The following is a 57,671-nucleotide window of genomic DNA, read 5'->3' as shown; positions in this document are numbered from 1 at the left end:
GACGAACCGGAGCGCCCGTTCGCGCATCTTCTCGCTCTTGGAGTCGGCGAGGACGTGCATGACGTGCTTGCGGGCACTCCAGAACTTGCCCTGGTAGCCGTAGTCGACGCGGTCCTCCTCCGGCTCGATGTACACGGAGGGCTGCTCGTCCGTGTACAGCAGCCAGTCCCGGTCCTTCTTCCTGAGCCTGCGCCACGGCCGGTCGATGTCGATCCCCAGGCCGTTCACGACACTGCGCAGGTTGGCGCCCTGCCAGGCGCCCGGCCAGGCGGCGATCGCCCCCTCGCGGATGCTCAGCGAGGGGTCCGGGACGAGCAGGTCCTCGGCGACGTCGTGCACGACGCCCAGTCCGTGGCACTCCGGGCAGGCGCCGGCCGCGGTGTTGGGCGAGAACGACTCGGCCTCCAGCCGGGCGGCCCCGGGCGGATAGGTGCCGGCGCGGGAGTACAGCATGCGCAGCAGATTGGACAGCGTGGTGAGGGTGCCGACCGTCGAGCGCGAGCTGGGCGACCCGCGTCGCTGCTGCAGGGCCACGGCCGGCGGCAGTCCGGTGATCTCCTGCACGTGCGGCGCGCCGACCTGGTGCAACAGCCTTCGGGCGTACGGCGCCACGGACTCGAAGTAGCGCCGCTGGGCCTCCGCGTACAGCGTGCCGAACGCGAGCGAGGACTTGCCCGAACCGGAGACGCCGGTGAAGGCGACCATCGCGTCCCGCGGAACGTCGACATCGATGTTCCGCAGGTTGTTCTCACTGGCGCCCCGGACATGCACGAAGAGGTCGTTCGCGTCCTTGTCCACCGTTCCTGATTACCTGATCGCGCCGGGAACCGCGCGGCAGGCGCCGTCACGGGCCCCGCTCACACGAGAATCCGGAGAGCCCCGGTACGCGTCGCTCCCAGGAGAGGGCCGTGCGCACCGCGCTCACCACTGCCGGCCCCGGGGCAGCGCGGCCCGCTCCGGCGCGGACAGATGCAGCACCTGGAACACGTCGCCCTCGGCCTTCGGCGTGCCGTGCTCCCGGTCTTCCCGGCCTTCCGGGTGCTCCCAGAGCGAGAAGTGCACGGTCTCCCAGCGGCTCGTGTCCACGGCCGCGGCGGCGAGCACGGCCCCCTCCTGCCGTGCCAGCCGCCCCGCCTCGTCCACCGCCTCCTGCACGGCCTCGGCGAGCACCGCCGCGTCCGGCACCGGCCGCCGCCGTCGTACGGCGAACCGTGCGGGCGCACCGGCGGCCACGCCCTCCTCGTAGGCGAGGCCGGTCCACTGCCGCGCCCGCGGACGGCCGAAGTCGTCGCTCAGTCTCTGGAAACCGCCGCCCCACAGGAAGGCGTTCATGCCGTCCACCGCGTTCCACAGGTAGAACGGCGCGTACTGGTTGACCGGCGAACCGTGCACACCGCGCTCGCGCAGCAGGTACGCCTTCAGGCCGAGGCCCGGCCAGTCGTCGAGGAGATGTCCCCTGCGGGACACGCGTGTGCGGATGATCTCCGTGTCGTAGTCGGCGGGCAGCGTCAGCTCGTACTGCAGGGCGTGCACGGGGCCTCCTGGTCGGTCGGACAGGGTGCGAGAAGGGAGAGCAGTCCGCGGACGGCGGCGTCGAAGTCGCCCGGCGAACCGGAGGCCCGGGCCAGGACGTACCCGCCCTGCACGGTGGCGACGACGGTCGCGGCGATCGCCTCGCCGTCCAGCCCGGGCGCGAACTGGCCCTGTTCCAGGCCCTCTTCGACGATCCCCGCCAGCCGTTCACGGATCCAGTCGATCGTCTCGTCGACCGGTTCGCGCAGCTCGTCGCTCGCGACGACCTCCGGATCCATCGTCAGCCGGCCGATCGGGCAGCCGCGCAGCACGTCCCGCTCGCGCAGCAGATACGCCCTGATGCGCTCGTACGGCGTCCCCGGCCCGTCGAGGACGGCCGCGGCGGCGGCCCGCATCTCCTCGGCCGTCCGCCGGATCGCCGCGAGGGCGAGGTCGGGCTTGCCCTTGAAGTGGTGGTACATGCTGCCCTGCCCTGCGCCCGCCCGCTCCAGGATCGCCTTGGGGCTGGTGCCCACGTACCCGCGTTCCCACAGCAGCTCGCGGGTGGACTCGATCAGTCGCTCCGAGGTGCTCATGACGCCACTGTACATACTGGTAGTTACAGAAGGTGTACTCCCCAGGAGGTACATGAACTGCCGCTGGCGGTACGACGACCGGGGCTCCCTCCCGGCGCGACCCTCGAAACACCGCAGTGGACGAGGACCTCACCGAGGAGATGACCCGAGATGAACACCCTGGCGAACTGGGGCGGCGGCGGACCCGGCCCCTGGATCCTGTTCCTTCCGCTGATCTGGGCGGCCGTCGCCGTCGGCGTGGTCACCCTTGTGCGCCGCACGGTCGGGCGAGGCCGTCGCGGCCCCTGGGGCCCCGTGGATCGCCCCGCGGGCGACTCCCCGCTCGCCGTCCTCGGCCGGCGCTTCGCCTCCGGCGAGATCGACGAGGACGAGTACTGGCGCCGGGAGTCCGTCCTGGACGAACAGTTCGGCCGGCCCCGCCGCTAGGACGGTGCGCCCGGACGCGGTGCCCCGCCGCGAGGCGCCGTGTGCGCCGGGACGTCCCGTACCCCCGCGGAACGACGTGCGCCCGGCGGCCGCTCCGTGGAGGCAGGTCCACCGGGCGCACGTCCCAGGGGTTTCACCGCCCGGTCAGCCGACGACGGCCGACCGGGCGGGAGCGTGTGCGGGCACCAGGTCGTCGACGGAGACGACCTCCGCGAACAGGGGCGCGGTCTGCTCCCTGGGGGTGCGCCGGGTCGGCCGCGCCGACAGATCGCGCGTGGCGGAGGGCGCCGGGAGCGTGAACCACACGACCTTGCCGGACTCGCCGTCCGGCCGGGCGCCCCAGCTCTCACTGACCGCGGCCACCATCGCCAGGCCGCGCCCACAGGTGGCGAGAGCCTCGTGGTCGACGGACCCCACGACCGGCAGCCGCGGGTCGCGGTCCCGCACGGAGACGGTGAGCCGGTCCAGCAGCAGCTCCATCTCCACGACACACGTCTTGTCGGGCTGGGCGTGCAGGTGGACGTTGGTCAGCAGCTCCGTCACACCGAGCGCGGCCCGGTCTATCAACGGGTCCATATGCCAGTAACGCAATTGCGCCGATACGATTCTGCGGACCTGGCCGATCCGCGACGGCAGGGCCTGAAGCTCCACCATGCAGTGCCTGCTTGGGTTGGTGATCACGGCTGCGACTCCCCGACTGAGGTCCGGAAGAACACGGAGTTCGGATCGAGCAGGGCGTCTGCGCAAGGCGGCCGCCTGCTGTCATGGCCGGCGGGCTGGTTCGCAGCGTTATCGCCGGTACACCCAGAGTGACGTGAGATCAGAGTGACGCAGCGGATGGCGCACCGCAACTCGCGGTGGCCCGATCGCCGGGTCATCGTCCGATTCCGCGCGGGCTCAGCCGCCGCGCCCCGCCGCCCTGCGCACGGCCTCGATGAAGCGGCGCGCCGCCGGCGGTCCGGGCTCGCCCGGCGCCGGATCGTGGTCGCCGAGGGTCAGCAGGTACCGCTCGCCGTTGAGGTCGGCCAGTGCCCGGTCCTCCGAGGCGAACCAGGGCCGGGAGGCCCGGACCGCCTGCACGGGCGCACTGTCGATCTCGCTGCCGTAGCTGGTCAGCAGCTCAAGCCGGCCCTCGTTGATCCGGACCTGGCCGGCCCGGGTGAGCGAACGCAGCCGCTTGCCGATACGCACGCCCGTAGCCGTGAACTCCGGCTCCGCCATGCTTTCCCGCCCCCTCGCGATCGATCTCTCTCCTCTGATCCGGTGTGCGCCCCCGACCGGTACCCGGCTCCGGGCCGGGGCTCTCACCCCGTCCGGGGCCTTCGCCCCGCCCGGTGCAGTCTGCCCGCGCCCGGCGTCGAGCACCAGTGCGTGCAGCACTCCCGGCGCGCCGGCCGGAGCACTCGCGCGAATGCGCCCCCCTACCCGCCCCCGACCGCTCCCCAGGGCCGGCTTTGAGGACGTCAAAGGTGTGTTTATGCAGGTGAGAAGCGTGCGGAAGGTGTTTATGATCGATACGTCGGCCGCGCGGACCCCCGTCGGCGCGAAGCCTGAAGGAGCCCCGCCGTGACCACCTCCCCGCCCGCCAGGACCGGCGCCACCCTCGATGTCGACCGCAGTGACACCGCCTACCGCGACTGGCTGAAAGAGGCCGTCCGCAAGGTCCAGGCGGACGCCAACCGCTCGGCCGACACGCATCTGCTGCGCTTCCCGCTGCCCGAGCGGTGGGGCATCGACCTCTATCTCAAGGACGAGTCGACCCACCCCACCGGGAGCCTCAAGCACCGCCTCGCCCGCTCCCTCTTCCTCTACGGTCTGTGCAACGGCTGGATCCGGCCGGACCGCCCGGTGATCGAGGCGTCCAGCGGCTCGACGGCCGTGTCCGAGGCCTACTTCGCCAAGCTGATCGGCGTGCCCTTCATCGCCGTCATGCCGCGTACGACGAGCGCCGAGAAGATCCGCCTGATCGAGTTCCACGGCGGCCGGTGCCACTTCGTCGACGACTCACGCACCCTGTACGAGGAGTCGGCCCGCCTCGCGGCGGACGGCGGCGGCCACTACATGGACCAGTTCACCTACGCCGAGCGGGCCACGGACTGGCGCGGGAACAACAACATCGCCGAATCCATCTTCCGCCAGCTGGAGTTGGAGCGCTTTCCGGAACCCGCGTGGATCGTCGCCACGGCCGGCACCGGCGGTACCTCCGCGACCCTCGCGCGTTTCATCCACTACACGCAGCGCGACACCCGCGTCTGCGTCGCCGACCCGGAGAACTCGTGCTTCTTCGAGGGCTGGACCACCGGCGATCCGGACGTCACCTGCGACTGCGGCTCGCGCATCGAGGGCATCGGCCGGCCGCGCATGGAACCGAGCTTCGTGCCCGGGGCCGTCGACCGGATGATGAAGGTTCCCGACGCGGCCAGCGTCGCCGCCGTGCGCGCGCTGGAACAGGCCATCGGCCGCAAGGCGGGCGGCTCCACGGGCACCGGGCTGTGGAGCGCGCTCAAGATCGTCGCCGAGATGGTGGCGGACGGCCGCCAGGGCAGCGTGGTCACCCTGCTGTGCGACCCGGGCGACCGCTATCTCGACAAGTACTACTCCGACGCCTGGCTCGCCGAGCAGGGCCTGGACATCGCCCCCTACACGGCCGCGATCGAGTCACTGCTGGCCACCGGCGTATGGCCGCGGTGACGTCCGGCCCGTGACGACCCGGCCGGTCCTCACCGGGCGAGCCGCCGGTCCAGGGCGGCGACGGCTTCCCGGAAGGACCGCCCCAGACCGGGCCGCGCCAGTCGCACCACGCCCCGGAACACGGCCGTTCCATCCGTCGCGAAGGTCCACCGCACCCGGGTGCCGCCGTCCGCGGGCGTCAGCCGCCACTCCTCGACGAGCGCCCGCACCCCCGGCACGCCGGTGGCGTCCACGCGGTAGGCGTACAGTTCCGAAGGCTTCGCCGCGAGGACCGTCTCCCGGAACCGGGTGCCGCCCCACAGACGGACGTCGCGCCCCCCGCCGCCGTCCAGCGGCTGGACGGCGGTCACGGCCGGGAACCATTCGGACCAGCCCGCGACGTCGTCCGCGAGGGCCCGGTAGACCCGCTCCGGGGGAGCCGAGACCTCCCGGGCGAAGACCATGCGCACGGGAGCGATATCGACGAAGTCGAGCCCTTCCGGGCGCAGACGACGGGCCATGGCGGCACGAACCCCCTCGGTCGACGGGTGGGTCACCCTAGCCGCAGCTCCGTCAGATGTCTGCATCCTCGTCGGGCTCGCCCGCGACGACCAGACGCCGCAGGTGCTCGGAGATCTCCGCGCGCGCCGCGCCCGGCAGCCCCGCGTCCGTCACCAGGGTGTCCACCTGTTCCAGCGCGGCGAACGAACTCAGCCCCACCACACCCCACTTGGTGTGGTCCGCGACCACCACGACCCGCCGCGCCGACTGCACCAGACGCCGGTTGGTCTCGGCCTCCGCCAGGTTCGGCGTCGACAGCCCGGCCTCCGCCGATATGCCGTGCACGCCGAGGAACAGCACGTCGAAGTGGAGCGCCGCGATGGCCTGGTCGGCCACCGGACCCACCAGCGAGTCCGACGGGGTGCGCACCCCGCCGGTCAGCACGACCGTGGCCGCGCCCTGCCGCGGGCCGGAGGTGCGCTGCGCCATGTGGAAGACGTCCGCCACCCGCACCGAGTTGGTGACCACCGTCAGGTCCGGCAGGTCCACCAGATGGTGCGCCAGCGCGTAGGTCGTCGTACCGCCCGACAGCGCGATCGCGCTGCCCGGGGTGACGAGCTGCGCCGCGGCCTTCGCGATGTCCTCCTTCGCGGTCAGCTCCAGGCCGGACTTCGCCTCGAAGCCCGGCTCGTGCGTACTCGCCTCCATGACGGGCACCGCGCCGCCGTGCACCTTCTCCAGCACGCCCTGACGCGCCAGCGCGTCCAGATCGCGGCGCACCGTCATGTCCGACACGCCGAGCTTGCGGGTCAGCTCGTTGACCCGGACACCGCCACGACGACGGACCTCGTCCAGGATGAGGGCGCGGCGCTGCTCCGCGAGGAGGTTCTGATTCTCACTCACGTACGCTCCGGTCCTTTCCCTCGTACCGTCCGACAAGCCCGCTCACCTGCTCCGACGAGGCCGTGACGGCAGGCGCCGGTGTGCGGGCGTCCCATCCTCGCACGGCCTGCCGAGGGACATGCCACCACCCCGTCGCGGTCATGTCACCCACGGTGTTCCCCCTCCGTCCGCGCGCGTCCGTCGCCCGCTCCGGGGAGATTCCGTGACGGGAGGTGTATCACGCGCCCCGAGCGGCGATCCTTATGCCCGCACGGACACATGTCGACGGCGTGTCACGGGGGAAGTGCCAACAGTGAAACGTGCCGGTACAGGCGGAGCCGCCCTGGAACTCCTGGTCCACGGCGTGGGCGGCGCCACGCCCGAGAAGATGCTGAACGATCCGCGCACCGTGCGGATCACCGGTGACGACACGGCGGCCGTCTACCGGCGAGCCGACGACGTCACCGCGGACACCGGCCCCGCCGACGACCGCCGCCGCGACGCCCCCGTCCCCGAGGCCTACGTCTGGTCCAACCTCACCTCCGGCAACGGCACCCGTGCGCTGTGGCTGTTGCTGCTGCCGTTCATGGTCGTCAACCTCGCCCACTGGATGCGCCCCGCCGCGCGCGAACGCATCCGCGCGGTGCGCCTGTACGGCCTGCTGGTGCGGCTGGCGGCGCTGAGCCTGACGGTGCTGCTCGTCGCCGCGGCCTGCGAGGTCGCCCTCGACCTGACCGCCTGGCAGTGCGCGGGCACGCCCGCGTGCGCGCGCCGCCACTCCTGGCTGGGCTTTCTGTCGCCGGCGGCCTCGAACGACGGCTGGTGGAGCGAGCCGGGACGCCGACTGGCCCTCGCGGCCCTGGTCCCCGCCGCCCTCGTCGGCCTCCTCTGGTACCTCTCCCATCGCACCTGGCGGGCGTACGAGTCCCAGGAACCCCTCGACCGCACGCCCGAAGCGGAGAACGGCCCCGGACACACCGCACTCAGCCGGCCGGGCTTCTGGTACGGGCGCCGTCTGGTGGCCCGGCTGCGCGCGGCGCACACCGCGGCCGGCCTGCTGACGGTGGCCGCCGCGGTCGGCTCCGCGGCCGTGCGCCAGGACCGCGGAACCGGCGGCCCGGCCCTCCTCGACGTCCTGGGCCGGCTGCTGGCCGCCTCCCTGGCCGCGGGCGCGCTGGCCACGGTGTGGGTGGTGTGCCGCCGGGGCCGCAGCGAACACCGGCTGGACCGCCGTCTCGACGCCCACCTCGTGCACCTGCTGCCGTCGGCCGCCCTCGTCCTCCTGGTCCTCACGCTGGCGTACGCCGGCTGGGAGCGCCCCGGCTGGCACTCCGACGGCCGCCTGCCGGGCGACGCGGCCTTCGGCGCGCTCGCGCTCGCGCAGGGGGCGCTGGTCGTCGCCCTCGCGGTCGTCGCCCGCCTCCTGCACCGCTGCCCACGGGAACGCCCGGCCACGGCGCGCCGCGGTCCGACGGCCACGCCCGGATCGCTTGCTTCGGCTCCGGACGCCCCGGGAGGGACCGGCGTCGGCCTGCGCGGGGTGTCCGTGTCGCGCGACCCCGGTCCGCTCGCCGTCGTTCTGCGAGAGGCCCCGGTGTCACGTGAGGCGGGTGCGGCGGCAGGCGGCCCGCCCGCGGCGTCCGAGCCCGCCGACCCGGGCCCGCCCGGCCTCGGCACGACGGGGCGACCCGAGGCGGGGCATCCCGATGCGGGACGGCCCGAGGGGAGCGCCGTCGCCTGGCTGGAGCGCTGCGCGCTGCACGGGCTGGCCGGCCCCGCCGTCGCGATGCTGGCCTGCGCGCTGGCCGGGGTGATGTCCGGCGGAGTCGCACAGCGTGTGTCGGACTGGCTGGACGGCACCGGCACCGGCCTCGACGGACCCCCGGTGGTGCTGACCTGGCAGGCGTCCGTGATCCCCGTGCTGCTCGTCGTCCTGCTGGTGCTGTGCGGACTCCTCGGCCGTCAGACCTGGCTGCTGGCCCGGGCGGAGCAGGCCAAGGTGCTCCAGGAGTACGGGGTGGAGCACGGCGACCCCGCGCGCACCCGCCGTATCGCCCGGGCCCGGGCGATGGCCGCCCTCACCGACCGCGGCCCGCTCCTCGTCGCCGTCGTCTCCACCGCGACGCTGCTGCTCGGCGCGGGAGCCGTCGTCGCCGCCCTCGGCACCGGAAGGACACCGGCCCGGGCCGCCGAGTCGGCGCAGCCCTTCGTGCACGGCGCCGCGCAGACCGCACAGGCGCTCGGCTCCTGGCTCATCGGCCTCGGCTTCGTCCTCTTCGTCACCTGGGGCCGGCGCGCCTACAAGGACGCCTCGGCGCGGCGCACCATCGGCATCCTCTGGGACGTCGGCACCTTCTGGCCGCGCGCCGCCCACCCGTTCGCCCCGCCCTGCTACGCCGAGCGCGCGGTGCCCGACCTGACCTGGCGGGTGGCCACCTGGACGCGCGCCACCGGCGGCCGCCTGGTCATCTCCGGCCACTCCCAGGGCAGTGTCCTGGCGGCCGCCGCGGCCTGGCAGCTCAAACCCTCCGACCGCAAACGGGTCGCCCTGCTCACCTACGGCTCCCCGATCGAGCGCCTCTACGGCCGCTGGTTCCCGGCTCACTTCGGCCCCGCGGCGCTCGCCGCGCTGCACGAGGACATCGCCTGCTGGCGCAACCTCCACCGGCTCACCGACCCCATCGGCGGCCCGGTCCGGCTGTCCGGCGAACACTGCGGCCCGCAGGTCGACCGTCCGCCGCTGACGGACCCGCTGGCCTACGGCCGGGACGCGGAACACCCGTTGCCCGCCCCCGTCCTCGGCCACTCCGACTACCAGGCGGACCCGGCGTTCGCGGAGGAACGCGAGCTGCTGCTGGGGCGGTTGCGGTCCCAGGTTCCCGTGCAGCGCACGTGAGGGGGAGCGCGCGCCGGTCAGGGCAGCCGCGGCAGGTCCTCCGCGTAGAGCAGCGTCAGGTCGTCCTTGGTCGGCTCCTTGACCTGCGCGACCCGGCTCGCGTGCCGTTCCACCATCGCCTCGAAGGTCTGGCGGGCGGTGCGTCCATTGCCGAAGGCGGGACCCTTGGGGAGCTCCGTGAAGTACTTCAGCAGCGCGTCCGAGGTGCTGGGGCCGAGCCGGTACTCGTGCTCCTCGGCCTGCTGTTCCACGATCCGCAGCAGTTCGCCGGGGCCGTAGTCGCCGAAGGTGATGGTCCGTGAGAAACGGGACGCCACACCGGGGTTGACCGAAAAAAACCGCTCCATCTCCGCCGTGTAGCCCGCCACGATCACGACGACCGAGTCCCGGTGGTCCTCCATCAGCTTGACGAGGGTGTCGATGGCCTCCTTGCCGAAGTCCCGGCCGGCGTCCTCCGGCGACAGCGCGTACGCCTCGTCGATGAACAGCACCCCGCCGTGGGCCCGTTGGAAGGCCTCCTGGGTGCGGATCGCCGTGGAGCCGATGTGCTCGCCGACCAGGTCGACGCGGGACACCTCGACCAGGTGGCCCTTCTCCAGGACGTCGAGGGCGGCGAGGATCTCGCCGTAGAGACGCGCGACCGTCGTCTTGCCGGTTCCGGGGGAACCCGTGAAGACCAGATGCCGCTTGACGGACGCGGCCTTGAGCCCCGCCTGCTGACGGCGCCGACCCACCTCGATCATGTCGATGAGGGCGCGCACCTCGCGCTTGACGCTCTCCAGGCCCACCAGGGTGTCCAGTTCGCCGAGCACGTCCTTGGAGCTCCGCACCGGCGTTCCCGGCTCGCCCTCGGGCGCTTGCGGCTCCGGCGCGGTGACGCGCTGCCCGGGGATCATGCCGAGCAGCCCCGGCGACTGCGCGGTCGTCTGCACGGCCGTCTCCGGCGCCGGGAGGCCCGGTGCGCGCACACCCGCGCTCTCGTCGCTGGTGCAGTCCTCGACCACCGGCCCGGAACCGGACGCGGCGTCCGCCCCGGCGTCCGCGAACTCGTACCCGCCGCGGGCGCAGCGCTCCGTACGGCACTTGCGCAGCGTCGTACGACTGCCGTCTATCACGTGGAAGCCGTAGCCCCCGCTGTTGGTCACCCGGCAGTTCAGGAAGCTGCCCCGGCCGCCGGCCGACACATAGAACCCGGCCTCGGCGGGGGAGTCGACCGTGCAGCGCTCCACGGTGGGGTCCGCGCCCTTGGTGACGATCACGCCGGTCTGCGTGGCGTCCACCGTGCAGTCGGCGAGGGTGCCGCCGCTGCCGTGGTCGCGGAACCACGCGCCCGTCGCCGCGTCGCGGATCCGGCAGTCGTCGAGCTGGGCCGTCGCTCCGTCGCTCACCGAAACGGCCGTGTTGCGCACCTGGAAGAGGTCGCTGTCGACGACGTCCGCGCGTGAGCCGCGGTCGAGGACGAACAGGGCGTCCGGCACGTCGTGCACCCGGCAGGACTCCAGCACGGCGGTGGCGCCGTCGCTGACCCAGACGGCCGGGTAGTCGCCGGTGCTGTCGAAGATCTCGCACTGGTTGGCGTCCACGCGTGTGCCCGGATCCCACACCGACAGCCCGTTGCGGCCGAACTGACGCACCGTCGTGCGGGTCAGCGTCAGCACGGAGCGCGAGCGCAGGTCGACCGCGTTCTCCGGGATGTCGTGGATACGGCAGTCGGCCAGGGTGAGCACGGCGTCCGTGTCGAGGGTGACGCCGTCGGCGGTCGTGCGGTGCACATCGCAGTCGGTGAGGTGCGCGGTGGCCCGGGAGGCCACCTGGACGCCGCTTCCCCGGATCTCGTAGACCTCGCAGCCCACCGCCTCCAGCGCCGAGTTGTCGCCGGTCGCGCTGAGACCCGCGCCCGAGGCGTGGTGCACCCGGCAGCGTTCCAGCCGGGGATGGGCGCCCCCGCGGACGGCGACGCCGGCCTGGCCGGCCGCGACGATCTCGCACTCCTCGAAGACACCGCCGCCGCCGTCGACCACGGCGATGCCGATGCCGGCCGGGTTGTCGACGGTGCACCGCCGGACGGTCGGCCGGGCGCCGCCGCGCACCTCGATGCCGGCCGAGGACCGCGTGACGATCCGCAGGTCCAGCAGTTCCGGGGCGCCCTCCTCGACGAGCACCGCGGGCGCCGCCGCGTCCTGGCCCTCCACGTGCAGGTCCTGGAGCACCGCCGAGGCGCGCACGGTCAGCGGCACGCCGTCCGCGGGAGCCAGGCGCACGGAGCCGGGGGAGCCCTCGGGGCCGCGCAGGGTCACCGACCGCTGCACGACGAGGTTCTCCCGGTAGGTGCCGGGAGCGATGGTGAGGACGTCGCCCTCGGCCGCGGCCTCCAGGGCGGCGGCGAGCGATGCGTACTCACCCGTGCGGCGCCGCCACCGCGATGTGCCGGTGTGCGTCACCTGGACCGTGCCCTGTGCCATGGCGTTGCTGTGCCCCCACCTCGTGGTACGCGGGTTGATGCCGAATGGTTCGGCCGGACCACCGTAGCGTGCGCGCGGGTGGTGGGTTGACCAGAGACGGAAGGCCGTCAACTACCGGCGCCGGTGCGCCCCCAGTCCGGGCCCGCCCGGTCCCAGGCCTGGTCCCAACGGGCGTACCGGCGCCGGACCATGCGCCACACGATCATTCGCCGGCCGCCCTCGACGGCGCCCGCGAGGAGAAGGGCCGCGCCGAGACCGGCCAGCACGGCGTGCGTGGTCGCGGTGGCGGAGTCCAGCGGGCGGGCCACCGGACGGCCGTGCGCGTCCGTCCACATCCCGAAGCGGTCACCGCTGTGCGGCGTCTTGAGGCCCGACAGGACGGTGCCCTGCTCCGCGGTGCCGTCCGGAGCCGACCAGCGCGCGACGACCCGGGTGCGTATCTCCCGGCCGGTGACCGTCTCGGGGTCCGTCTCCAGCGGCGGGGCGGCCGCCTTGCGCACCACGATGGCCGTCACCTCGTGGCGGGACTCGTGCTGTTCGCGGACCGACCGCTGCAGGACGCCCTGCGCCGCACCGCCGACGAGAGAGCCCACCACGGGCGCGACGAGGCAGATCAGCAGCAGGGCGGACAGCGCCACCCAGGCCTCGGCCAGATCCGTGCCGCGGCGCAGCGGGTTGTGCCGCCAGCGCCAGATTCCGCCGATCGCTCGCACGTGCGCACCCCCTTCCCGCTCCGTGACGACCCCCCTCGGAGCCGCTCACGTGCGAGCCCGGTGAACGAGAGAGCGACATCACCAGGGCCCGGGACCTCTCATGGACTTCCCACGCCATCCCAACGCTCCGGAGCCGCGCAGTGGTTCCCGCGGATCGTCCGGCAGCCGACCGGGGCCGCGACTGCGCGACGACCGGCGCCGCGACTACGCGACGACGCGCACCGGATCGCCGACCCTGACCGTGCCGGGGGAGAGGGGGACCAGGTTCTGTCCGAAGACCAGCTTGCCGCCGAGGCGCCGGTGCCGGCCCAGGGTGGCCAGGGGCTCTTTGCCGCGATCCGCGGTGTCCTGGTCGGTGGTGGTCACCACACATCGTCCGCAGGGCTTGGCCACCCGGAACTCGACCTCGCCCACGAGCAGGCGCGACCAGTCGTCCTCGGCCCAGGGAGCGGTGCCCGCCACGACCAGGTTGGGCCGGAAACGGTTCATCGGCAGGGGTCCCTCACCGGGATGCCCGCCCTGTTCGATCAGGGCGTTGAGAGCGTCGAGGGAGGCGGTCGAGACGACCAGCAGCGGATAGCCGTCGGCGAAGGAGACGGTCTCGCCCGGCAGGGCGTACCCGGGATCGACCGGCCTGCGGATCGCCGGGTCGTCCATGTGCACCAGACGCACGTCGGCCCCGACGTGGGCGCTGCACCAGCGGTGCGCGTCGGCGTCGGCGAGCACGGCCTCCACCTTGTCGCCGAAGATCTCCATGGACACCGTGTCGACGGGCTCGGGCACCGGCACGGTCAGCGGTTCGAGACCGGGCGCGGACAGACGAACGCCGCCGCCGGGCACGAGCTCGGCGGCGGCCAGGGCGAGGTGCGGCTGCTGGCGTTGGGTGACGACCTTTCCCCCGTCGTCGATCAGCGCCCATCGTCGGTCTCCGGCCAGCCCCCAGGGCTCCACGACGGCCTCGCGGGGCGCCTGGCCCCGCAACGCCTTGACCGGATGGACGTGTATCGACAGCAGTTCCGCATTCCCCATGAGGTCATCCTGCCAGGCGGCGACGACCCCGGAACGGTTCAGTAACCCCGGTACTGCTGGTTGTTGTACGGGTCCTGGTACTGGGGCGTGGCCGGCCGGGGCGCGGCGGGACGCATCGCCTCGTAGCCGGCCGGGGCGGCGGGGCGCATCTGCTGCTGCGCCTGCGGTCCCGGATAGCCGCGCGGCGGCCCGGCCTGCGGCGGGATGTACGCCGCCGGGGCCTGCTGCAGCGGTGCGGGCTGCTGCGCCTGCGGATAGCCGTAGGAGCCGTAGGAGGCCTGGGAGGGCCCTGCCGGGAGGGCGGGCAGTGCCGAGGGGAGCGCGGGCAGATGGCTCGCGCCCATGTCGTACGCGGCGGGAACCCGGATCGGGGCGATCTGCGGGGTGCCCCGCTCGGCGACGAGCGAGTCGTAGATCGGGGTGTCCGGGAAGGAGGCGGAGTAGTAGCCGCCGCCATAGGTGGAGCGGGGGGAGGTCATGGCACATAAGTTAAGCCCACGATGTGCTGGTTGGGGAGACCGATAAGAGGGTTGATTTCCGTGTCGGCGGTGGCCTTGGATCCCCAATGCGAGCGAACTTGGCAAAAAAGGACGGCAAAAACGTCGTAGATCGTGTAAAGCCCGAGCTCCGAGCGGGTTACCCGCGGTCGGCGGGGGCCGTTCCCGTGCTCCTGATGGGCGTGCGTCGTCCCGCGCAATAGGTTGACGGGTAGACAACCCGAGAAGTGCCGGCGCGCCGCCCGGCGCCCGATTGACGATGGGGGCGTACATGTCCATGCCGAAGGGCTCCAATGCTCCGGTGCCGACCACGGCACTGCGGGTCGAGCTGGGCTGGCGCCAGGGACCGGGCTCTCCGGACGTGGACGCGTCGGCGCTGGTGCTCGTGGGCGGGAAAGTCCGTTCCGACTCCGACTTCGTCTTCTACACCCAGCCCGCCCATTCCTCCGGCGCGGTCCGTCACGAGGGCAAGCGCGACGTCGGCGGCCGGACGACCGACACCCTGCTCGTCGACCTCGCGCGCGTGGAGCCCGCCGTCGAGACCGTCGTCGTGGCCGCTTCGGCGGACGGCGGCTCGTTCGGCCAGGTCCCCGACCTCTACATCGAGGTGCGGGACGCCGCGCAGGGCACCGTCGTGGCACGCTTCGACAGCACCGGCGCCACGGTCGAGACGGCCTTCGTGCTCGGCGAGTTCTACCGCCGCCAGGGCGCCTGGAAGTTCCGGGCGGTCGGCCAGGGGTACGGCAGCGGCCTCGAGGGACTGGCCACGGACTTCGGCATCACCGTCGACGAGCCGCAGCGGTCCGCGACGCCCGCCCCGCCCGTGCCGCACACCCCGGCCTCTCCTGCCGCGCCGCCCTTTCCCCCGCCGCCGACCCTGCCCGCCTTCCCGGCCACGGTCCCCCCGCCCGTCCACCAGGCCCCGCCTCCGCCGCCGGTCCCGCCCGCCGCGCCGGTACGGCTGACCAAGGTGACGCTCACCAAGGCCGCCCCCTCGGTGTCGCTGACCAAGCAGGGCGGCACCTCCGGCGCCCTGCGCGTCAACCTCAACTGGGAGGTGCGCAAGCAGTTCTCGGGGTGGGGCGCCAAGCGCGGCCGTGCAATCGCCCTGCACAACGACCTCGACCTCGACCTGTGCGCCCTGTTCGAGCTCGCCGACGGCCGCAAGGGCGTCGTCCAGGCCCTCGGCAACTCCTTCGGCTCACTGCACCAGCCGCCGTACATCCACCTCGACGGCGACGACCGCACGGGCGCGGTGTCGAGCGGCGAGAACCTCACCGTCAACCTCGACCGCAGGAACGACTTCCGGCGCATCCTGGTGTTCGTCACCATCTACGAGGGCGCCCGCTCCTTCGCCGACCTGCACGCCACGGTCACGCTCCAACCCCAGTACGGCGCACCGGTCGACTTCTCGCTCGACGAGTGCACGGTCCCCTCCACCGTCTGCGCCCTCGCGCTCATCACCAACCAGGGCGGCGACCTCGTCGTCCAGCGCGAGGCCCGCTACCTCGTGCCGGAGCGCGGCGTGAGCCCGCAGCGGACCCTCGACCACGCCTACGGGTGGGGCATGAACTGGACGCCGGGCCGCAAATAGCGCCGGCCGCGCGCCCGCGAAGGAGTCAGCCCTCGTCGGCGACGGCGTCCGGACGGGCATAGGTGCGGCCCTTCCAGGCCGCACCGCGCCCCCGGTAGTGCTGCACCGCGGAGTCGACCGTCATCAGCAGGTAGAGGAACGCGGTGAACGGCAGCAGGGGAGCGAGCCACAGCGGCTGCCGGTGGTAGCGGAGCATCGGCAGGTACGTCCCCGTCATGACCAGCCACGCCAGACCGCCGCACACGGCGGTCGGCGCACTGCCGACGGCGAGCCCCCACCCCAGGGTGAGCGGCGGTGCCAGATACACCAGCGCGAGGCCGAGCACCGTGCCGGCCAGCAGCAGCGGCTGATGCCGCAGTTGCGCGTAGGCGCTGCGGGAGACCATCCGCCACAGGTCGTGCAGCCGTGGGTACGGGCGCACGCTGTCCACGCGGTCGGCCAGTCCCAGCCAGATGCGACCGCCGCCGCCCTTCACGGTCCGGGCGAGCGCCACGTCGTCGATGACGGCGTGCCGGATCGCGTCGGGGATCCGCGCCCGCTCGGCCGCGTCGCTGCGCAGCAGGACGCAGCCGCCCGCCGCGGCCGCCGTGCGCGATCCCTGCCGGCCGATCCGGCGGAAGGGGTAGAGCTGCGCGAAGAAGTAGACGAAGGCCGGTACCACCAGCCGCTCCCACAGGCTCTCCACCCGCAGCCGCGCCATCTGGGAGACGACGTCGAAGCCCCCGGTGTCCGCCGCCGCCACCAGCTCCCGCAGGCTGTCGGGCGCGTGCGCGATGTCGGCGTCCGTGAGGAGGAGGTACTCGGGCTCACGCGCGCGTGCCAGCGCGATCCCATGACGCACCGCCCACAGCTTCCCGGTCCAGCCCGCGGGCGGTTCGCCGGGCGAGTCCACGGTCAGCGGGAGGCCGCCGTGCCGCCGGGCGAGGGTCCGTGCCAGTTCTGCGGTTCCGTCGCCGCTGCCGTCGTCGACGAGGAAGACCTCGGCGCGGCCCGGATAGTCCTGCGCGAGCAGCGTGGGCAGACTGGCGGGCAGCACGGCCGCCTCGTCGCGAGCGGGCACGACCACGCAGACGGAGGGCCATCGTCGCGGCGGCGTGCGCGCGGGCAGCCTGACATCCGTACGCCAGAAGAAGCCCTGACAGAGCAACAGCCACAGCCACGCGGCCAGGGACACGGCGGCGATCCACACGACGGTGCTCACGCGCGCAGTCTGCCCCACCGGGCCGGGCCGCACGGGCACATCGTCTATGGTGGCCGGGTGAAGATCGCGCTCATGGACTCCGGAATCGGCCTGCTGGCGGCCACCGCCGCGGTACGACGTCTGCGGCCCGACGCCGATCTCGTGCTCTCCCTCGACCCCGACGGCATGCCCTGGGGGCCGCGCACCCCGCAGGATCTCACCGAGCGGGCGGTGGCCGTCGCCGAGGCCGCCGCGGCCCACCGGCCCGACGCCCTCATCGTCGGCTGCAACACGGCGACCGTGCACGCCCTGCCGGCCCTGCGCGCCCTGCTCGAACCCGCTGTCCCGGTGATCGGGACCGTCCCCGCGATCAAGCCCGCGGCGGCCGGCGGCGGACCGGTCGCCATCTGGGCCACCCCCGCCACCACGGGCAGCCCCTACCAGCGGGGTCTGATCGAGGACTTCGCCGACGGCGTCGCCGTGGCCGAGGTGCCCTGCTGGGGGCTCGCCGAGGCGGTGGAGCACGCGGACGAGGCGGCGATCGACGCCGCGGTCGCCGCGGCGGCCGCCCTCACCCCCGACGAGGTGACGACCGTCGTCCTGGGCTGCACCCATTACGAGCTGGTCGCCGACCGCATCCGTGCCGCCGTGCGCCGTCCCGGCCGTCCGGCGCCGGTCCTGCACGGCTCCGCCGACGCCGTGGCCGCGCAGGCCCTGCGCAGGATCGGCGCCCGCCCCGAGCCCGGGACGACGGCGCTCGGCGCCGTGACCGTCATCCTCAGCGGCCGCCCCGGCGGTCTCCCCGCGCCCGCCCTGGCCTACGCCGAAGGCCGCCTGCTCCAGGCCGTCGCCCCCGCCCGGTGATCGGACCGCCCGGGCGGTCCGCCCGGGCGGAGCAGTCACTCTGCGCCACGAGGTACCGGCGCAGCGAAACCTGAGTAACCTCATGGATATGAGGGACCACCCCCACGACGAGAGCGCCCCGCTTCCCGACGTCCCGCATCGCGACGTGCCCCGTCCCGACGTCTGGACAGGCCGCGCCACCAACCGCTTCCAGTGGCTGCTCGCCCTCGTCGGAGCCGCCTGTACGGGGCTCGGCGTCGAGCTCGCCGTCGACTCCGCGTGGACGTCCGGCATCGCTCCCCTCGCCATGTCCGTCGTCGGCTGCATCGCCGCCGGTCTGCTGGTCCTCTTCGGCACCCTCGCCTTCGTCCACGTCGACCTCAAGCTCGACGGGGAGTGCCTCGAAGTGCGCTGCGGCCACATCGGCCTGCCCCGCCGCCGCATCCCGCTGGCGCATGTCGCCGGCGCCGACTTCGACCCTCTCGTCACCCCGCGCCACTGGGGAGGGTGGGGCTATCGCTGGCGGCCGGAGAAGGGGACCGCGGTCGTCGTGCGCCGGGGCGAGGGAGTGGTGCTGCGGCTCTGGGACGGACACACGTTCACGATCACCGTGGACGACGCGGAATCGGCCGTCCGCGTCATCAGGGACCGGCTGCGCACGGGCGCCGCGGGCGCGGCGCACTGAGGCCCGCGCGCGGCAGACCCTCCTCAGGCGGCAGACCCTCCTCAGGCGGCCGGGCGGCCGCCGTACAGGTCACGCGCGGACCGCGACGAAGCGTCGTCGGACGCCCCGGACGCCGGGGGTTCCACGGCGAGCGGTCGGGCCGTGGCCAGACCGGCCAGCAGTCCCGCTCCCACCGTCACCGTGGTGAAGCTCAGCGCGTTGCCGGTCGTGGCGACGGCGGCGAGAGCGGTGAGCGCGACGCCCGCGGTGAGGACGACCGGCGTGGGGCGCGACGCACGCCACAGGGCGAACAGCACCCAGCAGAAGACCGCGGCGAGCAGCAGCACACCGACGACGCCCTGCTCCGCCGCCAGTTGCAGCGGCGCCGAGTGCGGCTTGCCGTCGGACGGCGTCGACCGGGCGGCCGCCTCGCTCAGCTCCCCGAAACGCCCCGGACCCACGCCGAGGCCGCTCTCGCGGTGGGCCATGCCCAGAGCGTCCCGCCACAGATCGACCCGCCGCGGCGTCAGCCGGTCCCGTACGGCGTCGGCGAGGCCCCCCGGCAGTGCGTTCCCGGCGACCGCCCAGGTCAAACCGGTCACCAGGGCGGCGACGACCGCCAGACCCACGAGCGCCGGTCCCCGGCGCGGCGCACGGCCGGCGGCCGGCGAGCACAGCAGCACGGCGCAACAGGCCACCACGGCCGCCGTCGACCCCAGCAGCGCGCCCGTGATCGCCACACCCCCGGCGAGCAGCCACAACGCGAGCCGCAGCCCCGGTATGGGCGTCGTCCAGGCGGCGCAGCACGCGGCGCCCGTCGACAGGATCAGCACCGCGGCGGTGGCGCCGGCATGGCCCAGCGGCGCGACGATCTCCGGCCCCGGGCCGAGCCGGGGCAGGGCCACGGCCAGCGCGAGCCCGGCCAGCGCTGCGGCGCACGGCGCGGCGACCGGCATCAGCACGCCGAGGATCCGCCCCGCCGCGTACCCGGCGGCCAGCGCCAGCACCGCGAGCAGCACACCGGGGCGTGCGTCGTGCACGGCGGCGGTGACCAGGGACCAGACGGCGCAGCCCGCCAGGACACCCACGCCCACCGCGTCCACAACGTTTCGTCTGTCCCCGTCCGCGGGCATCCCGGCAGACGTCGTCCCTGTGGAACCCACCCCGCCCCCGAACCCGGTCGCCCCCCGACCGTGAGCCTGAAACCCGTGACGGACCTGAACCGTGACGGACCCCGGCCGCTCGCGCGCGACCGGAGCTCTGCCACACCGTAACGGCTGATGGGCGGTTTGTGGATGACTTGCGCCGGGTTGTACGACCCGCCCCGGCGCGCCCAGCGCACGCCCGGCGGTCGGGGAGCGGTCGGACGGGAGGCCGGAGGGGGCACGGGAAGCGCGGCATGCGAGGCCGGACGAGGACGCGGGGCCGGGCGGTCCGCCCCTCAGACCGCGCTGTCGGCCGAAAGGTGACCCGCCGTACACTCCCGGAGTGACCGTCACCGCAACTTCCGTGGGCCAGCCGGACCAGCTGGAGCCTCCCACCGCGCCCCCCACGCGCGGCGCCCGGCTCCTGCGTCTCGTCCCGGCCGCCGCAGCGGCGCTCTCCGGAGTGCTGCTCTACGTCAGCTTCCCGCCGCGCACCCTGTGGTGGCTGGCGCTGCCGGCCTTCGCCGTCCTCGGCTGGGTACTGCGCGGACGCGGCTGGAAGGCGGCCTTCGGCCTGGGCTACCTCTTCGGCCTCGGTTTCCTGCTGCCGCTGCTGGTGTGGACCGGTGTGGAGGTCGGACCCGGACCCTGGCTCGCCCTGGTGGCCATCGAGGCGGTCTTCGTCGCCTTGGTCGGCGTGGGCGTCGCCGCCGTCTCCAAGCTCCCGGCCTGGCCGCTCTGGGCGGCGGCGCTCTGGATCGCGGGCGAGGCGGCACGCGCGCGTGCGCCGTTCGGCGGCTTCCCCTGGGGCAAGATCGCCTTCGGCCAGGCCGACGGCGTCTTCCTGCCCCTCGCCGCGCTCGGCGGCACCCCGGTGCTCGGCTTCGCGGTCGTCCTGTGCGGGTTCGGCCTCTACGAGATCGTGCGTCTCGTCCTGGACCGGCGGCGCACGGGCGAGCTGCGGCGGTCGGCGGCCGCGGTCGCCCTGCTCAGCATGGCCGTCCCCGTCGTCGCGGCCGTGGCCGCACGCACGCTGGTCAGCGACAAGGCCGAGGACGGCACCGCGACGGTCGCCCTCATCCAGGGCAACGTCCCCCGGCTCGGCCTGGAGTTCAACGCCCAGCGCCGGGCCGTGCTCGACTACCACGCGCGCGAGACCGAGCGACTGGCCGCCGAGGTCGCGGCGGGCAAGAAGGCCCGGCCCGACTTCGTGCTGTGGCCCGAGAACTCCTCCGACATCGACCCCTTCGCCAACGCCGACGCCGCCGTCGTCATCGACCGGGCGGCCAAGGCGATCGGCGTTCCCGTCTCGGTCGGCGGAGTCGTCGAACGCGACGGAAAGCTCTACAACGAGCAGATCCTGTGGGACGCGGTCAAGGGGCCCACCCAGACCTACGACAAGCGCCAGGTCCAGCCGTTCGGCGAATACCTGCCGATGCGCTCCCTCATCGGAGCGATCAACAGCGACTGGACGTCGATGGTCCGCCAGGACTTCAGCCGGGGCACCAAGCCGGGCGTCTTCGACATGGACCGGGCCAAGGTCGGCCTGGTCACCTGCTACGAGGCCGCGTTCGACTGGGCCGTCCGCTCCGAGGTCACCGACGGCGCCCAGCTCATCTCCGTGCCCAGCAACAACGCCACCTTCGACCGCAGCGAGATGACCTACCAGCAGCTCGCCATGTCCCGCGTCCGCGCGGTGGAGCACAGCCGGACCGTCACGGTGCCCGTGACCAGCGGGGTCAGCGCGATCATCATGCCCGACGGGAGGATCACCCAGAAGACCGGCATGTTCGTCGCGGACTCCCTGGTGCAGAAGGTGCCGCTGCGCTCATCGGAGACGCCGGCCACCAAGCTCGGGACCGCGCCCGAGGTACTCCTGGTGCTCGTCGCGGCGGGCGGTCTGGGATGGGCGATCGGCGTCGGCGTGCGGGCCCGGCGGAACACGACGAGCTGATCGGCCCGCCCGGTTAGGGTCGGGCCATGCCGATTCCTGACTTCATCACCGAGATACGGGCCTCCGCCGGCCATCACCTGCTCTGGCTTCCCGGCGTCAGCGCCGTCGTCTTCGACGACGAGGGGCGGGTCCTGCTGGGCCAGCGCGCCGACAACCGTCAGTGGACCGTGATCAGCGGCATCCCGGACCCCGGCGAGCAGCCCGCCGACTGCGCGGTCCGGGAGGTCTACGAGGAGGCGGGCGTGCACTGCGTCCCCGAGCGCGTCGTCCTGGTGCGCGCGGGGAGGCCCGTGGAGTTCCCGAACGGCGACCAGTGCCAGTTCATGGACGTCACCTTCCGCTGCCGGGCCGTCGGGGGCGAGGCCCGCGTCAACGACGACGAGTCCGTCGCCGTGGGCTGGTTCGAGCTGGACGCCCTGCCGCCGATGCAGGAGCGGCAGCTGTTCCGCATCAAGCAGGCGCTCGCCGACCAACCCACATGGTTCGAGACCACGACTTCCGAGTGAACTATGGGCGGTGACCACATGGGGCGGCGATCGAGCTCTGCCTAGGGTCGAAGCATGACTTCGCCCCAGGTCGCCGCCCTCGGTCCCGTCGCACCCCCGCTCGACCTCGGAGGTCGCACCGCCCTCGTCACCGGCGCCGCCGGCGGCATCGGACGCGCCTGCGCGGTGCGGCTCGCGGCAGCCGGCGCGAAGGTACGGGCCGTCGACCGGGACGAGGCCGGTCTGGAGAGGCTCACCGAGAGCGCCGTCGGACTGCCCGGCTCGGTCGAGCCCTACGTCCTGGACCTCACCGACCTGGACGCCGCAGAGCAGGCCGCCGCCGGGACGGACGTCCTGGTCAACAACGCCGGACTGCAGCGGGTGGCCCCCTTGGAGGACTTCCCGCCGGACGTCTTCCACACGGTGCTCACCGTGATGCTGGAGGCGCCCTTCCGGCTCATCCGCGGCGCCCTGCCCCACATGTACGGACAGGGCTGGGGACGCATCGTCAACGTGTCGTCCGTCCACGGGCTCCGGGCCTCCGCCTACAAGTCGGCGTACGTGGCGGCCAAGCACGGACTCGAGGGGCTGTCCAAGACCGCCGCTCTCGAAGGCGCGCCGCACGGCGTGACCTCCAACTGCGTCAACCCCGCCTATGTGCGCACCCCCCTCGTCGAACGGCAGCTCGCCGACCAGGCGCGGACGCACGGCATCCCCGAGGAACGCGTCCTGGCCGAGATCCTTCTGCGCGACAGCGCCGTCAAACGGCTCATCGAACCGGAGGAGGTCGCCGAGGCCGTCGCCTACCTGTGCGGTCCCGGGGCCTCCTTCGTCACGGGAGCCTCACTGGCCCTGGACGGCGGCTGGACGGCGCACTGAGCGGTCCGGCCGACCACGCCGGCGGAGTCTTCCACAGGGCTGACGGGCCGGCCGGGTGATGAGGAATCCTGTGAACATGTCCCGCGATCACCTGCACGGCGCCGTCACGGCCCCCGGCACCGCAGCCCACGACGCCGACGCGCCGTTCCTGGAACTGCTCGCGCGCGGCGCGGCCGCCGAGGCCTACGACCGGCCCGCGCTGCTCGCCCGCGCCGAGGGACGGTCGGACGAGCGGATCGCGGCACTCGAACACGCCCGGCTGCTCGCGCTGCGGGTCCGCGCGGAACTGGAGGGCCGGCGCCGCCGGGAGGCCGAGCTGTCGGCGCTCTTCGAGACGGCCCACGACCTCGCCGGCCTGCGCGACGTGGACGCCGTCCTGCAGGCGATCGTGCAGCGGGCCCGCTCCCTGCTCGGCACCGACATCGCCTACCTCAGCCTCAACGACCCGGCCAGGGGCGACACCTACATGCGGGTCACCGAAGGCTCCGTCGCGGCCCGCTTCCAGCAGTTGCGCCTCGGGATGGGGGAGGGGCTCGGCGGACTGGTCGCCCAGACGGCCCGTCCGTACGTCACCGACGACTACTTCCGTGACGACCGCTTCCGGCACACGGCGGCCATCGACGCGGGCGTGCGCGACGAGGGGCTGGTGGCGATCCTCGGCGTGCCGCTCACGCTGGGACCGAACGTCATCGGGGTGCTGTTCGCCGCCGACCGGCGCGCCCGGGTCTTCGAACGGGAGCAGATCGCCCTGCTGGGCTCCTTCGCGGCGCTCGCCGCGGCCGCCATCGACACCGCCAACCTGCTCACCGAGACTCGCTCGGCGCTGGCCGGCCTGGAGCGCGCCAACGAGATCATCCGGGACCGCAGCGCCGTCATCGAGCGCGCCTCCGACGTCCACGACCGGCTGGCCGAACTGGTCCTGCGCGGCGGCGGGGTCCACGATGTTGCCGCCGCGGTGTCCCAAGTACTGGACGGCGCGGTGGAGTTCACGGACACCGCACCGGCCGACGCCCTGGAGGCGTCCCGCGTGGAGGGCCATGCCGTACGCCACCGGGACGACTGGGTCGCGGCCGTGGCGGCCGGCGGGGAACTGCTCGGCGCCCTGGTCCTGCACGGCCACCCGGGACTCGATCCGGTCGACCAGCTGACGCTGGAACGCGCCGCGATGGTGACCTCGTTGTTGCTGCTGGCCAGACGCTCCGCGGCAGAGGCCGAACAGCGCGTGCGCGGCGAACTCCTCGACGACCTGCTCGACGCCCGCGACCGCGACCCGCGCCTGCTGCGCGAACGCGCCGCACGGCTGAGCGCGGACCTCGACGCGACCCACGTCGTGCTCGCCGCCCGCCTCGACGCCGTCGCGCCCGACGCCGACCACGAGGCGGCCGCCCGCCGCCGCCTGTGGGCCGCCGCCTCCCACCTGGCCGCCACCCGGCACGGCCTCGCCGCCGCCCGCGACGGCGGCACCGTGCTGCTGCTGCCCCTGGAAGCCGGCGACAGTGCGACGGAACTGGCCCGCCGTACCGCGCTGCAGCTGGGCGGCGCCGTCCACGAGACCGTCACGGTGGGCGCGTCCGGCCCGGTGCGTGACCTCGCCGCGGCGCCGGACGCGGCGGTCGCCGGGTACGAGGAGGGCCGCCGGTGCCTGGACGCTCTGAGACTGCTGGGCCGCCGTGGTGACGGGGCCGCCGCCGAGGACTTCGGCTTTCTCGGACTCCTGCTGGCCGGCGAGCGGGATGTGACGGGCTTCGTGGCCCGCACCATAGGCAAGGTCGTCGCCTACGACGAACGGCGCGGCACCGACCTGCTGCGCACCCTCGAAGCGTACTTCGCCTCCGGCATGAGCCCGGCCCGCACCAAGGACGCACTCCACGTCCACGTCAACACGGTGGCCCAGCGCTTGGACCGCGTCGGTCGCCTCCTGGGCGACGACTGGCAGAGCCCGGCACGCGCCCTGGAGATCCAACTGGCCCTGCGACTGCACCGGTTGGCGGATCCGCCCCGGCCCTGACCGTCGGACGGACGCCATCCGCCCCGAGGCCGCCGACACACGCGCTCCCGCCCTCGTCGCCCGCGCTCCCGTCGCCCCGGCCCCCGTCGGACGGGATCAGACGGCGCGCGCGTCCGCGGCGGGAGCCTGCTCGGCCTGCTGTTCCGTGGCGGCCTCGACGTCGGCCAGATCGCGGTGCCGTGTCTCCTTGGCGACTCCCACGGCCACGATCGTCAACAGGGCCGCGGCGATCACGTACAGGGCGATCGGCGTGGAACTGTCGTAGTCGGCGAGCAGGGCGGTGGCGATGAGCGGGGCCGGGGCGCCCGCCGCGACCGAGGCGAACTGAGCGCCGATCGACGCGCCCGAGTACCGCATGCGGGTGGCGAACATCTCGGAGAAGAACGCGGCCTGGGGCGCGTACATCGCCCCGTGCAGGACCAGGCCCACGGTCACGGCGAGCACGAGGCTGCCGAAGTCGCCCGTGTCGACGAGCGAGAAGAAGGGGAACATCCAGAGCCCGATGCCGACCGCCCCGAACAGGTACACGGGCCGTCGCCCGATCCGGTCGGACAGTGCGCCCCAGGCGGGGATCACCGCGAAGTGCACGGCGGACGCCACGAGCACGGCGTTGAGCGCGGTCTGCTTGGAGACGCCGGCCGAGGTGGTCGCGTACACGAGGATGAACGCGGTGATGACGTAGTAGGAGATGTTCTCCGCCATGCGCGCGCCCATCGCCACCAGCACGTCACGCCAGTGGTACCGCAGCACGGACACCAGCGGCAGCTGCTCGGCGTCCGCCGTCCGCGCCGCCCTGCGAGCCTCGGCCTGAGCCAGCGCCCGCCGGAACACCGGCGATTCGTCGACGGACAGCCGGATCCACAGGCCGACGATCACGAGCACCCCGGAGAGCAGGAAGGGGATCCGCCAGCCCCAGGACGCGAACGCTGCGTCCGAGAGCACGGCGGTCAGCAGGGAGAGCACGCCGGTGGCGAGCAACTGCCCCGCGGGCGCGCCGGTCTGGGGCCAGGATGCCCAGAACCCGCGCCGCCGCGCGTCTCCGTGCTCGGACACCAGGAGAACGGCCCCGCCCCACTCGCCGCCGAGCGCGAAGCCCTGGATCAGCCGCAGCGTGGTCAGCAGCACCGGCGCGGCGGCCCCGACGGTCGCATGGGTCGGCAGCAGCCCGATCGCGAAGGTCGCCCCACCCATCAACAGCAGGCTCAGCACCAGGAGTTTCTTGCGCCCGAGCCGGTCCCCGTAGTGCCCGAAGACGAGCGCTCCAAGGGGCCGCGCGGCGAACCCGACGGCGTAGGTCAGGAACGACAGGAGCGTCCCGACGAGCGGATCCGAGTCCGGGAAGAACAGCTTGTTGAAGACGAGGGCGGCGGCGGAGCCGTAGAGGAAGAAGTCGTACCACTCGATGGTGGTCCCGATGAGGGACGCGGCGACGATGCGCTTGAGGCTGGCGGGGGGTAGGGGAGCGGATGCTGCGGAGGCCATGTGCGCCACTTCCTCGTGTGCGTGGGAACGTGTGGGTGTCGGCACACCGTAGAAACACGCAGGTCAGACGCACATGTGGTGGGGCGACATAGTTCGAGGGTCGGCTATGCGTGCGGCCACCATGTCGAGGGGACGCCGCCCAGGCCGCGGGCGATAGGCGAGCGTCGTTCAGCGCTGACCGCTGCGTCCTGTCGGTCTTACGGAGGCGAAGGTCATCTGCGGGGAGCTGACCGAGGACGGGGGCGTGGGGCCGCCGGCTGTTCCGCACCCATGCGCAGCAGGGGCCCGCCGCTGATCGCCGTGAGGGCGAGGATGCCGACTCCCGACACCAGGATCGGGACGTTGACCTCCGTGTACTTGGCGACGACGCCGGCGGTGATCGCGCCGAACGGCGAGACGCACACCGACAGCAGACGGAACGCCCCGTTCACGCGGCCCAGGATGTCCGTCGGGATGGTGGTCTGCCGGAACGCGGTGATCAGTGTCTGCCAGGTGGCGATGCCGAATCCGACGGCTGCGAACGCGACGGCGGCGACGATGGACACGCGGGTGCCGCCGAGGAGCAGGCAGGAGACGCCCATGATGGCGAGAGCGGCCACGGCGCCGGGGAGGACGCCGATTCTCCGCCGCACCCAGTCGCTGCCCAGCCCGCCGACGACCCCGCCGAGCGCGTTGGCGGCGAGGAAGAATCCGTACGCACTCTCCGGCAGGTGCAGCCACTGGACGACGTAGAGGACCATGAGGACGCCGAGGCTCATGGTGAAGAAGTTCAGCGTGCCGAGCACCAGGGCCAGCCGCATCAGCAGGGGGTCCGCGCGCAGGTAGCTGAGGCCCTCGCGGACCATCGGCCACCAGCCGGTCCGCGGCCCGCTCGGATCGGTCCGCAGCGTCCGAAGGAACGGGAACAGCAGCAGCATCACCCCGAGCAGGAACGAGGCGCCGTCGAGGAGGAAGGGAGCCGCAGCGGTGAGGGCGAACAGCACACCGCCCAGCGGCTGCCCGATGCTGTCACGCAGCACCACCTGCACCGCGTGCAGCCGGCCGTTGGCCGTCGTCATCCGCTCTGCCGGCACGACCTTCGGCAGGAAGGCCTGGGCCGTGACCAGGAAGACGGACTCGCCCATGCCGAGCACCGCCGCCGCGATGTACACGAAGACGAGACTGAGCGTGTCGGTCAGGACGCCAAGGGCGATCAGCCCGACGACGGCGAACCGGCACACATCGATCGCGATGAGCAGGGCCCGCCGGTCGAAGATGTCCGCCCACACCCCGCCGATCGGCGCCATCATCATCCCGAGGGCGGTCACGATGGTGGTCAGCGACAAGAGCACCGGGTTGTCGGTGAACGAGAAGGCCAGCAGGGGTAACGCCGCGTTGCGTACACCGTCCCCCAGTGCGGAGACGGCGCTGGCCAGCCAGAGGCGGCCGAAGTGGGGCCAGGTCTCGTCGCCCACCGGTGTCGGAGCCGGCGACGCGACGTCGGCCCTCGGTACGGCGCGCTCCGGCCCGCCCGTGCTGTTCACTTCCGCCACCCTCGCTCCATGTGTCCTCAGGACTTCTCTTCACACCGGATCCCCGGCTATGAGGCGGCTTCCACACCCGTGACCAGGCTGAGGAACCGCCCGTCCTCCTCGAACAGGATGCGGTGGCGCCGCAGCAGGTCAAGCATCTCGCTCAGTTCGGTTTCCGACATCCCGTCCGGCGTGGTCAGCTGGTCCAAACGCCTGGGCGCGTTCAGCGCCCGCAGCAGGGACATCATGTGCGCGTCGACGGGAATCCGCTGCGCCGTGCCGAGGCGGGTGTCCTCGATGAAGGTCTTGTCACCGTCCTGCACGAGCGCCAGCCGGGGGCGCTCGGCGCCATCCCAGCGGGCCTGCCAGTCGGCCACCACACGCTGGAGGGTGGGGTACCACTTCAGCGCCGTCACGGCGTACGGGGCGGGGCCGTGGTCGGAGAAGAAGTAGGCCAGCTGATCCAGTTGCTGCGGCTCGAAGGGAAAGACCAGCGGGTAGAAGTCCATCGGGCGCAGGTCGAGGCCGTAGTCGAGCCGCTGGTTGAAGTAGGGGCTGAAGCGGTCGAAGCGGATGAAGAAGGCTCCGGTCGGCGGCGTGAGGTGCACCAGGGCGGGGAAGTCCCGCTCGTATTTGGAGTACATCTCCTCGGGCTCCTGGGGTGCGCCGACCAGCAGGTTCCATTCCGGATGGACCCCGTACTGCAGGCAGAGCTTCATGAACTGCAGACTCTGGAAGGCCGTGGTGCCCTTGCCCAGCTGCTTCAGCATCTGGCTGTTGACGGCCTCGATGCCTGCCTGCACCCGGTTCACCCGGGCCTTGGCGAGCGCCTGCATGTGGGGCACGCTGACCGGAACCTTGATCTCGTAGAAGACGGACGCGTCGTCCGGGGCGTCGATCCTCGGGAAGACCTCGGTCGGGTAGTTGCGCGGCAGGATGTAGTCGGTGCACATGTAGTTCTTGAACTCCGGGTGGAACGAGAAGAGCCACTCGAACTGGCGCACCGCCAGATCGGGGTCCATCTGCCGGAATCCGATGGTCTCGTCGTTCAGTCCGCAGAACGTGCAGTGGCTGCGCGCACCCCACCAGCAGCCTCGCGAGGTTTCGAAGAACAGCGTGGGTTCGAGCTTCCCCTCTGCCACGACCTCCTCGGCGTTCCGCATGGCGGCGACGAAGCCGTCGTAGTCGAGTGGTACGTAGTCGTTGATGTCCCGGTCCCGGCCGACGCCCATGCGGACCTGCGGGAGCATGCAGTTCGCGCGGCTGATGACGCCCTGGATCTGGGGCATGTCGGTTTTCCGGCCGGCCAGCAGGTGGTCGAGGAACTGCCCGAAGCTCACCAGGCTGGGCCCCGAGAAGACGTAGTCCAGGCACGGCACTTCGGCCGCCAGGACGGCACCCATGGTGGTCTCGACGTTCGACCCGCCGAGCAGGATCACCGCCTCGGGGTTCCGGTCCTTAATCATCTTTGCGAGGGCGATGGCCGGCACGGTCTGCGCGAACATCGTGGTGAGTCCGACGACGTCCGCGGAAGCAAGGTCGTAGCGGTCGATGAGCCCGGCCAGGAACGCTTCGATGCCCTCGCGTCGCTGTTTGAGGTCCTCCCGGAAGGATTCCCATGCGGGCTCGCGGTAGAACCGGCCGAAGTAGCTCTCGGAGTTGTCGGGCTCGTCCGGGAAAGCGATGTGCCGGAAGAGCCACTCTCCCACGCCGCTGTAGAGGTGCGTCATGTCGCCGGATATCGCCTCGTAGGTGTCGACGCCGAAATACTTGGCGAAATCGACATTGAGGTAGTGCACCTCGGCGGTGGCCCGTTCCGTGTATTCCTTGCCGATCAGGCCGGCGAGTTGGCTCAGCGCGAACGACGGACGGTTCCAGTCGGCGAAAGGCATGTTGACGAAAGCAACGCGAAGCACAGGGAAACCTCTCGGAAAGGGGGGTGGCTCTCGAGTGATGCTCCAGATGAGGTGCGGGGAAGTCACCCGAATTCGGGTACGCTAAAACCAGCCACCGGTTGCCCCTTCCCCCCGTTAAGCCGAACGCCTGCTTGAGGCTATGCACACCGGCTCGTTCCGGTCAAGTCTCTTCATGGGCAGGATAGTTGGCCGAAAACCGATGTACCGCAGGAGGGTCCGATCAGGTCTTCGTTCCCGAGCCCGCGGAATTCGCTAGTGTGTTCCCGCGCGTTGCGACTTCGTGACGTACGATGTGCCTCCGATGCCGATCTTCAGCACCTGCTGTCGAGATTCGACACCGGTCAACTCATGGGGGAGAACGTCTTGCTGAACGCCGAAACGAACGAGCTGACCCCGACCGAGTCTCGCGTGGCGGATATCTGGTCCGAGGTTCTGCAGCACGATCACTTCGGACCGGACGACAACTTTTTCGCCGTCGGCGGCCACTCCATGTTTGCCACGCTGGTCACTTACAGGTTGCGGGACGTGTGGGGCGTCGAGTTCCCCCTCTCGCTCATCTTCGAGCACTCGACGGTCCGTGAACTCGCGTCGGTCATCGACGAGTCCACCGCCAAATCCGTCGACTCGGGCACTGTCACCGGCTGAGCACCGTCAGGCTTTCGTGGGGTTCGCGCCGCGCCATGCGTGAACCCGCGCTGAACCCTGCGCGAAGGAAGTGGCCAGATGCAACCGGAGATCACCCTCGAAGAACGGCGCGCCAGATTCCTGGAACGGATCGGTGAGGTCGCCGCCCGGTCCGGCCCGCCCCGGACGCCCCCCGGGCCGCAGGCGCTTCCCACAGCGCTGCCTCGCGCAGTCGCCACCGGACCCACCCCACCGCCCGAACGCCGACGGGTCGTCCGTCGCCTCGGTGAGGTGGCGGTCAAGGCCCTGCACGACTGCGTGGCGCACACCGGCGCGCCGGCCGGCACGGTCCTGGCCGCTGCGGTGCTCGCCTCCGTCGCCCGGTACTGCGCGGAACCGGATCTGCTGGTCGCCGTCCGGGACGACAGGGGCCGCGTCCGGCAGCTGTCGCTCACCGTGGATCCGGGCCGGTCGCTGCCCGATCTGGTCCGGGTCGCCGACCGCGCGCTCGCCGAGGCCCGGACGGCGGGCAGCCGGCCGGCGGCCCGCACCGCGCCGCCGATCCTGTTGGAGGCGGAGCCGGACGACGCCGCCCGGGTCGGCCGCGCGGACGCCCCCGACGCCGCGGACGTCCACTTCAGACTCTCTGCGGCCGGCACCCTCACCGCCGCCCACGACCCCGACCGCCACGAGACGCGACTCGTCGAGGGGGTCCTCCGGGGTGCGGAGGAGTTGCTGGAGACCGCGCTCACCACGCCGGACGCTCCGTTGTCCGCACGGCACACCCTGCCCGACGCCGAACTTCGCGCGGTGACCGAGGAGCCCAACCGCACCGCGCGCTCGCGCCGCCCCTCCACACTCACCGCCGCCTTCGACCACGCCCGGCGGCGCTTCGCCGACCGGATCGCGCTGGTGGACGCGGCGGGAAGCCTGACCTACGACCAGACCGCCCGGGAGGCCGCCCGGGTCGGCCACCGGCTGATCACGGCCGCCGGCCTCGCGCCCGAGGACCTGGTCGCGGTCTACGTGACCCGTGACGACAAACGATGGGTGCTCGCCTGCCTCGGCGCTCTCCACGCCGGCGCCGCCTGGCTCCCGGTCGATCCCTCCGTACCGCCGGGCCGGCTGACCACACTGCTGCGCGACGCGGGCGTCGCGGTGGTCGTCACCGATGCCGCGCTCCGCGACCGGGTTCCGGCCGGCGACTGGTCGGTCGTCGACCTGGACGCGCACGACGCCGACGCGGACGCCGATGCCGCGCCGGTCGCCCCCGCGTCCACCGATCCGCGGCAGCTCGCCTACGCCATGTACACCTCGGGCAGCACCGGTGCACCCCGGGCGGTGCTCGTCGAGCACGACAGTGCGGTCAACTTCGTCGAATCCCTGCAGCGGCTCTTCGAGCTGACCGCCGAGGACCGCATGCTGCAGTACGCGTCGCCCGGCTTCGACGTATCGGTGTTCGAGATCTTCTGCGCCCTGCTCAGCGGCTCCTCGCTGCACATGATCGGCGACGACGACCGGCGTTCGGTCGAGGGGCTGACCCGTGCGCTCACCGAAGGCGGGATCACGGTCGCCGAACTGCCGCCGGCCCTGCTGGAACTGCTGGACCCGGACAGCGTGCCGTCGCTGAGGCTGGTCTCGGTCGGCGGTGAGCCGTTCTCCGGGCGGCTCACCACGCGCTGGTCCCGTGACCACCGGTTCGTCAACGGATACGGGACGACCGAGACCACGATCGGCGTCATCTACAAGGAGTGCACCGGCCGCTGGCGCTCTTCGCCGCCGATCGGTCTCCCGGTCGACAACCACCAGGCGTACATCCTCGACGACGAGCTGCGTCCCGTGCCCCCCGGCGCAGTGGGCGAACTGTTCGTCGGCGGCGCCGGAGTGGCGCGCGGCTATCTGGGTCAGGCCGGCCGCACGGCGGAGCGATTCATCCCCGATCCGTTCCGGCCGGGCGGCCGTATGTACCGCACCGGTGACCTCGCCCGATGGTCGGCGGAGGATGACATCGTCTTTCTCGGCCGCCGGGACCGGCAGGTCAAGGTCCGCGGACAGCGCGTCGAACTGGGCGAGATCGAAGCGGCGCTCACCGGGACGGCCGAGGTCTCAGCCGCCGTCGTCGCCGACGTCGACTCCACGCTCGTCGGGTATCTCGTGCCCGCGGCGGGGCACCGGCCGGACCCGGACCGCATCCGCCGCCGCCTCGCCGACCGGCTGCCCGCGTACATGGTGCCGCCGCTGCTGGTCGAAGTGGAGCGGATTCCGATCACTGCCTCGGGCAAGGTCGACCTGGCCGCGCTGGCGGCCCACCACCCCAGCGGCTGCGCCTCCGCCCCGGCACTGCGCCCCGAGCCCGCGGCCGGGCCCGGCGGATTCGCGGAGGGGACGACGGACCTCGTGCTGCGGATCGCCCAGCAGGGCTATGCCGCCCTGCTGCCCGGCGCGTCAGTCACCGGCGACACGAACTTCTTCGCGACGGGAGGCGACAGCATCCGGGCGATCCGGCTGCTGTCCTGGGTGCGCGAGACATTCGGGGTGGAGATCCCGATGAGCCGGTTCTTCCGCAACTCCACCCCGGAGGCACTCGCAGCGGCGATCGAGCGCCATCGCCAGGCCGGGAACGACGCCACGAGCGGCATCGCACCGCCCCCTTCCGCTTCCCCGGCGCCCCTGGACGACGAGAGCGGCGCGCCGCTGTCCTCGGCGCAGCACCGGCTGTGGTTCCTCGACCAGTTGCGGCCGGGGGACCCGACGTACAACGTCATCGAGGTGTTCCGGCTGCACGGGGAACTCGATGGCGACGCGCTGCGCCGCGCCCTGCACGAGCTCGTCGTACGCCATGAGATCCTGCGCACCCGCTATGTGGCCACCGACGGCGTTCCCCGCCAGGTGGTGGATCCGCAGCCGACGGCGGAGCTGGCGGTGCGCGACCTGACGGACGTGCCGGAGGAGGATCTCGACGCGCTGCTCGCCGCCGAGGCGGCGCGGCCGTTCGACCTGTCCACCGGCCCGCTGATCCGGGCCACGCTGGTCCGCCGCGGTCCCCGCGAACACGTCCTCGCCTGGGTCGTCCACCACATGGTCGCCGACGGACGCGCCACCGAAGTGCTCTTCTCGGAACTCAGCGAGCTCTACGGCTCCTTCCGCCGTGGACTGCCCTGCGACCTGCCGCCGGTGCGGCTGCGGTTCCGCGACTACGCGCGCCGGCAGCGCGCAGCCCTCGACGGCGAGGCGCACCGGGACAGCCTGGCCTACTGGCGGGAACGGCTCACCGGTGCGCCTGCGCAGCCGGAGCTGCCGACGGACCGGACCCGCCCGGCGCACCCCACCGGCCGGGGTGGCACCCTCTACTTCGACCTGCCCGCCGGAACCGGGGCCGCGCTCACCGCGTTCACCGGCCGCAAGGGCGTCACGTCGTTCATGACGCTGCTGGCCGCCTTCTTCGCCCTGCTGTCCCGCTACGGGCGCGACAAGGACGTGGTCGTCGGCACGCCGTTCGCCAACCGCGGGCTCCGCGAGGTCGAGGACCTCGTCGGCTTTCTGGTCAACACGGTTCCGCTGCGTGCCGACTGCTCCGGCGACCCGGCGTTCACGGAGCTGCTCCGGCAGGTGACCGAGACCACGCTGGAGGCGGCTGACCACTCCGAGGTGCCGTTCGAGGAACTGGTGAGCAGCCTGGGCGTCGCCCGGGACGCCGGACTCAACCCGCTGGTGCAGGTGCTCTTCCAGGTCATCGACGCCCCCGAGGACCGGCTGTCGCTGGACGGTGCGGACGCGACGAAGATCCCGGTGGAGGAGCGGACGGCCGCCTTCGACCTGGTGCTGGAGCTGCGTATCGGCCGGCAGGGGCGGCTCACCGGACGCATCAACTACAGCGCCGACCTGTTCGACCGCGAGACGGTGGTCCGGATGGCCGGGCACTACCAGAACCTCCTGACCTCGGCCCTCGAGGCGCCCGAGCGGCGGCTGTCCGAGCTCGGCATGCTGGCTCCGGCCGAGCGGCTGGACCTGCTCGGGACCTTCAACAAGACCGTCTCGACTCCCGTGGACACCATCACCGCGGTCGTGGAGCGGCGGGCCGCGTCGTCGGGTGCGGCGGTGGCTCTGAGCGGTCCCGCCGGAGAGCTGACCTACGCGGAGCTGAACACGGCCGCCAACCGGCTCGCCCACCACCTGACCGGCCTCGGCGTCGGCCCGGACGTGGTCGTGGCCCTCTGCCTGCCGCCGAGCGCGGACCTGGTCGTCGCCATGCTCGGGGTGCTGAAGGCCGGCGGAGCCTATCTGCCGCTCGACCCCGGGCACCCCGCCGAACGCATGCGTCAGCTGCTCGCCGACTGTGGAGCGGACATCGCCGTGAGCCACGGGGCCGCACGGGAGAAGCTGCCCCCGGGCCTCGCGCACCTCGTGGACCTGTACGACGACCGTGCCCTCATCGACTCCCGGCCGACGCACAATCCGGCCGGCGCCGACCCCGACCACCTCGCGTACGTCATGTACACGTCCGGCTCGACCGGGCGGCCCAAGGGCGTCGCTGTTCCGCATCACGCGCTGGTGCGTCTGGTGCTGGGCTGCGACCAGTCACCCGTCGGCCCGGGCGACACGTTCCTGATGGCACAGCCGACCAACTTCGACGCGTCCAACCTGGACATCTGGCTGCCGCTGGCGCACGGCGCGCGCATCGCGGTGCCCGATGAACGGCCCATCGACCCGGCCGAGTTCGGTGCCGCCGTCCGTCGCCACCGGGTGACGGTGGTGTGGCTGACCGCAGCACTCGCACAGCTGATCATCGACACCGACCCGTATCTGTTCACGGGAGTAAGGCAGTTGGGCATCGGCGGCCAAGCCCCGTCCGTACCGCACCTGCGGCGGCTGTTGCAGGCGCTGCCAGGTCTGCGGCTACTGAACTGCTACGGCCCCACCGAGTCCACGACCAACGCCACCCTGCACCACATCGCGTCCCTGCCGGCCGAGGACGCCGTCTCGGTCCCGCTCGGCCGCCCGATCGGCGACACGCGCCTGTACGTCGTCGGTGTGAACGACGAACTGCTGCCCGTCGGCGTGCCCGGCGAGCTGTGGATCGGCGGGCGTGGCCTCGCTCGCGGCTACCTCGGCGCCCCGGGCATGACGGCGGACCGCTTCGTCCCGGACCCGTTCGGCCCTGCCGGGCAGCGGGTCTACCGCACCGGGGACATCGTGCGCCGACTGCCCGACGGCAGCGTCGACTTCCTCGGCCGCGACGACGAACAGGTCAAGATCCGCGGCTACCGGATCGAACCCGAGGAGGTCGCCACGGCGCTGCGCCGGCACCCCGCGGTACGGGACGCCCATGTGCTGCGGCACGGGCGCGGTCCGGCGGCGGAGCTGACGGCGTACGTCGTCGCCGCGGCGGACGCCGTCGACCTCGACGACGTGGTCCGGCACGCACGCCTGCAGCTGCCCGACTTCATGGTGCCGGCGACGGTCATGCCCGTGGACGAGCTGCCGTTGTCGGCCAACGGCAAGGTGGACCGGACCCGGCTGCCCGAGCCACGCCGGTCCCGTTCCGACCGGGCCGGCCGGTCACCCCGCACCGAGCCGGAGAGGGCGGTGCACGCCGTGTGGGCCGAGGTGCTCGGTCGCGACGACTTCGGCGTCGACGACGACTTCTTCACGGTGGGCGGGAACTCCTACCAGGCCGCGCAGGTCGTCGCACGGCTGCGGACGGCGCTGGGAGCCGACCTCACGCTGCGCACGTTCTTCGAGCACCGGCGCATCACCGAACTGGCGTCGGCCCTGGCGACGGCCCCCGCCCCGGCCGACGGCGGGATCGCACCGGTGGTTCCCCGGCCGGCCGGGGAACCGGCACCCTTGTCGGTGGACCAGCAGCGCCTGTGGTTCCTCGACCAGCTGCGCCCGGGCGGCGCGGACTACAACGTGCCGATGAACCTGTGGCTGCACGGTCGCCTCGACACCCGCGCCCTGCGCTCGGCGCTGCGCGAGGTGGTGACCCGTCACGAGGTGCTGCGCTCCCGGCTCGTCCTGGGCGAGGACCGCCGGCCGGTGCAGGTGGCGGAGTCCGCCGCGGTCTTCGAGATGTCCGAGACCGATCTGTCCCGGCTGCCCGCCGCCGAGGCCAGGACGCGGGCCGAGGCGGCGGCGGTCGCGGCGGCCCGGGAACCGATCCGGCTGGACCGCGCCCCGCTGATCCGCGCCGAGCTGCTGCGCGTCGGACCCGAGGAGCATCTGCTTTCGCTGGTGCTGCACCACGCGGCGGCCGACGCCGAGTCCTTCCGCCTGCTGTTCGCCGAGGTGAAACACCTGTACGGCAAGCAGTCCGCCGGGCAGCCGGGCACCCTGGAGGCACTGCCCGTCCAGTACGCGGACTACGCCCTCTGGCAGCGACGGCGCACCGCGGCCGTCGAGCGGCTGGACCTGGACCACTGGCGCGGCCGGCTTGCGGACCTGCCCGTCCTGGAGCTGCCCACCGACCGGCCGCGCCCCCGGGTGCGCAGCGGGGCGGGCAGCCGGTACCGGGCCGACCTGCTCGACCCGGCGGACTCCCGGCGGCTGGCCGCACTGGCCCAGGCCCATGGCGTCACCACGTTCATGGTGCTGCTCGCCGCCCTGCAGATCACCCTCGGCCGGCTCAGCGGCCAGGAGGACTTCGGCGTCGGCACACCGGTGTCCCTGCGGTCACGCCCCGAACTGACCCCACTGATCGGTTTCTTCGTCAACACGCTGGTCCTGCGGGCCGATCTGTCGGGCGCCCCGTCCTTCGCCGAGCTGCTGGAGCGCACCCGGGAGACCGCGCTGGCCGCGTACGCCCACCGTGAGGTGCCGTTCGACCGGCTCGTGGAAAAACTCCTGCCGAGCCGTTCGCTGGGCCGCACACCGCTGATCGACGTCGTCTTCTCCGTCGACGACACCACCGGGGCGGCTCCGGAGCTCCCGGGGCTCACCGCCGAGGTGATCGACGTGGACACCGGCACGGCCAAGTTCGACCTGGACGTCGCCGTCATCCGCCGGGGCGACGCCCTGGCCTGCGCGGTCGAGTTCAGCACGGATGTGTTCATCGAGTCGACCGTGCGGCGGCTGGTGGACGACTTCGGCCGGACGCTGCGGGGCGTCCTGGCCGACCCACAGGCACGGCTCCCGGAACTCCGCGGGGACCGGCCGTGACGACCTATCCGAATCCTGGCGACAACGGAGGTGGAGCATGAGGGCCGATGTCGAACGGGGCAGCGCCCTGGACGACGTGGACCGCTGGTTCCTCGGCGGTCTCGACCGCGCCTGGGGCGACACCCAGCTGCTGTGCCTGCCGCACAGCGGCGGCAACGGATCGAGCTATCGTGCCTGGCTGGCTGCGGCGGAGCCCGATGTCGACGTGGTTCCGGTCCAGTTACCGGGCCGCGAGACGCGTCTGGCGGAACCCCCGTTCACCGACCAGCCCACTCTCATCGCCGAACTCACCGACGTGGTGCGTCGGGCCGGCTTCAACCGGATCGCCCTCTTCGGCCACAGCATGGGCGCCGTGCTCGCGGTCAACCTGTGCCGGGCGCTGGAGCGGGCCGGCACCCCGGTGGCTCATGTGTTCGTCTCCGGCCACGGTGGGCCGTCCCAGCGGCCGGAGGCGTCGTTCCCGACCGACGCGCCCGACGAGACCATCCTGGACGCGCTGCGAGCCACGGGCGCACCCAACTACGAGGCGCTGCTGCAGTATCCGGAGCTGCGGCGGATGGTGCTGCGGGTGATCCGGGCCGACCTGGGACTGGTGCTCACCGGCTTCGTGGCGGGGCCACCGGTACAGGCGCCGATCACCGTCCTGAACGGCAAGGACGACCCCACGCCGGCCGGATGGGACCTGGACGAGTGGGCCACCATGACCCACGACACCTGTACCTCGCACCGGCTGCCCGGAGACCACTTCTACCTGGTCGGGCAGGGCGAGGAGGTGGCGCGCATCATCCGCGCCTCCCTGGCCGGGCAGCCGGCGCCGCACGCGCCCGGCCCCCCTACGAAAGACGAGGAATCATCGAGGTGAAGTCGTACACCGTCGTCGTCAACGACGAGGAGCAGTACTCGATCTGGCCGACGGACCGGGACATCCCGGCCGGCTGGCGGGAGAGCGGCGTGCGAGGCTCGAAGGAAGAGTGCCTGGCTCATGTCGAAGAGGTCTGGACGGACATGCGGCCGTTGAGCCTGCGCCGGCGGATGGAGGCGATGGACGCATGACGTCCTCACGTGTGGCGATCGTCACGGGTGCCGGGCGCGGCATCGGCGCCGCCACAGCGCTGCGCCTGGCCGCCGACGGAGCCGCGGTCGCCGTCCTCGATCTCGACGCCCGGACCGCCGCGGACACCGTGGAGCGCATCCGCACGGCCGGGGGCACCGCCTGTGCGGTCGTCGCCGACGTCGGAGATCCCGATCAGGCCAAGGATGCGCTGGCCACCGTCGAAGCCGAGCTGGGCCCGCCGGTGATCCTGGTCAACAACGCCGGCGTCATCAGGGACAGGCCGATGGAGGAGCTGTCGCTCGACGACTGGAACACCGTCCTCGACGTGAACCTGCGCGGACCGTTCCTGATGTGCCAGGCGATCCGCCCCCATCTGCTGGAACAGCGCTGGGGACGCATCGTCAACTTCTCCAGCTCCTCGGCGCTGGGCAACCGTGACCAGGCCAACTACTCCGCCGCGAAGGCCGGAATCGACGGCCTGACCCGGACCCTCGCCATCGAGCTGGGCCCCTACGGGGTGACCGTGAACGCGGTGGCCCCCGGCTATGTCGTCACCGACATGACGGCCCGGACCGCCGAGCGGTTGGGCATGGACTTCACCCGGCTCCAGCAGATGGTGGCCGCGCAGACGCCGGTGCGCCGCGTGGGCCGGCCCGAGGACGTGGCGAACGCCGTCGCGTTCCTCGTCGGTGAGGACGCCGGGTTCGTCTCCGGGCACACGCTGTACGTCACCGGCGGTCCGATGCGCTGACCGCGCCGGCTTCCAGGGCCGCCGCGAGTTCCGCCACCGTGCGCAGCCGGAAAAGGATCTCCGGCGGCACGGGGGCGCCGTACCGCGGCGCCAGCTCGGCGGCCACCCGCAGCAGGTCCAGCGAGGTGCCGCCGAGCGCGAAGAAGTCCTTGCCCGTGTCGTCGGGCGACAGGCCCAGCACCGTGCCCCAGACCTCGGCCACCGTCTTCTCCCACGGCGAGCCGGGAGCCCGGCGCCGCCCCGCTGCCCGGTGCCCGGGCAGCGGGTCCGGCAGGGCCCGGCGGTCGACCTTCCCGTTGGGGGTCAACGGCAGGTGGTCCAGGAACACGAACCGACCCGGGATCAACGGCTCGGGCAGCCGCTCGCGCAGGTGGTCCCGCAGCGCCGCGTCGGCCGCTTCGCCCCGGTTCACCGGTACGACGTAGGCGACCAGCCCGGCCGCGAGTCCGTCGCCGTGGACGGTGACGAAGGCGTCGCGCACGGTCGAGTGGCCCGCCAGGACCGCGCGGACCTCGCCCGGTTCGATGCGGAAGCCCCGCAGCTTGACCTGGTCGTCGATCCGGCCCACGAACGCGAGGGACCCGTCCGCGCGCCGGTGAGCCAGGTCTCCCGTGCGGTACAGACGGCCGCCGGGCGGCCCGAACGGGTCGGGGACGAACCGGTCGGCGGTCAGGCCGGGGCGACGCAGATACCCGCGGGCCACACCCGCTCCTCCGACCAGCAGTTCACCGGGGACGCCCACGGGCACGGGGTGGCCGGCGGCGTCGACGACATAGCAGCGGGTGTCGCCGATCGGACGGCCGATCGGGACTCCGGTGGCCTCGTCGAGCTGTTCCGCGACGACGGGATGCGTGGTGGCGAAGGTGGTCGTCTCGGTCGGTCCATAGCCGTTGACGATGCTCAGATCGGGATGGGCCTCCAGCAGGACGCGCAGATGCGGCACGGACAGGGCCTCGCCGCCGACGACCAGGGTGCGCAACGGGCGCAGCGCTTGCGGGTGCGCATCAGCCACCAGGTTCGCCAGCTGAGCGGTCAGCCACAGCACGGTCACCCCCAAGCGCTCCAGTTCCCCCGCGAGTTCGCGCGGTCCGACCGGACCGGGCGGGTAGAGGGCCAGCCGGGCTCCGTTGCACAGGGCGCCCCACACCTCGAACGTCGAGGCGTCGAACACCGTGGGGGCGAGCATCAGCAGCGTGTCCGTGGGACGGACGTCGACCTGGTCGAGGCCGCGGACCAGGCGTACGACGCAGCGATGGGTGACCGCGACGCCCTTGGGCACGCCCGTGGAGCCCGAGGTGTAGATGACGTAGGCGAGGTTGTCCGGCGAGACGGCCGGTCGCCGCACCGCAGGCCCGGCCCGGGCGGGCAACGGCGCGTCCACGTACAGGCGTTCGACGCCCGCAGGCAGCCGTCCGGACAGCTCCTCATCGGTCAGTGCCAGCCGGCACTCGCTGTCGCGCAGGACGAACTCGATCCTGTCCAGAGGGTGGGCGGGGTCGAGCGGAACGTAGGCGCCCCCCGCCTTGAGGACGGCGAGCATCGCCACCACCTGCTCCGGACCCCGCGGCAGAAGGATGGCGACGCGGTCGTCCGGGCGGATGCCGAGGCCGACCAGATGGTCGGCCAACTCATCGGAAGCTGCTCCCAGTTCGGAGAAGGAGCGCCGATACGGCGGGTTCCACAGGGCCGTCGCGTCGCCGGCGGCGGCCACCTGCTCCTCGAAGAGGTCCAGGAGGGTGGCCGTGCGGCTGGGTTGAGTGCGGTCGGCGGCGCCGCCGACCGCATGCCACTCGGCCGGGCCGAGCATGGCCAGTCGGGACACAGGACGGTCGCGATGCGTGAGCCCGCCGGTCAGCAGCCGCAGGAAGTGGCCGGCCATGCGCTCCTGGGCGTCGGCGGTGAACAGGTCCGCGTTGCAGGCGAATCCCACCGTGTAGGCGTCCCCCGTGCACAGGACGGTCACCGACAGGTCGAACGGGGAGCGGGGAGAGGCGACGAGCTCGGGCCGCAGCAGCCCCGCAGCTGTTTCCGAGTCAGGCGCCGCGGCGCAGTGCCGCGCGTGCGGCCTTACGTCCAGGGCCACTTGGACGAGGGGATGCCGGCTCGGATCGCGGTCCGGGGCGAGGTGGGCGACCAACTGCTGGAAGGGGACGGCGGAGTGCTCGACCGCAGACCTCGCGGCTTCGCGGACCCGCTCGGCCAGGGTCCGCAGGGAGGGGTCGTCGGAGCCGTCGATCCGCAGGGGGAGCAGATCGGCCAGACAGCCGACGACTTCCTCGCCCCCTGGCGGTCGGGCGCCGGGGGTCTGTGTGGCGAACACGATGTCGCGGGAGCTTCCGTAACGGATCAGGAGCGCGGCGAGAGCGGCTCCGAAGGCGGTGAAGGCCGCCGTCTCGGTGGACTCCTCGTCGCCCGGCCGGTGCACCAGCTCGTAGGGGACGTCGAGGAGGACGCTGCGGGCGCGCTGACTGTGCACCGTCGGCCGGGGCTTGTCGGCCGGCAACTCCGCCGAGGGCGGCAGCTGCGCCAACCGGCGCCGCCAGAAGTCGAGTCGTGCTTCCCGCTGATCGGGTGTGGACCGCTGTTCCGGTAACCGTCGCGCCGGTGTCCCGGGCAGGGGTGCACCTGACAGGGCTGTGCGGTACAGGGCCGCCAGATCGGACTGCAGCACCCCGGCGGAATGCGGATCGCAGACGAGGCGGGGAACGGCCAGGGTCAGCGTCGTATCGCCGTCGGACGTGCTCACGACCGCGCGCACCAGCGGGCCGGCCGTCAGGTCGCACGCCTGCCGCAGCACTGCGTCGACGGTCCCCCTCGGTACGTCGACGGTCCCCCTCGGTACGCCGGCCGCCGGCCCGGGCGGGAGCGACAGATCGTACGCCGGGTCGGCGGAGGTCGTCCGGCGCGGCACGGCCTCGTTCGCGGTCAGCCGGGTGCGCAGCGCGGGGTGCCGTTCCACCAGGGCGGTCATCGCCGAGCGCAGGGCTGTCGTGTCGAGGGGGCCGTGGATGCGCCACCGCAGTACCACGTGGTCGGGAGGATCGGTGACCAACTGGTCGGCGACCCACTGCCGTTGCTGAGCGGCAGACAGCGTGTGCACACCGTCATGAGCCGTCCGGTCACGTCGCGGCATTCGCCCACCGTAACACTCTGATCGAACCCCGGGTCGCATCTCGATCACATGTACTACGCTCGTCGTCGGCACCGGCCAACTGCCGGTAAAGGTGGGCCACATGTGATCCACACACGGGGGAGACATATGGACTTCGGCCACAGTGCCGACGAGTCGCACTTCCGGGAGCGGGTCCAGGCGGAGCTCCGGTCCGTCCCCGTCGTCGCCGAGTTGGCGCGCTTACGGACCAGCGGCGAGCGCGAGCCCGACGAACGTGACCTCTACCGCCTGCTCGGGGAACGGGGACTGCTCGGGGTGGACTGGCCGCGCCGGTACGGCGGGCAGGGCCGCACCGCCGCCCATGCGGCCGTCGCCGTCGAGGAGATGATGCGGGCAGGCGTACCCGACACGCTGTTCGTCAACGGCATCCAGACCGTGGGCAAACTGGTGCTGCTCGTGGGAACCGAGGAACAGAAGCAGCGGGTGCTGCCGGAGCTGGCGGTCGGCCGGCGTTTCGCCAGTGTCCTGTACACCGAGCCCGAGGTCGGTTCCGACCTGAGCGCGCTGACGACGCGGGCCGTCGCGGTGGACGGCGGTTACCGGATCGACGGCGTCAAGATCTTCAACCTCAAGAGCGGCATCACCGACTTCGGGCTGTGCGTGGCGCGCACCTCCCTCGAAGGCTCACGTTACGAAGGTCTCACGCTGTTCCTCGTCGACCTGCACGCACCGGGCGTCCACGTGGAAAGCCTGGACACCATGGCCGACGAGCAGTTCCACCGGGTGGAGCTGGACGGTGTACGCGTCCCCGCCACCGCCGTCGTGGGCGAGGTGGGCGACGGCTGGGCGATCCTCGCCGAGGCCCTGCCGCTGGAGCGCACCGGCTTCGATTTCGCCCTGCGCGCCGAGCGGTGGTTCGAGGCCGGATGCCGTGACCTCGCGATGCGGGACGGCGCGGATCCCGGACCGGCAGCGGACTGGCTGGCCGACGTCGGCCGGCACGGAGCCGCCACGCGCGCGGCGGCTCTGCTGGCCTGGCGCTGCGCCGGCTCGGCCGACCGGGGACGGCTCGACGAACTCCGGACGTCCACGGCCAAGTGGTACGCCAGCGAGCAGGCGGCCGCGGCCGCCCGCTGGGCCCTGACCCGCCACGGCATGGACGCCCCCGACGAGCTGGCCGAGTCACTGGACAGCGCGTACCGGGAAGCGCCGGGGCTGACGCTGGCCGGCGGCACGTCGGAGATGATGCTGCAGACGATCTCCGGCTTCCTGTTCGCCGGCGAACCGGCCGGCCTGGCCGCCCCGGAGGTGGACTGACATGCGGCTCGAACGTGGCGAGGCGCAGCGGGACCTGGCACGGGCCGTGCGCTGCGAACTCGGTCCGCTGGCGGGTCCGGGCGGGCGGATGGAGTCGGCCGAGGTCCACGCGACTCTTGCCGACCTCGACCTGTTCGCTCTGGAACTGCCGCCCGCGGTGGGGGGTCTGGCACTCGGTCTGGCCTGTGCCGTGCCGGTGTGCGAGGAGCTGGGCCGCTGGGCGGCACCCGACTCCTACCGGGCCCATGCGCTGCTCGCCGAACTCGCCCAGGCCGCCGAAAACGAGCGGTCCGGCTCTCGCACGACCGCCCTGACCGACGCGCTCCCCCTCCTCGCCACCGGCAAGGTCTCCGCCGGCCTGGCCGCCGGCACCGGCGTCCTGGCGGCGCGGACCGCCGACGGCTGGGTGCTCGACGGCGACTGCGCACTGCCCGAGCCACCGCCCGACGTCGCGTTCCACGTCGTACCGGCCCGGACCGCCGACGGCACGGTGCTCGCAGCGGTGGCCGCAGACTCCTCCAAAGTGGTCTGCGCGGCCACTCGGCGCGAAGGCATCAGGCGGCTGTCGCTGCAGGGTGTCGTGGCGCAGGCCGTGTCGGCGCCCTTGCACCGGGCCGACGGCGCGCCCTCGCCGCTGCTCGCGCGCGCTCGTGTCCGGCAGGCGGCCTATCTGCTGGGCCTGGCCTCCGGCGCGCACCGGCTCGCGGTCCAACGGGCGGCGACGCGACGCCAGTTCGGCCGTCCCATCGGAGAGAACCAGGCCGTCGCCTTCCCGTTGGCCGAGCAGTTCGCTCACCTCGAGGCGGTGCGGCTGCTGGTGCACGAGGCCGCCTGGGACGCCGACGGCGGCCGGCCGGGGGCCGTCGGTGCCACCCAGTCGCTCGCCTACGCGGCGGAACTGGCACTCCAGGTCACCGCGCACGCCGTGCACGTGCACGGCGCCGCCGGGATCGGCAAGGACTCCGCGGTCCAAGGGCATTACCGGGTCGCAGCCGTGGAGGCGACCCGGTGGGGCGCCCCGGCCTCGCTGTGGCGCGAGGCGGGAGCGCTGCGCCTACGGTGACGGCGAGGTGGCCGACGGCGGCCCGGACAACGCGAGACGGGTGCCCGGGCCCTCGCCGGACACCGCCTTCAGTGGACGGGCTGCCCCTCCGTCCGTGATCCACACCTGTGGCACCCCGGCGAGCAGCGCCTCACGGGCCGCGACCAGCTTGACCGTCATGCCGCCGGTCACCCACGGCGGCGCCGGTCCGCCCGCCGCGGGCAGCCGGTAGGTGTCCAGCACGCTGGCCGGATCCTCGGGGTCCGTGAGCACCCCCGGCGCCCCCGTGAGGAAGATGAGCGTGCGCGCCCGCAGCGCCACGGCGACGGCCGCCGCGGCCCGGTCGGCATTGGTGTTGACCGGTTCGCCGTCCTCGGCGATCGCCGGCGGCGACACCACCGGTACGACGCCCGCGGCGAGCAGGCCGAGCAGCAGCCGCGCGTTCACCTCGACGATACGGCCGCTGCGGTCGCCCCGGACTATGGTGAGGCGTCCGTCGACGACCGCCCGTATCGCCTTCTTGCGGCGTGCCCGCAGCAGCCCGGCGTCGAGTCCGGTCAGACCCACGGCACGGACGTCGTGCCGGTCGAGAGCGGCGACCAGTGCGGGCTTGACCCGGCCGGCCAGAGCCAGGGTGAGCACGTCGAGGGTGGCCGCGTCGGTGTAACGGGTCACCACGCCGTCGGGTGCGGTGAGGTGGCGCAGCCGTATCCCGAGCTGCTCCGCGAGGCGGCCCATCTCGGCGGAGCCGCCGTGGACCAGGACCACCTTCCGGCCGGCCGCGGTCAGTTCGGCGACGTCCTCGCAGAGCCGGTCCACGTCGAGCGCACCGCTGCCCCCGCACTTGACCACCACGATGTCCTGCGTGCCGCCGGACGGGCCCGGCCTCACAGCGGATGCAGCCCGGGGAACTCCAGCCCCAGGCGCTCCGGCCAGCCCTGCCTGATGTTGAGGCACTGCACGGCGTTGCCGGCCGCCCCCTTCACCAGGTTGTCGAGCGCCGCGACGGCGATGACCTCACCGCGGTCGGCGTCCAGGGCGAAGCCCACGTCGCAGAAGTTCGACCCGCTGAGGATCTTCGGCTCGGGCAGCCGGTACAGCCCGCGCCGCTGCGCGACCACGCGGACGAACGGCTCCTCGCCGTAGCAGTCGCGGTAGACGCGCCGCAGGTCCGCTTCGCCGACCTCGGTCGTCAGGGCGGCCCGGCACAGCACCTGCGCCCCGCGCACGGCCTCTACGCCGGTGGCGCTCATGCGCACGGTCAGGCCGGTCGCCTGCGCCACCTCCGCTTCGTGGCGGTGTCCCGTGGGCGCGAACACCCGCATGGCGCCGCTGCGTTCGGAGTGCAGGTTCATCGGTCCGGCTCCGGAACCGGAACCGCTGGAGCCGATACGGCCGTCCACTGTCGCGGTGTCCGCGACCAGCCCCGCGGCCGTCAGCGGATACAGCGCCAGGACGGCGGCGTTCGCCATGCAGCCGGGCACGCTGATCCGGTCGGCTTCGGCGAGTTCCTTGCGATGCCGCTCGGGCCAGCCGGTGACGAAGCCCGGCAACAGGTCCGGGGCGGTGTGCGGGGCACCGTAGTAGCGCTCGTACACCTGAGGGTCGCGCAGGCGGAAGTCGGCGCTGAGGTCGATCAGGCAACCGGCCCGGCCGGCCCAGTGCGCCACCATGCCCATGGTTTCGCGGTGCGGTGTCGCGAGGAACACCACATCGCAGTCCGGCGCGTCGTCAGGGGCCTTGAAGGTCAGGTCGGTCAGGCCGCGCAGATTGGGGTGTGCTCCGTCGACGCGCCGGCCCGCCAGACTGCGCGAGACCGGCGCGACCAGCTCCATGCGGGGGTGGCCGAGGACGATCCGGCACAGCTCCCCTCCGATGTAGCCGCTCGCGCCGACGATGCCCGCCCGGATCATGCGGCCCCGCGTCTCATTCACCCCAGTCCTCTTCGACCTCGGGCGCGAGCGCCAGCAGGACCGGGTCGAGGCTGAGGATCTCCAGCTCGCCGCGGCAGTCCGCGCACTCGACGATCTCGTGCTGCCGGGATGCGGCGTCGAGCGCGACGTCGCTCTCGCAGCTCGGGCATGTGGCTGTGGCCATGTCACCTTCTCCTGGTGTGGTGGTTGTCGGTCCGTGCGGGGTCGAGCAGGGTCAGTGCCTCCGCCACGATGTGGTCGACCGTGACACCGGCGTCCGCCAGCAGTTCCTGTTCGCTGCCGACGGTGTCGAGGTAGCCGTCCGCGACCCCCACCCGGCGCACCCGGCAGGGATGCTCGGCGCTCACCACCTCGCTCACGGCACCGCCGAGTCCGCCGACGACGACGTGGTCCTCGACGGTGACGATGCCTGCGGTCTCCTGTGCCGCCCGCAGCAGGGCGGGCTGGTCGAGGGGCTTCACGGTGTGCATGTTCACCACCCGGGCGCCGATTCCCTGCGCCGCGAGCTGCTCCCGTGCTCCGAGCGCGTAGTGGACCGGCAGGGGTCCGGTCGCGACCACGGTCAGGTCGTCGCCGTCCGCCAGTTGCACGGAGGCGCCGATACGGAAGGCGTACGGTTCGCGGTGGATCTGCGGGGTGGCGTTGCGGCCGAGCCGGATGTACACCGGGCCGGGATGGTGGGCGGCGGCCCGCACGGCGAGGGCCGTCTCGCCGGCGTCGGCCGGGACGAGGACGGTCAGGTGGGGCATCGTCCGCAGGATGGCGAGGTCCTGGAGGGCGTGGTGCGAGGGGCCGTAGTGGCCGGCGGAGAGACCGCCGTGGGTGGCGACGATCCGCACGGGCAGGTTGTTGCCCGCCACGTCCAGTTTCAGCTGCTCGCACGCGCGGGTGGTGGCGAAGGTGCTCATCGTGTGGGCGAAGGGGATCAGCCCGGACGCCGCGAGCCCGGCGGACATGCCGAACAGGTTCGCCTCGGCTATGCCGACGTTGACGTACTGGCCGGGTAGTTCGGCCGCGAAGCCGTCCTCGAATCCTCCGGTGTCGGAGTCGACGCAGAAGATCCGCTCGTCGCTCCGGGCCAGTTCGAGGAGCGTACGGCGCTGGACGTCCCGGGCCGAGCACGTGTAGAGCTCCGCCCAGGCGTCGACGGACACCGGGCTCTCCTGGGCCGCCGTCACGCCTGGTTCCTTCGCCGGGCGCGCAGCCCCGCCAGCGCCCGCTCGTGCAGCCGCGGGGTGAGCCGTACGTAGTGGCTCTTCTTGCGGTCTTCGAAGATGGGCACTCCACGGCCCTTCGTGGTCCTGGCGATGACGACGGTGGGCCGGCCCGGCGCGGCCGGCAGCGCCCCGAACACGGACCGCAGGGCATCCAGATCGTGTCCGTCCGTCTCGACCACCGACCAGCCGAAGCTGCGCCAGCGATCGGCGAGCGGCTCCAGGCCCACGGATTCCTCCGTACGGCCGCTGATCTGCCAGCCGTTGCGGTCGACCAGGGCGGTCAGGTTGTCCAGGCCGAGCTGGGCGGCGGCCATGATCGCTTCCCAGTTGGATCCCTCCTGCAGCTCCCCGTCGCCGAGCAGGACGAACGCACGGTTGCTCCGGCCCGTGCGGGCCGCGGCCAGGGCGACTCCGGCGGCGAGCGACAGACCGTGGCCCAGTGAGCCGGTGGGGAAATCCACGCCGGGCAGCCGGCGCAGCGGGTGTCCGGCCAGTCGGCTGTGCCGCTGTGCGTACGTACGGCACTCCTCGGGCGGGAAATAGCCATGCTCGGCGAGCACCGCGTACAGCGCGGCGGCGGCGTGGCCCTTGCTCAGCACGAACCAGTCCCGGCCGGCCCAGTCCGGCTCGTCCGGCCGCACCCGCAGCACCGTTCCGTAGAGCACCGTGAGCAGGTCGACGGCCGACAGGCTGCCGCCGACGTGAGTGCCGTGTTCACTCGCACCCATCGCCAGTACGGCCTCGCGGGCCCGGTGGGCGCGGTCGGCCAGCTGCTCGGTACTGACGGCGAGGCGGGTCATGCCCGCACCCCCACCGCATCGGCCTGCCGCCACAGCGGCTCGTACGTCATCGACCGGGCAGCGGGCAGCAGCAGGTCCAGCTGTCCCCACACCTTCTCGAAAGCGTCGGCGCAACGCTCCAGGAGCGGACCCGCGGCCGGGTTGAGGTGCCAGCGCTGGATCGTCACGGAGTCCTCGATCAGGGCCAGCGTGGCGGGGTGGTCGGCGGGGCGGTAGGGCCGGTCCTGCGGAAGGGAGGAGCGCACCGCCGGCTGGGCGGGCAGGGGCAGCGACTGGTACGGCCGCACCGGCACGCCTTCCGCTCGCAGCGCGCGCTGCAGCAGGGTGCGCACCGCTCCCGGAGCGATGTCCGGGCAGCCCATGGCGTGATGGTCGAAGCGCAACCGCAGCTGGAACCAGGCGTGGGTGCGGTCGTCCGGGCAGTGGGGGGTCACGACCCCGTCGAGTTCCGCCAGCCGTCGCAGGAACCGGCGCACGTTGCGGTCACGCTGCTCGTGCCGCTCGGAAAGCCGGGCGAGCTGGCTGCGGGTGAACGCGGCCTGGATGCTGCTGAGTTTGTCGTTGCCGGCGATCACGCGTGACAGGTAGGCGCGTTCCCCGCGGCCCGTCAGGTCCTCGCCGAACTGCCGGTGCAGCACGACACGTTCGTACACTGCCTCGTCGTCGGTGGTGAGGAGACCGCCCTCTCCGCTCGTGGGCAGGTTCTTGGAGGCGTTGAGGCTGAACGCCGCCACGTCCCCGAGCGCCCCTGCCTGCCGTCCGCGGTAGGTCGCGCCGTGCGCCTGGGCCGCGTCCTCCATGAGGACCAGCCCGTGGCGGTCGGCCAGGGCGCGCAGCGCGTCCATGTCACAAGGCAGCCCGTGCAGGTGCACGGCGAGGATCGCCTGCGTGCGCGGCGTGATCGCGGCGGCCGCGGCGACAGGGTCGACGGTGTACGTGACGGGGTCGATGTCCACGAACACCGGGACCAGCCCGCGCAGCAGGGGGGCCGATGCCGTGGCGATGAAGGAGAAGGCGGGTACCAGGACTTCGGCGCCCGGTTCCAGTCCCGAGGCGACGAGCGCGAGCTCGATGGCCGCGGTACCTGACGACAGGGCGGCGCAGTGGCGTACGCCGACGTAGGACGCCCACTCCTGTTCCAGCAGCTGCACCTCGCCGCGTTCCACCGAGGTGAAGCGGCCGCTGTCGAGAACCCCCAGCACCGCCTCTCGTTCGGCGTCCGTGACGATCGGCCAGGCCGTTTCGGGAGAGGCGCCGGCCCCGGCCTCCACGGTACGGGGACCGCCGAACATCGCCAGCCGTGAGTCGGTCATCAGTTCCTCACCATTTGCTGTACCAGGTAGTCCACGTAGCGGCCGGCCAGGTTCACGTCGAGGGCCTCGGCGGCACCGCGGAACTGAGGTGTGTGGTTGACCTCGTTGACCAGGAGCCGGCCGTCGCGGTCCTCCAGGACGTCGACTCCGTAGGCTCCGGGCCCGATCGCGGCCGCGGTGGCCGTCACGAGGCTCTCGAGCTCCGGGGTGAGCGGACACGGCAGAGTGCGTGCGTCGCGGGCGGTGTTGGTGCGCCAGGAGTCGGAGACGCGGTAGACGGCGCCGATCACCTCGGTGCCGAAGACGAGTGCTCTGATGTCCCGTCCGGGCTTGTCCACGTACTCCTGTACGTAGGTGATCCGCTGGTGCGGGTCGGGCAGCGCCTCGCGCAGTTCGAGGACCGCCTCGGCGGCGTCCCGGTCCGTCAGCCGCGCCACCTGCCGACCCCATGATCCCGTCAGGGGCTTGACGACCGCCGGGTAGCCGAAGTCCTCGAGAGCATCGACGGCCGCCTGGGGGGTGGCGGTGACCAGGCAACGCGGGACGGGCAGTCCGGCGGCCTGGAGGGTGAGCGTGGTGAGCAGCTTGTCGCCGCACAGAGCGATCGCCGCAGCGCTGTTGACCACCGTCACGCCCGCGTGCTCGAGGACGCGGGCCACCGTGAGATTCCGGTGATGCGACACCTCCCGGGCAAGCGCCACCGACCAGGGCGCCTTCGGCCGGTCCAGGCGGAACACCGCCGTGCGCGGATCGAGCACGTGGTAAGGGACGCGGCGCCGGTCGAGTTCGTCGAGGATGCGCTTCTCCTCCACGGCGATCCGGGACGCGATCACGGCCAGGCGCGGCGGAAGCTCGTTCGCGAATTCCTCCGCGGAGCGTACGCCGTCGTCCCGGGTCACAGGGCCTTCTCCTGCTCGGCACCGGCAGCGGCGCGCTGAGCCGGCCCATGGACGGTCAGCCCGGCGGCCAGCTCCTGGACGGCCGTGGTCAGCACGTCGATCGCGGTCAGGTATTCGGCCAGGTCCAGGTGTTCCTCGTCCGTGTGGTCCAGACGGGAGTCGCCGGGGCCGTAGGCGGCGATGGGCACATTCCACCCCGGGCCGACGACGTTCATGTCGGAGGTGCCGAGTTTGACCTTGGCGGTCGGCGCCCCGGCATGCTTCCGGATCCCGGCCCGCAGCGCGGACACCACCGGGTCGGTGCGCTGCGAACGGACCGCCGGGAGGCTCTCGACGACGGTGAGCCGGTCGGGGCCGGCCAGTTCACGCAGCCAGTCCAGGAATCCGTCCCGGTCGAAGCCGACCGGTACCCGGCAGGAGATCTGCAGCCCGGCGCGCCGCTGGTCGCCGTGGAGCGCGAGCAGCGCGGGGATCGCACGGTCGAAGGCGGGTTGCGCACCGCCGTCCACCGCGAGCCGCCGGCGTACCCTCTCCCAGTACTCGGCCGCGACCTCCACCGCTCGCGGCCCGGGTGAGCTGGTGTGCGAGCCGGGGCGGGAGATGTCGACCGCGCAGCGCACGATGCCCTTGTAACCGAGCACCACGGTGCTCACGCCGCTCGGCTCGCCGATGACGACCGCGTCCGGCCGTATCGCGCTGCGCAGATGGTGTGCGCCGGGCGAGGAGCCCTCCTCACCTACGGCGCCGACCACCATGATGCGGGCGTCGCAGAGCTTTGAGGCGCGCAGTGCCGCCCAGACCATGGTCGCGAGCGGACCCTTGGCGTCCACCGTGCCGCGGCCGTACAGCTTGCCGTCGCGTTCGTGGACGGGCAGGTCGCCGGGCACCGTGTCGAGGTGGCCGAGAAGCAGGATCAGCGGCCGTTCCTGGCTCCCCAGCACGCCGACGGCGTTGCCGGCGGCGTCACGGTGGGCACGGAAGCCCAGCGCGGCCATGTCGTCGACCAGTTGCCGGGCGAGCCGGTCCTCGTGGCCGGTGACCGACGCGGTTTCCACCATGCGCCGCAGCAGCGCCGTCTCGTCGAGTCCGCTCACGTCTCAGACCCGCACCGTGAGCGTGCCGGGCCCCCGGAGGGTGCAGCTGGGCGTGTCATGGGGACACCCGAGTTGCAGCGGTGTCCGCTGCCCGCTGTCCGTGGCCGCGCCGGCAGGGTGTGCACCCTGCAGCGACCGGCCGATACCACACCGGACGGTCGTTCATTGGATTCTTCCCCCGTATTGTCTGCACCCGGTTTCTGCAAGTGCGCATGCCCCGAGCCCCCGTCTGCCGTGACGCTAAATGGGGACCACCGAATCGGTCAAGGCGTGATCGCCTGTGTCAATTTCTGATCAACCCCTCTGAGATTGGCGGAATTTAATCGGTGACTGCCGCAGGTTGAAAAATGGCCGACAAAAGCCTTGTGACCGATCGCATACGGTCATCACGATGCCCCTCTGTCGGAGGCCCGAGACCCGCGGATCTCCGTCTCCTCCGACATGGACGAACCCGTGGGCCGCCTTCTCGTGGCGGAGCTGCGGCGGCGCGGTCACGAGGTGCGCGAGCACGGCGCGCTGCGGCCCGGGGCGGATGCGTAGTGGGCGGCCTGCACGCGCGGCGGAGCTTACGGTTTGTGGGTTACCCAGAGCAGTTCCGCCGGCCAGCGGTGTGCCCAGTCGGGTGGGACGGTTTCGTTGTAGCCGTTGGGTGTTCCGCGTTCGGGCCGTGGCTCGATGAGGTCGTCGATGATGAGACCCGCGCCGCGCAGGAGCTTGACCCAGCCGCCGTAGGTGAGCTGATAGCTGGTCGCGCCGTCGTCCTCGGTGATGGTGCTCAGCCCGAAGTAGTCCTGCTGCAGCGTCGTGGTCACGCGGCTGGCGGCTTCGTCGTAACAAGCTTCGAACCATGGGCTGGCGACGTTGAACACCAGGCGCCCGCCTCGGTCCAGGACGCGTGCGGCCTGCGGGACGGCCAGGTGCGGGGGCGCCCAGCTGAGCCCACCGAAGTCGCAGAACACCAGGTCGAAGCTGTCGGCGGCGAAGGGGAGTCGTTCGGCGGCACCTTGCACCAGCGGGTAGCGGGCCGCTCCCATCGCCTGGGCGGCTGCGGCGAGTTGGGCTTCGGACAGGTCGAGCCCGACCACGGTGGCGCCCTCGGCGGCAAGCGCCCTGGACCACTGGCCGGCGCCGCAGCCGAGTTCGAGGACGCGCTTGCCGGTGACGTCGCCCAGGGCGTGCAGGTGGGCGTCGGGGATGGAGTACATGCCCCAGAGCCGGGGTGCGGCGCCGATGTGCGGGTCGTGCTCGTGCTGGTAGGCGCTGCTGATCCGGTTCCAGAGCCGCCGGTTGGCGGGGATGCTGTCCACGTGCCGACTCCAGCACTGCCGGCCGGCGGCGGTCAACAAGGGGGCGAACTTGCAGACCCGAGCTCCGTGGATCGAGGTACGCCCGGTTCCAGGATGCCGTCTGAAAGGCTGGTCTGGTCTCTGATCTGCTCGCGGCCCACTGGCACAGCTTCCTGCACAGCCTTTCTCCAGGACGACTGGGAACCGGTGGCGACCGGCTTGCGCCTGGGGCGTCGGGAGTTCAATCGGGGGCACAAGGCGTCCCCCCTCAGACGCGAGGGAACGGGCCAGACCTCCGGATGCGGAAGGCTGTCGGCTGAAGGACACTGGACGTGTCTCGCTTTCATCGCATCTCTCGGCCCACTTGCGCAGCTGATGAAGTAGTGGCCATTGCCGCGATGTCGCCGCACCGTTTGAGAGACGAACTCATCAGGAGCATGCGCGTCTGAAGTCTGAAGTGTGTCTGCCTCGCCTATTCGGTGGGGTGGCGAACATTCGGAGCCGCGCCGCACTTTGGCGCACATGTCGGCCGGTGCCCTGTGCGCAACTCGGCCGCAAGGTCGGAGCTGTGTCATCCCGCACAGCAAAATCATGGGAGGACGATGATGAGCACTACGCCTGCGACCGCCAACGAATGGTATCTGGCCGGACTCATCTTCGGGTGGGAGGCCCCGCAGTGCACTGCCCAGGCGCCGGCACCGCTCAACGATGAGAGCCTCCAGGCTTATTTCCAGGGAGTTCAGGATGGGGGCGTAGCTCGTCTTGACTTCGAAGACCAGAAGGCTGCCGAGACGGATAATCCCCAACCAGCGGACTACCCAACGATTGGGCCCGTCCCTGGCGGGGGTGTTCCACTGGATGACTATCTCAAGGATCAGCGAGAGATCCTCGAAGGACTCTTCCACCAGCACATGCCCCACATCGAACTGCCGGAATACGAGCCCTGGTACCCGCCGTTCGAAAGCATGCCCAATGAACCCGTACCCTGACTGACTACGGATCCAGGGCTTCGGGGTAGTCGCGTCACATCCGGTTCCTGACGATGCGCCAGCCGAGAGGTTCCCGGACCGGACAGGCACGGGCTTCCAAGATCATGGAGTTCTCCGCGCCCCGCGATCCGAGCGGGAGATCGTGCCTGCCGATGCGTCATCGCCGATCCCGCCTGCCCTTGGCCGGTTTCGCGAGCACTCCCAGGCCGTACCGGGCGAGTCCCGAGCCTGCTGCACCGGCTCGGCGAGGAGCCGGACCCACGTGATCGGCGCGGGGGTGCGTCCAGCCTGCACAGCCAAGGAAGAAGCCTGTTCCTGAAGGCGCATGACCGCCGAACGGCATTCTGCGCTCCGCGAACCCACCGTGCTGATTGATTTCGACACCTGCCTCCCGCGCCCAACAGGCAGATCCCGACCACCTCTCCGCGACTACCAGGGCGTGTAGTGAAAGGAGACTCAGATGAACGGCGACTTCCCAGACATTGACACGCCTGAACCCGTCGGCCCGATCTGGACCGGAGGCTTCGAGCACACAGTGGTCAGTCAAGGCGGTGTCGATTACACGCTGCTCTACCTGCCCGACAAGCACAACGACCTCATGCAGCAGGTCGGCAAGCCCCCGGTCTACTACTGGGTCCCCAATGGAGTCCGACTGGCGGAGAAGCCCAACGGAGACCTCAAGTTCTTCTTCCTGCACTTCGCAGGAGTCCAGACCGGCGGAACAACGGTCGGTGTCATCCCGGGGATGACACGGGAGATCACCGGTGGAGCCTTGTCGTTCACCGTCACGTCGGCGCCGCCCGACGGCGTGCTGCCCAAGGCACACCAGCAGATCCTGGACCAGTGGAAGGACAAGGGGGACCGCTACACGATGTACCGGTCGAGTGCCCCGGCGCCTACGCCGGGCGATGCCGCATTCCTCCGCCCGCTGCCCATCGCGTCCAACGACGTGAGCGTCACCAACGCCAGCATGAACCCGGACGGTTCGCTGACCGCCGGGGGCGGGATGGATCCGTTCTTCTGGAAGATGCAGGGGCAGGGGCCCGGCGCGACCAACCCGCTGGCGGAGAACTCCTTCACCTGCATGATGGGGTCGACAGCGGCCCAAATCGTTGCCGCGGGGTTCAAGGCCAACCAGAGCCTTGTAGCCGTCCTCGAGAACGTACAGATCCCGATGTGGGCGCCTATCACCTCCCTGACCATGACCTCGGACTGGCACCGAGTCTTCGATCATCTGTCCGTTGCCGCACAGGGTCACTACTTCTGGTCGTCCGCGGATGTGAAGGCAACCTGGAACGAAATGCGACTGTCCGGTGCCATCAAGGTGGACATCGAGATCGACAAGACACTGCCAGGATCGGACGACCAAGAGAAGACGATCAATAAGTTCATCGAAATGCTCATCCCGATGTGGATCGAGCAGGCCAAGCAGGTCATCTTCCAGCCGATGCCGACCATCCCGGACGCTCAGGTGCCGGCCGACAGCGGCGGATGCCTGGGCAGCGGGTGGGGCCTCGGCGTGGGCGTGTCGATGGACTTCCGGCACGACCAGGTGGACATCGCCAACAGCTTCCAGTTCCAGTCCGACCAGCGGTATCTGCAACCGAGCACGATAGGCGGCACGCTCGACGGCCTGGCCGACCTCCTCGCCAAGGACCCTGGCCAATTGCGCAAGTACTTCGGCGAACTGTATCTCGACGACTTCGATCGTATGATCACCGTCGCCTGCAAGCCGGTCGTCAACTGGCCCGACCCGGAGAAGCAGTGGATGGGCGACCCGGTCAGCTTCGTCGGAGTCGAGGTCGGATACCCCAACACCAGTGGGGCCTTGCAGTGGAGCGGCACGACGTTCTCCCGGCCGCAGAAGCCGTCCGACGTGGTCCCGCCGACCCCTACCGAGGGCCTGCCCACCGAGGCCACCCAGACGCCCGGAGCCGCATCGCCGAGCACTGCATCCAGCGCGTTCCTCACCTTCGCCGACGGCAACACCTCGACGACCTGGTTCGCCAGGATGACCCAGAAGGCAGCCATCGACGTAGCCAAGCCGCCGGAGGGCTGGGTGCCCGACAAGATGTATGTGAAGCGCAAGATCGTCTTCAACCCGCCCGCCTCGGACACCGACAGCTCCTACCTGCGCCAGCGTGTCGAGACGAGCGAGGTGGACATCGACGGCAACGACGGAACGCTGACCAACGACCTGTCCCTGCCGGTCAGGTGTGACCATGTCGGTGTGCTGAGCGTCGGCCCGATCATGCTCGGCGGCCACCTGGCCGGCAATTGGACCGCTGATGTGGCCTTCAGGCCACACGGCAACAGGGTGGACGGTACTTCCCGGGAAGACGACGTCGTCACCTTCTCCTTCACGGCCGAGGACCAGCACACACCGCGCTACTGGACGATCTACACAGGGCAGGCGGACTACATGCCGGCGTTCAGTTATCAGGTCACGATCAACCGCAACGCCGACATAGGGGACGATGCACCGCCGAACGACGGCTGGGTCGGCCCGTGGATCGACCACGCGGGCAACGGTCCGGTCACACTGCTGCCCCCGCGCGTCAATGAGCCCGGGGTCACCGTCGTCAATCCGGCCGCGTGAGCAGAAGTCAGGCGGCTTGAGCCTGGCGGATCCCACGCGAAGTCTCCAGGACGATGTGAACCGCGTCGACTGAGGGCACCATGCACGGCGTCAGGTCACTGGAGAAGCCCGGCCCGGTCTGGCTGGTTGCCGGCGGTGTCTCGGTATGAGCGGAGGAGCCATGACAGACAACGCCACGATCACCATCTACGGGATCACGCCTGCAGGTGATCTGCAGTGGTACCGCCATGACGGAGGGGCGGACGGCACCAACCAGTGGACTGCCGGGGACGGCGGGAACAACGTCGGCTCCGGCTGGAACACCGCCAGCATCGTGTTCAGCGACGGCGCAGGCGTGATCTACGCAGTCACGCCTGCGGGTGATCTGCAGTGGTATCACCATGACGGGTGGGTGGACGGCACCAATCAGTGGACTGCCGGGGACGGCGGGAACAATGTCGGCTCCGGCTGGAACATGTACGCCACTGTGTTCAGCGGTGGGGCGGGTGTCGTCTACGGGATCACGCCTGCGGGTGATCTGCACTGGTACCGCCATGACGGGTGGGCGGACGGCACCAATCAGTGGACTGCCGGGGACGGCGGGAACAATGTCGGCTCCGGCTGGAACATGTACGCCACTGTGTTCAGCGGTGGGGCG

At 72.0% G+C, this 57,671-nt stretch carries 46 protein-coding genes and 1 pseudogene (1 of these 47 cut by a window edge); 21 read left to right on the top strand and 26 right to left on the bottom strand.

Going from position 1 to position 57,671, the window contains the following annotated elements:
* The 3 genes from uvrA to Sri02f_RS08830 form a co-directional block, all read right to left on the bottom strand.
* A protein-coding gene (uvrA, locus tag Sri02f_RS08840) for an excinuclease ABC subunit UvrA (RefSeq protein WP_109000544.1) crosses the window boundary here: on the bottom strand, positions 1 to 798 show its 5' end (the start). It extends 1,671 nt beyond the left edge of the window; the window shows 798 of its 2,469 coding nt (coding positions 1-798); the start codon lies at positions 796 to 798; the stop codon falls past the left edge of the window.
* Positions 799 to 921: 123 nt separating this feature from the next.
* On the bottom strand, positions 922 to 1,533 hold the full coding sequence (locus Sri02f_RS08835) for a DUF4865 family protein (protein WP_109000543.1): 612 nt from the start codon (positions 1,531 to 1,533) through the stop codon (positions 922 to 924).
* The gene (locus tag Sri02f_RS08830; protein WP_245970562.1) at positions 1,509 to 2,108 is read right to left on the bottom strand and encodes a TetR/AcrR family transcriptional regulator; all 600 of its coding nucleotides are present in this window, start codon (positions 2,106 to 2,108) and stop codon (positions 1,509 to 1,511) included. Before Sri02f_RS08830 ends, Sri02f_RS08835 begins: the two co-directional genes overlap by 25 nt.
* A gap of 150 nt (positions 2,109 to 2,258) precedes the next feature.
* On the opposite strand from Sri02f_RS08830, the gene Sri02f_RS08825 reads away from it, so the two are divergent.
* A complete protein-coding gene (locus Sri02f_RS08825; RefSeq protein WP_109000541.1) occupies positions 2,259 to 2,534 on the top strand; it encodes an SHOCT domain-containing protein in 276 nt (91 codons plus the stop codon).
* A 144-nt stretch (positions 2,535 to 2,678) separates the two neighbouring features.
* Here the strand turns inward: Sri02f_RS08825 and Sri02f_RS08820 are convergent, their stop codons facing one another.
* Positions 2,679 to 3,215, bottom strand: a complete 537-nt coding sequence (locus tag Sri02f_RS08820; protein ID WP_174855613.1) for an ATP-binding protein — start codon at positions 3,213 to 3,215, stop codon at positions 2,679 to 2,681.
* Positions 3,216 to 3,431: 216 nt separating this feature from the next.
* Positions 3,432 to 3,755 carry a hypothetical protein gene (locus Sri02f_RS08815; RefSeq protein WP_109000540.1) on the bottom strand — a complete coding sequence of 108 codons (324 nt, stop codon included), beginning with the start codon at positions 3,753 to 3,755 and terminating at the stop codon, positions 3,432 to 3,434.
* Between the two features lie 345 nt (positions 3,756 to 4,100).
* Between Sri02f_RS08815 and cds1 the strand changes: the two genes are divergently transcribed.
* A complete protein-coding gene (gene cds1 / locus Sri02f_RS08810) occupies positions 4,101 to 5,225 on the top strand; it encodes an L-cysteine desulfhydrase Cds1 (RefSeq protein ID WP_109000539.1) in 1,125 nt (374 codons plus the stop codon).
* 29 nt (positions 5,226 to 5,254) lie between these two features.
* On the opposite strand, the gene Sri02f_RS08805 is transcribed toward cds1, so the two are convergent.
* Both Sri02f_RS08805 and Sri02f_RS08800 read right to left on the bottom strand, forming a co-directional pair.
* On the bottom strand, positions 5,255 to 5,725 hold the full coding sequence (locus Sri02f_RS08805; RefSeq protein WP_109000538.1) for an SRPBCC family protein: 471 nt from the start codon (positions 5,723 to 5,725) through the stop codon (positions 5,255 to 5,257).
* Positions 5,726 to 5,777: 52 nt separating this feature from the next.
* A complete protein-coding gene (locus Sri02f_RS08800; RefSeq protein WP_069771991.1) occupies positions 5,778 to 6,608 on the bottom strand; it encodes a DeoR/GlpR family DNA-binding transcription regulator in 831 nt (276 codons plus the stop codon).
* A gap of 367 nt (positions 6,609 to 6,975) precedes the next feature.
* Between Sri02f_RS08800 and Sri02f_RS42635 the strand changes: the two genes are divergently transcribed.
* Entirely contained in the window at positions 6,976 to 9,483 is a 2,508-nt protein-coding gene (locus Sri02f_RS42635) for an alpha/beta hydrolase family protein (protein WP_245970595.1), read from the top strand.
* A 17-nt stretch (positions 9,484 to 9,500) separates the two neighbouring features.
* Here Sri02f_RS42635 and Sri02f_RS08785 read toward each other — a convergent pair whose 3' ends face one another.
* The 4 genes from Sri02f_RS08785 to Sri02f_RS08770 all read right to left on the bottom strand — a co-directional run bounded on the left by Sri02f_RS08785 (position 9,501) and on the right by Sri02f_RS08770 (position 14,166).
* Positions 9,501 to 11,945, bottom strand: a complete 2,445-nt coding sequence (locus Sri02f_RS08785; protein WP_109000537.1) for a right-handed parallel beta-helix repeat-containing protein — start codon at positions 11,943 to 11,945, stop codon at positions 9,501 to 9,503.
* Between the two features lie 107 nt (positions 11,946 to 12,052).
* Positions 12,053 to 12,658 (bottom strand): Rv1733c family protein, encoded by a 606-nt coding sequence (locus Sri02f_RS08780; RefSeq protein ID WP_109000536.1) that lies wholly within the window; start codon positions 12,656 to 12,658, stop codon positions 12,053 to 12,055.
* A 204-nt stretch (positions 12,659 to 12,862) separates the two neighbouring features.
* On the bottom strand, positions 12,863 to 13,687 hold the full coding sequence (locus tag Sri02f_RS08775; protein WP_109000535.1) for an MOSC domain-containing protein: 825 nt from the start codon (positions 13,685 to 13,687) through the stop codon (positions 12,863 to 12,865).
* A gap of 38 nt (positions 13,688 to 13,725) precedes the next feature.
* On the bottom strand, positions 13,726 to 14,166 hold the full coding sequence (locus tag Sri02f_RS08770) for a DUF6643 family protein (protein ID WP_109000534.1): 441 nt from the start codon (positions 14,164 to 14,166) through the stop codon (positions 13,726 to 13,728).
* A gap of 289 nt (positions 14,167 to 14,455) precedes the next feature.
* On the opposite strand from Sri02f_RS08770, the gene Sri02f_RS08765 reads away from it, so the two are divergent.
* Positions 14,456 to 15,778: a TerD family protein gene (locus Sri02f_RS08765; RefSeq protein ID WP_507772815.1), complete on the top strand. Its 1,323-nt coding sequence runs from the start codon at positions 14,456 to 14,458 to the stop codon at positions 15,776 to 15,778.
* Between the two features lie 25 nt (positions 15,779 to 15,803).
* Here Sri02f_RS08765 and Sri02f_RS08760 read toward each other — a convergent pair whose 3' ends face one another.
* Positions 15,804 to 16,967, bottom strand: coding sequence for a glycosyltransferase (locus tag Sri02f_RS08760; protein ID WP_174855627.1), 1,164 nt, complete (start codon positions 16,965 to 16,967; stop codon positions 15,804 to 15,806).
* Between the two features lie 69 nt (positions 16,968 to 17,036).
* Between Sri02f_RS08760 and Sri02f_RS08755 the strand changes: the two genes are divergently transcribed.
* On the top strand, positions 17,037 to 17,822 hold the full coding sequence (locus Sri02f_RS08755) for a glutamate racemase (RefSeq protein WP_174855612.1): 786 nt from the start codon (positions 17,037 to 17,039) through the stop codon (positions 17,820 to 17,822).
* Between the two features lie 88 nt (positions 17,823 to 17,910).
* Positions 17,911 to 18,486 (top strand): hypothetical protein, encoded by a 576-nt coding sequence (locus Sri02f_RS08750; protein WP_109000532.1) that lies wholly within the window; start codon positions 17,911 to 17,913, stop codon positions 18,484 to 18,486.
* Between the two features lie 41 nt (positions 18,487 to 18,527).
* Here Sri02f_RS08750 and Sri02f_RS08745 read toward each other — a convergent pair whose 3' ends face one another.
* Complete coding sequence (locus Sri02f_RS08745; protein ID WP_109000531.1) at positions 18,528 to 19,598, bottom strand: O-antigen ligase family protein; 1,071 nt, start codon at positions 19,596 to 19,598, stop codon at positions 18,528 to 18,530.
* Between the two features lie 355 nt (positions 19,599 to 19,953).
* Here Sri02f_RS08745 and lnt point away from each other — a divergent pair, with 355 nt between their 5' ends.
* The 4 genes from lnt to Sri02f_RS08725 all read left to right on the top strand — a co-directional run bounded on the left by lnt (position 19,954) and on the right by Sri02f_RS08725 (position 24,936).
* Complete coding sequence (gene lnt, locus Sri02f_RS08740; RefSeq protein ID WP_109000530.1) at positions 19,954 to 21,564, top strand: apolipoprotein N-acyltransferase; 1,611 nt, start codon at positions 19,954 to 19,956, stop codon at positions 21,562 to 21,564.
* A gap of 26 nt (positions 21,565 to 21,590) precedes the next feature.
* Positions 21,591 to 22,070 (top strand): NUDIX hydrolase, encoded by a 480-nt coding sequence (locus Sri02f_RS08735; protein ID WP_109000529.1) that lies wholly within the window; start codon positions 21,591 to 21,593, stop codon positions 22,068 to 22,070.
* A gap of 54 nt (positions 22,071 to 22,124) precedes the next feature.
* Positions 22,125 to 22,928, top strand: a complete 804-nt coding sequence (locus tag Sri02f_RS08730) for a 3-hydroxybutyrate dehydrogenase (protein WP_109000528.1) — start codon at positions 22,125 to 22,127, stop codon at positions 22,926 to 22,928.
* 76 nt (positions 22,929 to 23,004) lie between these two features.
* The gene (locus Sri02f_RS08725; RefSeq protein ID WP_109000527.1) at positions 23,005 to 24,936 is read left to right on the top strand and encodes a helix-turn-helix domain-containing protein; all 1,932 of its coding nucleotides are present in this window, start codon (positions 23,005 to 23,007) and stop codon (positions 24,934 to 24,936) included.
* 96 nt (positions 24,937 to 25,032) lie between these two features.
* On the opposite strand, the gene Sri02f_RS08720 is transcribed toward Sri02f_RS08725, so the two are convergent.
* The 3 genes from Sri02f_RS08720 to Sri02f_RS08710 all read right to left on the bottom strand — a co-directional run bounded on the left by Sri02f_RS08720 (position 25,033) and on the right by Sri02f_RS08710 (position 29,845).
* Positions 25,033 to 26,418, bottom strand: coding sequence for an MFS transporter (locus Sri02f_RS08720; protein WP_109000526.1), 1,386 nt, complete (start codon positions 26,416 to 26,418; stop codon positions 25,033 to 25,035).
* A 212-nt stretch (positions 26,419 to 26,630) separates the two neighbouring features.
* Positions 26,631 to 27,950, bottom strand: coding sequence for an MFS transporter (locus Sri02f_RS08715; protein WP_245970544.1), 1,320 nt, complete (start codon positions 27,948 to 27,950; stop codon positions 26,631 to 26,633).
* 47 nt (positions 27,951 to 27,997) lie between these two features.
* On the bottom strand, positions 27,998 to 29,845 hold the full coding sequence (locus Sri02f_RS08710) for a RiPP maturation radical SAM C-methyltransferase (RefSeq protein ID WP_281261886.1): 1,848 nt from the start codon (positions 29,843 to 29,845) through the stop codon (positions 27,998 to 28,000).
* Between the two features lie 348 nt (positions 29,846 to 30,193).
* Between Sri02f_RS08710 and Sri02f_RS08705 the strand changes: the two genes are divergently transcribed.
* The 5 genes from Sri02f_RS08705 (at position 30,194) to Sri02f_RS08685 (ending at position 39,432) form a co-directional block, all read left to right on the top strand.
* Positions 30,194 to 30,490, top strand: a complete 297-nt coding sequence (locus Sri02f_RS08705; protein ID WP_109000524.1) for a phosphopantetheine-binding protein — start codon at positions 30,194 to 30,196, stop codon at positions 30,488 to 30,490.
* 78 nt (positions 30,491 to 30,568) lie between these two features.
* Positions 30,569 to 37,627 (top strand): non-ribosomal peptide synthetase, encoded by a 7,059-nt coding sequence (locus Sri02f_RS08700; RefSeq protein WP_109000523.1) that lies wholly within the window; start codon positions 30,569 to 30,571, stop codon positions 37,625 to 37,627.
* A 37-nt stretch (positions 37,628 to 37,664) separates the two neighbouring features.
* Positions 37,665 to 38,489, top strand: coding sequence for a thioesterase II family protein (locus Sri02f_RS42630; RefSeq protein WP_159106683.1), 825 nt, complete (start codon positions 37,665 to 37,667; stop codon positions 38,487 to 38,489).
* Positions 38,486 to 38,680, top strand: a complete 195-nt coding sequence (locus Sri02f_RS42625) for an MbtH family protein (protein WP_305793846.1) — start codon at positions 38,486 to 38,488, stop codon at positions 38,678 to 38,680. Before Sri02f_RS42630 ends, Sri02f_RS42625 begins: the two co-directional genes overlap by 4 nt.
* The gene (locus Sri02f_RS08685; protein ID WP_109000521.1) at positions 38,677 to 39,432 is read left to right on the top strand and encodes an SDR family NAD(P)-dependent oxidoreductase; all 756 of its coding nucleotides are present in this window, start codon (positions 38,677 to 38,679) and stop codon (positions 39,430 to 39,432) included. Before Sri02f_RS42625 ends, Sri02f_RS08685 begins: the two co-directional genes overlap by 4 nt.
* Here Sri02f_RS08685 and Sri02f_RS08680 read toward each other — a convergent pair.
* Positions 39,410 to 42,565, bottom strand: coding sequence for a non-ribosomal peptide synthetase (locus Sri02f_RS08680; RefSeq protein ID WP_159106682.1), 3,156 nt, complete (start codon positions 42,563 to 42,565; stop codon positions 39,410 to 39,412). The genes Sri02f_RS08685 and Sri02f_RS08680 overlap by 23 nt on opposite strands.
* Positions 42,566 to 42,691: 126 nt before the next feature.
* Here Sri02f_RS08680 and Sri02f_RS08675 point away from each other — a divergent pair, with 126 nt between their 5' ends.
* Both Sri02f_RS08675 and Sri02f_RS08670 read left to right on the top strand, forming a co-directional pair.
* Positions 42,692 to 43,861: an acyl-CoA dehydrogenase family protein gene (locus Sri02f_RS08675; protein WP_109000519.1), complete on the top strand. Its 1,170-nt coding sequence runs from the start codon at positions 42,692 to 42,694 to the stop codon at positions 43,859 to 43,861.
* A gap of 1 nt (position 43,862) precedes the next feature.
* Complete coding sequence (locus tag Sri02f_RS08670; RefSeq protein ID WP_109000518.1) at positions 43,863 to 44,924, top strand: acyl-CoA dehydrogenase family protein; 1,062 nt, start codon at positions 43,863 to 43,865, stop codon at positions 44,922 to 44,924.
* Here the strand turns inward: Sri02f_RS08670 and Sri02f_RS08665 are convergent.
* From Sri02f_RS08665 to Sri02f_RS08630, 8 genes are read right to left on the bottom strand one after another with little or no spacing between them, the layout of a single operon-like run.
* Complete coding sequence (locus tag Sri02f_RS08665; RefSeq protein WP_307721027.1) at positions 44,916 to 45,758, bottom strand: [LysW]-aminoadipate kinase; 843 nt, start codon at positions 45,756 to 45,758, stop codon at positions 44,916 to 44,918. The genes Sri02f_RS08670 and Sri02f_RS08665 overlap by 9 nt on opposite strands.
* Positions 45,759 to 45,790: 32 nt before the next feature.
* Positions 45,791 to 46,816 carry an N-acetyl-gamma-glutamyl-phosphate reductase gene (gene argC, locus Sri02f_RS08660; protein ID WP_109000517.1) on the bottom strand — a complete coding sequence of 342 codons (1,026 nt, stop codon included), beginning with the start codon at positions 46,814 to 46,816 and terminating at the stop codon, positions 45,791 to 45,793.
* A 13-nt stretch (positions 46,817 to 46,829) separates the two neighbouring features.
* A complete protein-coding gene (gene lysW / locus Sri02f_RS08655) occupies positions 46,830 to 47,000 on the bottom strand; it encodes a lysine biosynthesis protein LysW (RefSeq protein WP_109000516.1) in 171 nt (56 codons plus the stop codon).
* Between the two features lies 1 nt (position 47,001).
* On the bottom strand, positions 47,002 to 48,015 hold the full coding sequence (locus Sri02f_RS08650) for a transketolase family protein (RefSeq protein ID WP_109000515.1): 1,014 nt from the start codon (positions 48,013 to 48,015) through the stop codon (positions 47,002 to 47,004).
* The gene (locus Sri02f_RS08645; protein WP_109000514.1) at positions 48,012 to 48,854 is read right to left on the bottom strand and encodes a transketolase; all 843 of its coding nucleotides are present in this window, start codon (positions 48,852 to 48,854) and stop codon (positions 48,012 to 48,014) included. The genes Sri02f_RS08650 and Sri02f_RS08645 overlap by 4 nt, the downstream gene beginning before the upstream one ends.
* Positions 48,851 to 50,167 (bottom strand): DegT/DnrJ/EryC1/StrS family aminotransferase, encoded by a 1,317-nt coding sequence (locus tag Sri02f_RS08640; RefSeq protein WP_109000513.1) that lies wholly within the window; start codon positions 50,165 to 50,167, stop codon positions 48,851 to 48,853. The genes Sri02f_RS08645 and Sri02f_RS08640 overlap by 4 nt, the downstream gene beginning before the upstream one ends.
* On the bottom strand, positions 50,167 to 51,066 hold the full coding sequence (gene lysX / locus Sri02f_RS08635; protein WP_218029860.1) for a lysine biosynthesis protein LysX: 900 nt from the start codon (positions 51,064 to 51,066) through the stop codon (positions 50,167 to 50,169). The genes Sri02f_RS08640 and lysX overlap by 1 nt, the downstream gene beginning before the upstream one ends.
* Entirely contained in the window at positions 51,063 to 52,160 is a 1,098-nt protein-coding gene (locus Sri02f_RS08630; RefSeq protein ID WP_109000512.1) for a M20/M25/M40 family metallo-hydrolase, read from the bottom strand. The genes lysX and Sri02f_RS08630 overlap by 4 nt, the downstream gene beginning before the upstream one ends.
* Before the next feature lie 441 nt (positions 52,161 to 52,601).
* On the opposite strand from Sri02f_RS08630, the pseudogene Sri02f_RS08625 reads away from it, so the two are divergent.
* Positions 52,602 to 52,697 (top strand): annotated as a pseudogene (locus Sri02f_RS08625) (RpiB/LacA/LacB family sugar-phosphate isomerase); the annotation flags it as partial.
* Between the two features lie 29 nt (positions 52,698 to 52,726).
* On the opposite strand, the gene Sri02f_RS08620 reads toward Sri02f_RS08625, so the two are convergent.
* Positions 52,727 to 53,467 (bottom strand): class I SAM-dependent methyltransferase, encoded by a 741-nt coding sequence (locus Sri02f_RS08620; RefSeq protein WP_109000511.1) that lies wholly within the window; start codon positions 53,465 to 53,467, stop codon positions 52,727 to 52,729.
* Positions 53,468 to 54,048: 581 nt separating this feature from the next.
* Here Sri02f_RS08620 and Sri02f_RS08615 point away from each other — a divergent pair.
* From Sri02f_RS08615 to Sri02f_RS08605, 3 genes are all read left to right on the top strand, one after another.
* On the top strand, positions 54,049 to 54,435 hold the full coding sequence (locus Sri02f_RS08615) for a hypothetical protein (protein WP_109000510.1): 387 nt from the start codon (positions 54,049 to 54,051) through the stop codon (positions 54,433 to 54,435).
* A gap of 460 nt (positions 54,436 to 54,895) precedes the next feature.
* Positions 54,896 to 57,034 (top strand): hypothetical protein, encoded by a 2,139-nt coding sequence (locus tag Sri02f_RS08610; RefSeq protein WP_109000509.1) that lies wholly within the window; start codon positions 54,896 to 54,898, stop codon positions 57,032 to 57,034.
* A gap of 160 nt (positions 57,035 to 57,194) precedes the next feature.
* Positions 57,195 to 57,671 (top strand): tachylectin-related carbohydrate-binding protein (locus tag Sri02f_RS08605; RefSeq protein ID WP_245970542.1); only part of this gene is annotated, 477 nt, incomplete at its 3' end.

It is taken from the genome of Streptomyces rishiriensis (assembly GCF_003112535.1).
Taxonomy (GTDB): domain Bacteria; phylum Actinomycetota; class Actinomycetes; order Streptomycetales; family Streptomycetaceae; genus Streptomyces; species Streptomyces rishiriensis.
This window is presented reverse-complemented; position numbering and strand designations above follow the sequence as displayed.

Bases quoted from the DNA above. Each gene is read 5' to 3' on its own strand.
- Sri02f_RS08645 (WP_109000514.1), bottom strand. From the start codon at position 48,854: ATGACCCGCCTCGCCGTCAGTACCGAGCAGCTGGCCGACCGCGCCCAC.
- Sri02f_RS08765 (WP_507772815.1), top strand. From the start codon at position 14,456: ATGTCCATGCCGAAGGGCTCCAATGCTCCGGTGCCGACCACGGCACTG.
- Sri02f_RS08680 (WP_159106682.1), bottom strand. From the start codon at position 42,565: ATGCCGCGACGTGACCGGACGGCTCATGACGGTGTGCACACGCTGTCT.
- Sri02f_RS08830 (WP_245970562.1), bottom strand. From the start codon at position 2,108: ATGAGCACCTCGGAGCGACTGATCGAGTCCACCCGCGAGCTGCTGTGG.
- lysW (WP_109000516.1), bottom strand. From the start codon at position 47,000: ATGGCCACAGCCACATGCCCGAGCTGCGAGAGCGACGTCGCGCTCGAC.
- argC (WP_109000517.1), bottom strand. From the start codon at position 46,816: ATGATCCGGGCGGGCATCGTCGGCGCGAGCGGCTACATCGGAGGGGAG.
- Sri02f_RS08730 (WP_109000528.1), top strand. From the start codon at position 22,125: ATGACTTCGCCCCAGGTCGCCGCCCTCGGTCCCGTCGCACCCCCGCTC.
- Sri02f_RS42635 (WP_245970595.1), top strand. From the start codon at position 6,976: ATGCTGAACGATCCGCGCACCGTGCGGATCACCGGTGACGACACGGCG.
- Sri02f_RS08610 (WP_109000509.1), top strand. From the start codon at position 54,896: ATGAACGGCGACTTCCCAGACATTGACACGCCTGAACCCGTCGGCCCG.
- Sri02f_RS08815 (WP_109000540.1), bottom strand. From the start codon at position 3,755: ATGGCGGAGCCGGAGTTCACGGCTACGGGCGTGCGTATCGGCAAGCGG.
- Sri02f_RS08735 (WP_109000529.1), top strand. From the start codon at position 21,591: ATGCCGATTCCTGACTTCATCACCGAGATACGGGCCTCCGCCGGCCAT.
- Sri02f_RS08785 (WP_109000537.1), bottom strand. From the start codon at position 11,945: ATGGCACAGGGCACGGTCCAGGTGACGCACACCGGCACATCGCGGTGG.
- Sri02f_RS08750 (WP_109000532.1), top strand. From the start codon at position 17,911: ATGAGGGACCACCCCCACGACGAGAGCGCCCCGCTTCCCGACGTCCCG.
- Sri02f_RS08640 (WP_109000513.1), bottom strand. From the start codon at position 50,167: ATGACCGACTCACGGCTGGCGATGTTCGGCGGTCCCCGTACCGTGGAG.
- Sri02f_RS42630 (WP_159106683.1), top strand. From the start codon at position 37,665: ATGAGGGCCGATGTCGAACGGGGCAGCGCCCTGGACGACGTGGACCGC.
- Sri02f_RS08725 (WP_109000527.1), top strand. From the start codon at position 23,005: ATGTCCCGCGATCACCTGCACGGCGCCGTCACGGCCCCCGGCACCGCA.
- Sri02f_RS08615 (WP_109000510.1), top strand. From the start codon at position 54,049: ATGATGAGCACTACGCCTGCGACCGCCAACGAATGGTATCTGGCCGGA.
- Sri02f_RS08685 (WP_109000521.1), top strand. From the start codon at position 38,677: ATGACGTCCTCACGTGTGGCGATCGTCACGGGTGCCGGGCGCGGCATC.
- Sri02f_RS08700 (WP_109000523.1), top strand. From the start codon at position 30,569: ATGCAACCGGAGATCACCCTCGAAGAACGGCGCGCCAGATTCCTGGAA.
- Sri02f_RS08775 (WP_109000535.1), bottom strand. From the start codon at position 13,687: ATGGGGAATGCGGAACTGCTGTCGATACACGTCCATCCGGTCAAGGCG.
- Sri02f_RS08670 (WP_109000518.1), top strand. From the start codon at position 43,863: ATGCGGCTCGAACGTGGCGAGGCGCAGCGGGACCTGGCACGGGCCGTG.
- Sri02f_RS08805 (WP_109000538.1), bottom strand. From the start codon at position 5,725: ATGGCCCGTCGTCTGCGCCCGGAAGGGCTCGACTTCGTCGATATCGCT.
- Sri02f_RS08745 (WP_109000531.1), bottom strand. From the start codon at position 19,598: ATGCCCGCGGACGGGGACAGACGAAACGTTGTGGACGCGGTGGGCGTG.
- Sri02f_RS08770 (WP_109000534.1), bottom strand. From the start codon at position 14,166: ATGACCTCCCCCCGCTCCACCTATGGCGGCGGCTACTACTCCGCCTCC.
- Sri02f_RS08825 (WP_109000541.1), top strand. From the start codon at position 2,259: ATGAACACCCTGGCGAACTGGGGCGGCGGCGGACCCGGCCCCTGGATC.
- Sri02f_RS08675 (WP_109000519.1), top strand. From the start codon at position 42,692: ATGGACTTCGGCCACAGTGCCGACGAGTCGCACTTCCGGGAGCGGGTC.
- Sri02f_RS08720 (WP_109000526.1), bottom strand. From the start codon at position 26,418: ATGGCCTCCGCAGCATCCGCTCCCCTACCCCCCGCCAGCCTCAAGCGC.
- Sri02f_RS08705 (WP_109000524.1), top strand. From the start codon at position 30,194: ATGGGGGAGAACGTCTTGCTGAACGCCGAAACGAACGAGCTGACCCCG.